This is a genomic window from Comamonas koreensis (assembly GCF_021026195.1).
Lineage (GTDB): Bacteria > Pseudomonadota > Gammaproteobacteria > Burkholderiales > Burkholderiaceae_C > Comamonas > Comamonas koreensis.
In genome coordinates this window covers 54,691-109,554 of sequence record NZ_JAJNCT010000010.1, presented here as the reverse complement: position 1 = coordinate 109,554, position 54,864 = coordinate 54,691, and the positions used below count along the sequence as shown (strand labels likewise).

Here is a 54,864-nt window from a genome sequence, read left to right as displayed (position 1 = left end):
GCGAGGCCCAGACCGAGCAGGCCGTGCAGGCGGCCGTGCCGATGATGCTGGGCGCCTTGGGCAACAACGCGCAAAGCGCGGGTGGTGCCAGTGCGCTGTTTGAGGCGCTGCAGCGCGACCACGGCGCCGCAGGTGGTGCTGGCGCAGGCCCTGACCTGGGTGGCCTGCTGGGCTCGCTGTTGGGTGGCGGCGGTGGTGCACAAGCCGGCGGCTTGGGTGGCCTCGGTGGCATGCTCGGCAGTGTGCTGGGCGGCGCCATGGGTGGCGGCGCGGCTGCGGGTTCCGCTGCTGCATCGCCTGCGGCCTTGGACGGCGCCAGCATTCTGGGCCATATCTTTGGCGGCCAGCAAGACCAGGCCTCGGCCAATCTGGGCCAGGCTACCGGTCTGGGCGCCAATGCCGGCAACCTGCTCAAAATGCTGGCCCCGCTGGTGATGTCCTTCCTGGCGCAGCGCGTCATGTCGGGCGGCCTCAACTCGTCGCAACTGGGCAATGCGCTGGGCCAGGAAAAAGACCAGGTGCAGCAGCAGGGCGGCCTGGGCGGCGGCCTGCTGGGCTCGCTGCTGGACCAGAATGGCGACGGCAAGCTCGATGTCAGCGACCTGATGAAAATCGGTGGCTCGCTGCTGGGCGGCAAGCGCTGAGCCATCCGCCCCCGCGCCAAACCCTGGCGGCCCGCCAGGGTAGACCGGTGCCCGGGGGCACAACCGGCCGGGAGCGCCTACACTTTGGCCCCATGAGTGAGTTGATTTTGGGGATCGAATCCTCCTGTGATGAAACCGGCGTGGCCCTGGTGCGCACCCGTGGCCCGGGTACGGTGCCCGAGCTGCTGAGCCATGCGCTCTACAGCCAGATCGAGATGCACCGCGCCTACGGCGGTGTGGTGCCGGAGCTGGCCAGCCGTGACCATATCCGCCGCGTGCTGCCATTGACGCAAAAGGTGCTGGATGATGCAGGCTGCACACTCGCGCAGCTGGATGCCATTGCCTTTACCCGAGGCCCGGGACTGGCAGGTGCCTTGCTGGTCGGATCGGGTGTGGCCTGCGCTATGGCCGCCGCGCTGGACAAGCCCGTGCTCGGCGTGCACCACCTCGAAGGCCATCTGCTGTCCCCATTCCTGAGCGAAGACCCGCCCGAGTTCCCCTTTGTAGCCTTGCTGGTCTCTGGCGGCCACACGCAGCTGATGCGGGTGGATAGCGTGGGCCAGTACCAGATTCTGGGCGAGACCATTGACGACGCAGCCGGCGAGGCCTTTGACAAATCCGCCAAGCTGCTGGGACTGCCGTACCCGGGCGGGCCGGAGCTGTCCCGACTGGCGCAGGGCGGTGATCCCGAGGCGTTCAAGCTGCCGCGCCCATTGCTGCACAGCGGCGATCTGGATTTCTCCTTTGCCGGCCTCAAGACGGCGGTGCTGACCCAGGCCAAGAAGCTGGGCGATGGCCTGGAGGCGCGCAAGGCCGACCTGGCGGCATCGACGCAGGCGGCCATTGTCGATGTGCTGGTGAAAAAGACCTTGAATGCGCTGAAGGAAACCGGCATGAAGCGCGTGGTGGTCGCCGGCGGCGTGGGTGCCAACCGGTTGCTGCGTGAGCAGCTCAACGATGCCTGCTGCAAGCGCGGCATCCGCGTGCACTACCCCGAGCTGCATCTGTGCACCGACAACGGCGCGATGATTGCGATGGCGGCTGCGATGCGCATCGAAGCGGGGCAGCAGCAGGCCGAAAAGGTGTATGCCTTCGACGTCAAGCCGCGCTGGCCACTGGACGCCATTGTGCAGCAGCCACCTGCTGCCGCTGCTGCGGTATAAATTTGATGCGCTGGTGGATGCCACTGGCACTGCAAGCAAAAGGGGCCTCAGGCCCCTTTTGCTTGCTGCGGTGTTGGCGTTTATGCAATCGCCAAGGTCTGGGTGCTGGGCTGGTTGGTGCTCAGCACCAGGGTCAGCACGCCGTTTTCCAGGCTGGCTTTGGAGGCTGCAGCATCGATAGTTGCAGGCAGCTTCCAAGCGCGCTGGATGCTGCGGGGTGCACCTTCAATGCTGGCCAGACGCACGGTCTTGTCCTGCAGCTCGATGCGCAGCTGTTCACGCGAGAGGCCCGGCACATCCACGCTGATGCTGAACACCTGGCCGTCTTGCTGCACGGTGTCCTGGGCGGTGGTGGTGGTGGCCTGGAGGAAGCGCTGCAAGGCAGCGTCCATGGCGGAAGGGGAGACAGCGTAGGCCGAGCGGTGCATCAGAGGGGTCATGATCATCTTCAATCCTTGTGAAACAGGGCAGCGGGGTTGCTGCTCGATGACTGATAGTTGGATGAAGATGCGGCAATTTCAAGAGAAAATTGCGGCCTTTTATTTTTGCAGTGCAGGCCTTGAAAGCCTGCAGATCACGTCCATATGTGTCGCCCGGCCAGGGATCAGGGCGCGCTGAAATTGGCCGGATCGGGCGTGCGCTGCTGGCGCGCCTTGCTGCGCAGATAGGCCTTTGCGGCCGCTTCGGCAGTGGGGGAGTTGCTGGTCTCGCTGCTCGGATCGGGCGCACTGGGCTCGCTGTCTGCCGCCGCTGGCGCACCGCTGCGTGCACGCGCAATGGTCTGGCCCAGCTCCACCACGGACATCGCATAGAAGCTCGAGAGGTTGTAGCGGGTGATGGTGTAGAAGTTGGGCGTACCCACCACGTACTGGGTGGCGGCGCTGGCATTGGGCAGCTCGATCAGTGCGAGCGGGCCATTGTGCTGGTCGCCCGGTGCCTGGATGCGCAGGCCCAGTGCGGCCATCTCGGCGGCGCTGAAGCTGGGCTTGATATCCGGGGCCAGCAAGGTCTCCAGCTGTGCCGGCGTGCTGTTCACCTGCACGTCGTAGTAGGCCGGCATGCCGCGCTGCCAGCCATGGGCGACGAAGTAGTTGGCTACCGAGCCGATCGCATCGGCGGTGCTGCCAAACAGGTTGATCTTGCCGTCGCCATCGAAATCGACTGCGTAGTTGGACCAGCTGGTCGGCATGAACTGGGGCATGCCCATCGCGCCGGCGTAGCTGCCGACCGTGTCGAAGGGGTTGCTGTCGGTGAGGTAGGCCGTGGCCAGGAACTGCTCCAGTTCGCCCCGGAAATACTTGGCGCGGTCGGCCGCGCGCGGGTGGCTTGCAGGATAGTCGAAAGCCAAGGTGGCCAGCGCATCGACTACCGTGAAGTTGCCCATCTGCTGGCCGTAAATGGTCTCGACCCCGATGATGCCGACGATGTACTCGGCCGGCACGCCATAGGTCTGCTCAGCGCGGGCCAGGGTGGCGGCGTTCTCGTTCCAGAAGCGCAGACCGGCGCGGATGCGGATCGGTTCAACAAAGCGGCTGCGGTAGCCGCGCCAGTTCTTGACGCCCGCTGGCCCGGTGCGCGGCGTCATCAGGCGCTGCACGGTGGCATTGAAGCGGGCTTGCTTGATGCTGGCGCGCAGCCAGGCCTCATCGATATGGCGGCGCTCGGCCACCTCGCGGACAAAAGCCTCGGCCTCGGGCCGGTTGCCATAGCTGGATGCTGCAGGGGCGGAATCAGCGCTGCGGGCTTTGTTGCTAGTGTTTTTTTGCGCGTAGGCGCCCGTCGCGCACAGGCCGGCGCACAGCACGGCCACGGTGGTCTGAAGAATTCGGTGCATGGGGTTTTATACCTTGTTTGCCAGGGCCCGCAGCCGGGACCAGGGCAGAAGTCGTAATTGTTTGCGAAGCGCTGCCAGCTCGGCCCTGGGCGCTGGCTGGCCGCTGGCATGTGCGTAGCGCTGCCGCTCCATCGCCTTGAGCCATTGGCCAAAGGCCGGCGCCAGATCGGGTGCCTGGGCGTGCACCAAGCGTGCCAGCGCGCGCGGCGTGGTGGCGCTGCCTTGTGCGGCCTCTGGTACACCGGCCTGGCGCAGGCGTTTGCGCGCCTCGCTCAACAAGGCCAGCCAGGGGTCCATGCGCCTGCGCTGGTACTGCAGCACCAGCACCACGATGAGGGCTGCTGCCAGCACCAGGCCACCCAGAATGCGCACCAGATCCACCCAGTTGGGGCTGGACAGGCCCAGCTTGCTGAGCATGTCCATCTGCTCGCGCTGGGTGTAGTTCAGCACCCACTGGTTCCAGCTGTTGTTGACGGCCTCCCAGACTGCACGCATGCGCTGCAGGCCGTTGATGGTGACAGCATTGCTGACGCTGAAGCCCATGAAGTTGGGCGTGTTCAGCCGTTGTGCAGCGCCGATGCGGCCGGGGCTGACGGCACCGGTCGGGTCAAAGCGGACCCAGCCTTGTTCGTCGCCCAGCCACACCTCCGCCCAGGCATGGGCGTCGGCCTGGCGCACCGTCCAGTAGCCATCCACGCTGTTGGCCTCGCCGCCCTGGTAGCCGGTCACAATGCGCGCCGGCACGCCGGCGCTGCGCAGCGCAACCACAAAGGCGGCCGAGATATGCTCGCAAAAGCCTTGTTTGCGGTCAAACCAGAACTCGTCAGCGGCCTGGCCGGTGTAAACGCCGGGATCCAAGGTGTAGGTATAGCCGCCACTGCGCAGCTGCTGCTGCAGGCGCTGCACCAGTTGCGCGCTGCGGTCAGGCCGGTCGCCGATCTCGGCCACCAGCTGTGCCACCCAGGCCTGGGTGCGCGGGTTGCTGTTGGCCGGCAGCCGGCGGTTGAAGGCCAGCTCTCGGTTGCCGGCCTGCATGCCAAACCGGTAGCTGGTGTAGCTTTCCACCGCGATGCGGGTCACCTCGGTAATGGGCCGGTTGCTGAGCCACTGCAGGTCGCCAGTGCTGTAGGCGCGGCCACGAGGCAACACGGGTGCTGTCCGGGTCAGGTCCAGGCTCAGCAGCCAGGGCTTCTGGTGGGGCTCCAGGGTCAGCTCGTAGCGCAGCGCCTCGCCTTCGGTGCGGATGTCGGCATACATCCGGTCATCGGGATTGCGAAAGCTGGGTGTGGCACGCCAGGTGGTGCCATCGAAATCGGACAACACCGGCCCGCGCCAGTAGAGCTGGTTGGCAGGGGGCGGCCGGTTTTGTGGTGTATCGAACTTGACGCGAAACGCAATGCCTTCGTCCTGGGCCAGCGATGCCACCGTACCCACCGTCATCTCATCGGACAGACCGGTCTTGGCCGTCGGGTTCTGGGGCACGCCCCAGAGCGGTGACATGCGGGGAAAGAAGACAAACAGTGCCAGGGTCAACGGTGCGCCGATGGCCACCATCTTCAGCGATAGGCCGGCAGCAAACTTGAGCGAAGGCTGGCCCACGGGCATATGCGCATGGACCAGGGCTGTCAGCAAGCCCACCAGGCCGACGGCGATCGCCAAGGCCGTCAGCAGCGACTGCGAATGCAGAAAGTTGGCAATCAGCGCAAAAAAGCCCAGGAAGAAGATGACCATCGCATCGCGTTTGGCGCGCAGCTCCATGGTCTTGAGCGTGAGCAGCATGCTGACCAGGGTGACGCCGGCATCGGCGCCCAGGATGGTGCGGTAGCTGAGCAAGGTCAGCCCGACGACCAGCACCAGCAGGGCCAGTAGCTGCCAGCGGCCCGGCATGGGCTTTTGCAGCAGTGCAATGCGGCCGCGCCAGGCGAGCAGGGCGTAAGCCAGAGCCGAGGCCCACAGTGGCAAGGTGGCAGTGAGCGGCAGCAGGATCCAGCCGACGACGGCCAGCAAAAACAAGGTATCGCGTGCCTCGCGCGGCAGGCTGGACCAGCGGCTGGCGCCTGCGGAAGGGGCAGGGTTGAACACAGAGGGCATCGTGTTGCTCCTAGGCCAGGGCCAGTGCGCGCAGGCAGGCCTGGCGGTGCTCAGGCCCGCTGTCTGCTGCCAGATCCGCATGGGCGGCGCCCAAGCGCAGGCCATAGCGCAGGCCTTGCTGGTCGGCCATGACCACCCAGGCGGTCAGGCGCGAGAGCTGGGCCTCGCGTTCTGCCAGACCGCATTGCTGGGCATCCAGCCACAGGTCTTGCTGCGCCTGGTGCTGGTTGTCGCGCACCACAAAATGGCCCGTGCCAGTGGCCAGTGAGGTGGCCGCTTTCTTCCAGACCACCAGCTTGAGGGGATCACCGCGCCGGTAGCTGCGCACGCCATCAAACTCACCACTGCTGGCCCGCAGGCTGGCGCTGGTGCCTGCACCTGCATCGGCCAGGCCCAGCGGCAGTGGCGGAGGGTTGGTTTCGGGGCTGGGGTAGACCAGGGCCTTTTCGGTGGTGCGGAAGACCGTCCACATGCGGAAAACGCCGAGCGGAAAGCGCGTCTCGACCAGCACCGCAGGCAGGCTTTGGTAGCCGCGCTGCTCGGCTGGCGTGCTCAGCTGCATGGGGGTAGTGGCCTGTGCCGCTGCGTCCACTAGGCTCAGTTCGTGGCCTTGGTACTGGCGTATGCCCAGTGCATAGCGGCTGCGGCGGCTGGGGTTGTCCAGGCGCAAATCCAGGCGCAGCGGCTGGCCGGCAAACTGTGCGTCGGGGGCATGCAGCTCCAGCTGCAGGCCCAGCAGGTTACGGTAGCCAATGCCCACGGACACCAGCGCCGCGCCCGTCAGCATGAAGGTCAGCAAAAAACCCAGGTTGAGCTGAAAGTTGATGCTGGTGACCAGCAGCACCAGCAAGGTGAGCGCCAGCATCCAGCCGGCGCGGGTGGGCAGCAGGTAGAGGTTGCGGCGGCTGATGGCATGGCTGCTGGCGCTGGGCAAATGGGCCAGCCACCACTGGCGCATGCGCTGGCGCAGCCGCAGAAAAGGGTTGTAGGCCGGCTGCCCGGCAGCGGCGAAGCGGGCGTTCACGCTACTGCAGCGCCACGCTGTCCATCATCGCGCGGACCTGCTCAACGGCGCTGCGTCCCGAGGTGCTCACGGGCACCATCCGGTGCGCCGTGGTCTGCGGCAGGATGGCCTGCACATCATCGGGCGCCACATAGTCGCGGCCGTGGATCAAGGCCTGCGCCTTGGCGGCACGGATGAGGCCAATGCCTGCGCGCGGGGACAGGCCCTGCACAAACCATTTGCCCGAGCGCGTGGCGGCGATCAGCGCCTGCACATAGTGGATCAGCGCATCGCTGGCGCGCACGCTGCTCACTTCCTGCTGCAGGAACTTCAGCTCCACCGCAGAGGTGAGCGCCGGCAATTGGTTGGCGATATCGCGGTGGCCCTGGCCGGCCAGCAGCTGGAACTCGGCCGCCTGGTCGGGGTAGCCCAAGGAGATGCGCATCAGGAAGCGGTCCAACTGGCTCTCCGGCAGCGCATAGGTGCCCAACTGGTCGAGCGGGTTCTGGGTGGCAATGACGAAGAAAGGCTGGGGCAGCGGGCGCGTGGCGCCCTCGACCGTTACCTGCTTTTCTTCCATGGCCTCCAAGAGCGCGCTTTGCGTCTTGGGGCTGGCGCGGTTGATCTCATCGGCCAGCAAAACCTGGGTGAACACGGGGCCGGGATGAAACACAAATGCCTGCTGCTCACGCTCATAGACCGACACGCCGGTCAAGTCGCTGGGCATCAGGTCTGCAGTGAATTGCACCCGCGCAAACTGCAGGCCCAAGGTGCGGGCCAGCGCATGCGACAGCGTGGTCTTGCCCACGCCTGGTACGTCTTCAATCAGCAGATGTCCTCCCGCCAGCAAACAAGTCAGACAATCCTGAACCTGCGCCGGTTTCCCCACAATCACCGTGTTAAGCTGAGTCAATAATTTTTGTATGGTGTGCTGTGTCTGCATACCAGCACAATAAACGACAAAGGCAGTTAAGGAGACGAAAACTGTGTCCAAGACAGGTTATTTCAGCCATCGTGATTGCTGGCTGCACGACATGGGACCTGCCCACCCGGAATGCGCTGCCCGCCTGGATGCGATTGAAGACCGCCTGCTGATCACCGGGGTGGGAGATGCGTTGGACCGGCGCGACGCGCCCAAGGCCAGCATGTCCGATCTGGAGCTGGGCCATGAGCGCCTGCATATTGCATCGATACGCGGGCTGTCCGAAATGGCGGCCGACAACCAAGCCATTGGCGGCCCGGAAACGCTGATGCTGGACACCGACACTGCCGTCAACGGCGCCACCTGGAATGCCGCGCTGCGGGCCTGCGGTGCGGCGCTGGCGGCTACCGATGCGGTGATCAGCGGCGAGATGGAAAACGCCTTTTGCGCCGTGCGCCCCCCGGGCCACCATGCAACGCGCAAGCAGGCCATGGGCTTTTGTTTTTTCAACAATGTCGCGGTGGCCGCCAAATACGCGCTGATGCGCCACCAGCTCAAGCGCGTAGCGATTGTTGATTTTGATGTGCACCACGGCAATGGCACCGAAGACATTTGCGCGGGCGACCCGCATATTCTGATGGTGGGCATTTTCCAGCACCCGTTCTACCCGCATTCGGGCGACAAGGACCCGGCGGCCAATATGCTCAATGTGCCGGTACCGGCCTATACCAAGGGCATGGACATCCGCGAGATCGTCGAGACCTACTGGATCCCGCGCCTGGAAGAATTCAAACCCGAGATGATCTTCATCAGCGCGGGCTTTGATGCCCACCGCGAAGACGACATGGGCCAGCTCGGCATGGTTGAGGCCGACTACGCCTGGATCACGCACCGCGTAAAGGACATTGCGCGGCGCTTCAGCAAGGGCCGCATCGTCTCTTGTCTGGAAGGCGGCTATGTGATGGCGCCACTCGCGGCCAGCGTGGAAGCCCATATCCGCGTGCTCGCCGATCTGTAAACACCTTCTGAGGACCTGGCAATGACGGACAGCAACCTGCTTGTGCAGACCCGCGATGCGCGCGGCGTGGTGACCTTGTGCATGAACGATGCGGCGCGCTTCAATGCGCTGGGCGATGAGATGTTGGCGGCCTTGCGCGCAGCACTGGCCGCCATTGCGCAGGATCCATCGGTGCGCGTGGTGGTGCTGGCCGCGCAGGGCCGGGCCTTTTGCGCGGGCCACAACCTCAAGGACATGGCGGCCCATCCTGATCGCGCCTGGTACCAGGACCTGTTCAACCGCTGTAGCCTGGTGATGATGGCGATCCAGAAGTTGCCGGTGCCGGTCATTGCGCGCGTGCAAGGCATGGCGACCGCCGCCGGCTGCCAACTGGTGGCGCAGTGTGACCTGGCTGTTGCCAGCAGCGAGGCCAGCTTTGCCACCAGCGGCATCCAGTACGGCCTGTTCTGCGCCACGCCCAGCGTGCCCCTGGTGCGCAACATGCCCATCAAGCAGGCGATGGAGATGCTGCTGACCGGCGAATTCATCAGCGCCGAGCAGGCGCTGGCCCAGGGTCTGGTCAACCGGGTGGCTACGCCCGAGCAGCTGGATGCGGAGCTGGAAACGCTGGTGGCTGCCATCGTCAGCAAGCCCGCTGCTGCCGTGCGCATGGGCAAGGCCTTGGTCTACCAGCAGCGGGAGCTGGGTATCGAAGCGGCCTACCAGGTAGCCAGCCAGTGCATGGCCTCCAACATGATGGACGGCAACGCGCAAGAAGGCGCGCAGGCCTTTGCGCAAAAGCGCAAACCGGTCTGGTCTTAGCCTCAGGCTGCACTCAGCCGCGCGTCCCAGGAACTCTGCCGCTCCTACAAACGGCAGCGCCCTATCGGTGATACGGTACGGAACCAGCATATGCTTGCGCGTATGCTTTTTTTGGACCCTATGAGACCGGCGCATGGATATCTTTGATCGTTTACTTCAGGACTTTGAGCAGGCCAGCACCTGGCAGGAACTGGCTGTTCTGGTGATTTGCATTGGCCTGGCCTGGTTGCTGACGCGCAGCTTTTACCGCCACCGCGATGATGGCAAGCCATCGGTATGGTTTGGCAAAACGGCTTGGGGCGGGGCGCTTTTCCCGCTGTTGGCCCTGCTGTTCACTGCAGCGGCCCGCATGCTGGTAGAGCATTACCAGCCGGTGTTCTTGCTGCGGCTGGCGGTGCAGATTCTGCTGTCGCTGGCGGTGATCCGCCTGGTGGCCCGGGTGCTGGCCAAGACCTTTCCCAACTCTACCCTGGTGCGCCTGATTGAGCGCATCTTCTCGTGGCTGGCCTGGGGTGTGGCGGTGCTGGGCATTCTGGGTGTGCTGCCGCAGGTCATGGCGCAGCTCGATGCCGTGCAGTTCGCCTTTGGCAAGACGTCGATCTCGGTGCTGGAACTGTTCCAGGGGGCGATATCGGTGGGCATGGTGATGCTGGTGGTGCTGTGGATTTCGACCACCTTCGAGCAGCGCGTGATCGACGACATGGTCAAGGACCTGTCGATGCGCAAGATGGCCGTCAATCTCACGCGCATGCTGCTGATCACCATCGGCCTGCTGGTGGCACTGTCCCTGGTCGGGGTCGATCTGACGGCGCTGTCGGTGCTGGGCGGTGCCTTTGGTGTGGGCCTGGGTTTTGGCATGCAGAAGATCGCCTCCAACTATGTCAGCGGCTTTCTGGTGCTGATCGAGCGGGCCTTGCGCATTGGCGACAACGTGCGCGTCGATGGCTTCGAAGGCCGTATCACCGACATCCGCACGCGCTACACCGTCATCCGCGCCTCCAACGGACGCGAGTCGATTGTCCCCAATGAGACCTTGATCACCCAGCGGGTGGAAAACCTCACCGATGCCGACCAGAAGTTCAACCTGACCACCCAGATCGTCGTCGGCGCCGACAGCGATGTCGCCCAGGTGCGCGAGGTGTTGACGAATGCTGCATTGGCGCAGGCGCGGGTGCTGGCCAAGCCCGAGCCCTCGGTGTTCCTGGTGAATTTCGCCCCTGACGGGCTGGAGTTCAGCCTGAGCTTCTACATCAACGATCCGATGAACGGGCAGGCCAATGTGAAGTCAGCGGTCAATATTGCCGTGCTCGAGGGCCTGCGCGCCGCCAAGATCGAGATTCCGTTCCCGCAACGTGTTTTGCATATCCAGAACAATAGCGGTGGTGCAATACCTGCCAGCCAGGGCTGATGAACCGCCAACTTGTGCGGAAAATGGAGGCTGGTGCGCAGCGATGCGCCGATAATTGGTCGTTATGAGCCGCTTGGCTACAAAAAAGCACGGTCGTGCATTTTTGTGCGATGATGGCCTGATCCATGCCCATGGCTGCGTGGCAGCGCCCAAGCGCTGCCACTGGCGCAAACCTATTGAACAACTCAGGAGTCGAGGTTTATGAAAGTACTGGTACCCGTCAAACGCGTGGTGGACTACAACGTCAAGGTGCGCGTCAAGAGCGATGGCTCGGGTGTGGACATTGCGAACGTGAAGATGTCGATGAACCCCTTTGATGAAATCGCGGTGGAAGAGGCCGTGCGATTGAAGGAAAAGGGCGTCGTGACCGAGATCATCGCCGTCAGCTGCGGTGTCACCCAGTGCCAGGAGACCCTGCGCACGGCGATGGCCATTGGTGCCGACCGCGCCATCCTGGTGGAAACCGCAGAAGAGCTGCAACCGCTGGCTGTCGCCAAGCTCCTGAAGGCCCTGGTCGACAAGGAGCAGCCAGGCCTCGTGATCTGCGGCAAGCAAGCCATTGACGACGACGCCAACCAGACCGGCCAGATGCTGGCAGCGTTGGGCGATCTGCCCCAGGCCACCTTCGCCTCCAAGGTCGAAGTCGCTGGCGACAAGGTCAATGTGACGCGTGAAGTGGACGGGGGCCTGGAGACCCTGTCCCTGTCCCTGCCCGCCGTCATCACCACCGACCTGCGCCTGAACGAGCCGCGCTACGTCACATTGCCCAACATCATGAAGGCCAAGAAAAAGCAGCTCGACACGTTGAAGCCAGAAGACCTGGGTGTGGACGTGAGCCCGCGCCTGAAGACCTTGAAGGTGGAAGAACCCGCCAAGCGCGGCGCAGGCGTGAAGGTGCCCGATGTGGCCACCTTGATCGACAAGCTCAAGAACGAAGCAAAAGTAATCTAAGCCTGCCGCTCAAAGGAATACCAAAATGACCGCACTCGTTATTGCAGAACACGACAACCAAACGATCAAGACCGCCACGCTCAACACCGTCACCGCAGCCCTGGCTTGCGGTGGTGATGTGCATGTGCTGGTCGCAGGCGAAGGCGCAGCAGCTGCAGCCCAAGCCGCAGCGCAGATCGCCGGCGTTGCCAAAGTCATCCTGGCCGAAGGCCCGGCACTCAAAGACGGCCTCGCTGAAAACCTGGCCGCGCAAGTGCTGGCTATTGCCGGCAACTACAGCCACATCCTGGCGCCTGCCACCGCATCGGGCAAGAACGTCGCCCCGCGCGTCGCAGCCAAGCTTGACGTCGCCCAGATCAGCGACATCACCAAGGTGGTGAGCGCTGACACCTTCGAGCGCCCCATCTACGCGGGCAATGCCATTGCCACCGTGCAATCGACCGATGCCACCAAGGTCATCACCGTGCGCGGCACCGGCTTTGATGCCGCCGCTGCCACCGGTGGCTCGGCTGCGGTCGAAAACGCAGCAGCCGTTGCCGACAGCGGCAAGAGCAGCTTTGTGGGCCGCGAAGTGACCAAGAACGACCGCCCCGAGCTGACGGCCGCCAAGATCATCGTCTCCGGTGGTCGCGCGCTGGGCAGCGCCGAGAAGTTCAACGAAGTGATGACCCCGCTGGCCGACAAGCTGGGCGCAGCCATTGGCGCCAGCCGCGCTGCGGTGGACGCGGGCTACGCGCCCAACGACCTGCAAGTGGGCCAGACCGGCAAGATCGTAGCGCCCCAGCTGTATGTGGCAGCGGGCATCTCCGGCGCCATCCAGCACTTGGCGGGCATGAAGGACTCCAAGGTGATCGTGGCGATCAACAAGGACGAAGAAGCGCCGATCTTCAGCGTGGCCGATTACGGCCTGGTGGCTGACCTGTTCGACGCCGTGCCCGAGATGGCCAGCAAGCTGTAAACAACGTGCCTGCCACCAGCCCACACCGCAACAGCATCCTGCTGAGCTTGGATGTGATGGGCAGCGTGGTGGCAGACAGCAGCATCTGAAGAAGGCATCCCCTGGCGGGATGCCTTTTTTGTCTGCGCAGCGCACCCCCAAACCAGAAGCAACGATAAGACGAGGAGACAACGATGAGCTACAAGGCACCAGTCAAGGACATGCTGTTTGCGATGGAGCACCTGGCCCGCATCGACCAGGTGGCACAGATCCCCGGTTTTGAAGAGGCGGGGCTGGAGACGGCACAAGCCGTGCTGGAGGAATGTGCACGCTTCAACGAAGAGGTGGTGGCGCCGCTGAATGTGGTGGGCGACCTGCAGCCCTCGACCTGGAAGGATGGCCAGGTCAGCACCACGGCGGGATTCAAGGAGGCCTTTGCGCAGTATGTACAAGGCGGCTGGCAGGGCCTGCAGCACCCGGTGGACGCCGGTGGCCAGGGCTTGCCCAAGACGATTGGCGCGGCCTGTGTGGAGATGCTCAACAGCGCCAACATGAGCTTTGCGCTCTGCCCCTTGCTGACCGATGGCGCGATCGAGGCCTTGCTGACGGCCGGCAGCGATGCGCTGAAATCGACCTACCTGGACAAGCTGGTCTCCGGCCAATGGACCGGCACGATGAACCTGACCGAGCCCCAGGCCGGCTCGGACCTGGCGCTGGTGCGCACGCGCGCCGAGCGGCAGGGCGATGGCAGCTACAAGGTCTTTGGCACCAAGATCTTTATCACCTACGGTGAGCACGACATGGCCGAGAACATCGTGCACCTGGTGCTGGCCCGGGTGGCCGGTGCGCCCGATGGCGTCAAGGGCATCAGCCTGTTTGTGGTGCCCAAGTTCCTCGTCAATGCCGATGGCACGCTGGGTGCGCGCAATGATGTGCACTGCGTCAGCATCGAGCACAAGCTGGGCATCAAGGCATCGCCCACCTGCGTGCTGCAGTATGGCGACCAGGGCGGTGCCACCGGATTTTTGGTGGGCGAGGAAAACCGGGGCCTGGAGTACATGTTCATCATGATGAACGCGGCCCGCTATGCGGTGGGCCTGCAGGGCGTGGCCATTGCCGAGCGGGCCTACCAGCAGGCCGCCGCCTTTGCCAAGGAGCGCGTGCAAAGCCGCCCGGTCGATGGCAGCGTGGCCGGCAGCGCCACCATCATCCACCACCCCGATGTGCGCCGCATGCTGATGACCATGCGTGCCTACACCGAGGGCTGCCGCGCCATGGCCTTGACGGCAGCAGCAGCCTTTGATGCCGCCCATGCCCATCCCGATGCGCAGGTACGCCAGGACAACCAGGCCTTCTACGAATTCATGGTGCCGCTCATCAAGGGCTACAGCACCGAGATGAGCCAGGAGGTGACCAGCCTGGGCGTGCAGGTGCACGGCGGCATGGGCTTTATCGAGGAGACGGGTGCCGCCCAGCACTACCGCGACGCCAAGATCCTGACCATCTACGAAGGCACCACCGCTATCCAGGCCAATGACCTGGTGGGCCGCAAGACGGCGCGCGACGGCGGCCAGGCCGCACGTGGCATCGCCAGCCAGATCGAGCAGACAGAGCAGGCGCTGAAGGCCAGCAGCTCAGGCGCTGCCCAGGCGTTTGCGCGTGCGCTGGCGCAGGCGCGGCAGGACTTTTTGGCGGTGGTCGATTACGTGGTCGCCGGCAGCAAGACTGCGCCCAATGATGTGTTTGCGGCCAGCGTGCCGTATCTGATGCTGGCGGGCAATCTGGTGGCAGGCTGGCAGATGGGCCGGGCCTTGCTGGCGGCCGAGCAGCAGCTCAGCCAGGGCGCGGCTGACAAGGCTTTCCTCGAAGCCAAGGTGACAACCGCGCATTTCTATGCCACGCATATTTTGGTAAAAACCTCGGCATTGCGCGACGAAGTTCTGCACGGTGCGGCCCCGGTGATGGCGCTGCCGCAGGACAGTTTCTGAGCGCCATGCCCCACATCTGAAGCCCCTCTCGCGCCTTGGCCAAGGCGCCTGGGGTCTGCGCCTCCCACAACGCAGAGGGCTTTTGCCATTTGAAGGAGACCTTGTATGTCCAAGCTTCCCGGCGCGTTGCAGAACGTGCCTTTTCCGGTCATCGGCTCGCCGCTGTTCATCGTCAGCAACCCCCAGTTGCTGATTGCCCAGTGCAAGGCCGGCATCGTCGGCTCCATGCCAGCGCTCAATGCCCGCCCGGCCGAGCAGCTCGATGACTGGCTGGCCGAAATCACCGAGACCCTGGCGGCACACAACCGCGCCCACCCTGACCAGCCCGCTGCGCCGTTTGCGATCAACCAGATCGTGCACCGAACCAATGAGCGCCTGGAGCATGACATGGCGCTGTGCGAAAAGTACAAGGTGCCCATTTTGATCACCTCGCTGGGTGCGCGTGAGGACGTGTTCCAGGCCGCCCATTCCTGGGGCGGTGTGGTGATGCACGACATCATCAACAACAGCTTTGCGCACAAGGCCATCGACAAGGGCGCCGATGGCCTGATCGCCGTGGCCGCGGGTGCCGGTGGCCATGCGGGTATCAAGAGCCCGTTTGCGCTGGTGCAGGAAATCCGCGAATGGTTTGACGGCCCGCTGGCCTTGTCGGGCAGCATTGCGCATGGCCGTGCCGTGCTGGCAGCCCAGGCCATGGGCGCCGACTTTGCCTACATCGGCTCGGCCTTCATCGCCACCGATGAGGCGCGCGCGGTGGAAGAGTACAAGCAGATGATCGTCAACTCCAACTCGGACGACATCATCTACAGCAACCTCTTCACCGGCGTGCACGGCAACTACCTGAGCCCCTCGATCCGCGCCGCCGGCATGGACCCGGACAACCTGCCAGTATCCGACCCCAGCTCGATGAGCTTTGGCAAGGACCGCAAGGCCTGGAAAGACATCTGGGGCAGTGGCCAGGGCATTGGCGCCGTCAAGCAGGTGGTGCCCGCTGCCGAGCTGGTGGCCCGGCTCAAGCGCGAGTATTTTGAGGCCCGCGATGCGCTGCTGGCCAGCAGCCCGAGCCGCGCAACTGCCCCTGCACAGGCGGCGTAACGCGCAGATACCAACACCGGCCGCCGGGGCTGAACTTTGGCCTTGCGGCGCTGTCCAATGGCGCTTGTCGGCTATGGTGTGATGCGATGGAGAATCTGTTTTCTGCCCAAGGGCCTGCCCAGCCGCTGCAGCGCCGCCGCTGCCTGGTGTGGGCGGCAGCGGGCTTGGTGGCTGGTCTAGGCCTTGCGACCCGTGCGGCACACGCTGCCGATACCCCGCTACCCGCCGGTGCGCGCAGCATCAGCATCAGCCAGGCGCAGCTGCAGCAGGCGGTCGCTGCCAAGTTTCCGCTGGCCCGTTCCTGGCAGGGCATGGTCGTCATCCAGCTGCAAAAGCCCAGTGTGCAATTGCTGGCAGCCAGCAACAGCCTGCGTGCCGCCTTCGATATCTGGGTGACCGAAAAGCTGATGGGCAACGAATACCCCGGCCAGATGACCCTGGACTTTGGCCTGGCCTTCCACGATGCCGATGCCAGCATTCGCTTGCATAACGTGCGCGTGCAGCAGTTGCAGATGCAGGGCGTGCCGGCTGCCTACCAGGGCATGTTCCAGACCTATGCCCCCCGCCTGGCCGAGCAGGTGCTGCAAGGCCTGCTGGTCTATGAGCTCCCGGCCAGCCAGCGCATGCTGTTGAAAGGCCTGGGCTATACGGTGGAGCGCATGGAAGTGCAGGAGCAAGGCCTGCGCATTGTGCTGGCGCCCAAGACGGCTGCAGCTGCGCCCGCGCGTTAAACCAGGGAATAGGGGTAGTGGGCGGATAAGCCCGGCGCCAGTTGCTCCATCAGCGCCAAGGCTTGCGGCGCCAGCGCCAGACCCTGGTCTTGCGCCGCTTCCAGCTGGGCCATCAGATCGGCCAGTTGCAGCCATTGCCCGGCATCGATGCCCAGCAGTTGGGGCAGGGCATCAGGCCCGGCAGCATGGTCCAGGAAGGCGACGGTTTGCTGCTGGTCACGGCTCAACAGCCAGGCATCGCCGGTGCCCGAGCAGGCAAACACCCACCAGTCCTGGCCCAGATTGGCCAACGGGGCATCGCGCCCCCAGGTTTCTTCGGCGGCGCCCAGGTGGTCCAGCAACACAAAATCGCCGGCGATCTCGGTTGTGGGCAGGCCGTGGCCGGGCATCAGCGCAGGCCAGGCAATGCCGGGCCAGAGCCGCTCGGCGACGGCGGCCGGGGCTTGCAGGGCCAGCATCTCAGTCGTTGCCTTCCTTGCGGGCGGGCGACTTGCCGGTCAAGCGGTCCTTGATGGTCAGCACCCGGGTGACGGCGCTGCCCATGCCCATCAGCTGCAGGGCGGTGTCGGGGTTGAGGCGCTGCACATCGTCAAACCAGGTCATCAGCTTGTCGATCAGGTCGTACATCTCCTGCATGCGCTGCTGGGCGTATTGCTCGTCGGCGGAATGCGTTTCCTGCAGCAGGGCGGAGCGGAGCATCGACTGGGTGGGTTCGATCTCGCGGCGGCGGCGCTCTTCGGCCAGAGTGCGGAAGATTTCCCAGACATCGGCCGGCGCTTCAAAGTACTCGCGCCGGTCACCCGGCTGGTGGCGCATATGCACCAGGCGCCAGGATTGCAACTCCTTCAAGCCCATGCTGACATTGGAGCGCGAGAAGGACAGGCCCTCGGCAATCTCGTCGGCATTGATGGGCTGGGGCGACAGAAAGATCAGCGCATAGATCTGGCCCACGGTGCGGTTGATGCCCCAGCGGCTACCCATTTCGCCAAAATGTGACACGAATTGGCGGGTGAGCTCGGGCAGCGGCGTTTGGGCTTGTTTCATGGCGCTGATTATCGGTTTTTTCTGGAAAAGCTGAAACGCCAGGCCGCCATGGCCCGGCGCTTCGCATAACCGCTGTGTAAAGACGGCAGATTTCGGCCTATCAGCGGGGCCGCCCCGTCAACGGCAGCGGATACAAAGGCGTTACACATGGAGTGGCACTGCGCGCGCGGTGCCACATCCTTGTCAGAACATTGCCGGCCTGCGTTGCAATGGCTTGCCCATTGTGGAGTAGCTGGCCAGAGACTATCTTGCCTACCACAACAACCCATAACAAACGAAATCTGTGGCTGGACATGACCAAAGGAGCTTGCTGTGCTGCCATCGTCTGGCACCACCTGGCGTTCTATGGCCCGATGTCGGATGTCGCAGCGCAAGTCACCCCCGCAATCATTGACTGGCTGGCCGAATATGCGCGCATTGCCGTGCAGATTTTCCTGGTCATGGGCGGCTTTTTGTCGGCGGCCAGCCTGGCGCCCCAAGGGGTAGCCCGCTTTGGCAGCCCCCTGGCCAAGATTGGCCAGCGTGCGCTGCGCCTGCTCGCCCCTTACTCCGTCGCGCTGTTGCTGGCGGTGCTCATCGCAGCGCTGGTGCGGCCCTGGTTTGCCCATGAATCCGTGCCCGCCGAACCCACTTGGCAGCAGTTGATCGCCAATGCGCTGATGCTGCAAGACATCAGCGGTGAAGACGCGCTGTCGGCAGGCGTCTGGTATGTGGCGATTGACTTCCAGCTGTTTGCCGCTGTCACCCTGTTGTTTGCGCTGAGCCGCCGCTGGGCCCGCCAGTGGCTGGGCCTGCAACTGGGCCAGTGGGTGGTGCTGGCGCTGACGGCCTTGTCGCTGCTGGTGTTCAACCGCCACAGCGAACTGGACATGTGGTTTGTCTACTTTATCGGCGCCTATGGCATGGGCATGCTGGCCTACTGGGGCAGCCAAAGCGCCAAGCCCTGGACCTGGACGGCCTGGCTGCTGGCGCTGGGTTTTGTGTCGTTGGAAGTGGACTTCCGCCTGCGCATTGCGGTGGCGCTGTGCGGCGCCGTGGCCCTGCTGTGGCTGATGCGTGTGCCCTCGGATGGCCGCCTGGTCGATTGGCTGGGCCGCCAGGCCCCCGTGCGCTGGCTGCAGTCGCTGGGCCAAATGGGCTACTCGGTGTTTCTGGTGCACTTTTCCATCGTGGTGCTGTGCAACGCGGTGGTATCGCATGTCTGGCCGAGCCAGCCCTGGCTGAACTGGCTGGGCATGGGCCTGGCCTTTGCGCTGTCGCTGCTGGCTGGGCGCGCACTCTACCTGGGTGTCGAGGCGCGAACGCCCAGCCTGCGTTCGGTGGCCCGTTGGGAGCTGGGTCTGGTCGGTGCCGGCCTGCTTGTCAGCCTGGTCAGCGCACGTCTGTCGATGTAAATCGGCTGCCTCAGCGGTGCAGATCGCCAGCCCGCTCGGGCTGGTAGCTGATGCCGGTCACGCGCACCGTCATGGTTTTTCCGCCCACTGACGGCCAGGCCAGCTCATTGCCAATCGACAGGCCCAGCAGCGCACTGCCCACTGGTGCAAACACCGAAATCTTGCTGCTGGTGTCGTCCAGATCCTTGGGGTAGACGAGGGTCAGCTGGAACTGCTTGCCCGATTCGGCAATGTCAAAGTTCACCGTGGAGTTCATCGTCACCACATCCGGCGGAATATCACTGGGCTCCACGATATCGGCACGGGCAATCTCGGCCTCCAGATCCGCCTTGCCGGGGAAGGCACTCGCCGGCATGGCCTCCAGCAGCGCTTCCAAGCGGTCCACATCCAGGGATGACAGGATGAGTTGGGGTTTGCGAGACATGAAAACTTCCTCCGGAGTATGTAATCCCCGAATGTAGGCCATGCCCCATTTCGCACCAAAACGGTGCGAATAGCCCTGGTTTTGGTGGCGCTTGCAAGCGGGGTGGCGATGGCGCACAATGGATAGAAATACTGTATATAAAAACAGTTTTCATGACTGCCCGCCATCCCTCCATCCACACCGTCAATACCGCCCCGCTTGAAGACCCGCAGGCTCTGCAACGCTGCGCGGACGAACTGGATGGGCCCGTGCCAGTGCGCGTGCCACTGCCAGTGGCACGCAAGGGGCGTGGTGCGGTGGGTGCACCACGCCACCGTTTTGCCAGCGATGTACGGGAATGGGCCGACGATGGCTGGACTCCAGCAGCGGCTGAGGCGCCTGAGGCAGGCGATGCGCATCAGCATCTGGAAGAAGGCGCCTGGTGGCAGAAGGACGCCGAGAACCTGCCGACCCAGGTGCATGAGGAGCGAGCGCGCAGCGCGATTCAGAAAAACGACTCACCCGATATCTTCTTTGATCATTCGGTCAACCCCTACCGGGGCTGCGAGCATGGCTGCATCTACTGCTATGCCCGGCCGTACCACAGCTACCTGAACCTCTCGCCGGGGCTGGATTTTGAAACCCAGCTGTTCGCGAAGACCAATATTGCCCAGGTGCTGAAGGCCGAGATCAGCCGCCCGCGCTACCAGCCGGCCTCGCTCAATATCGGCTCCGCCACCGATTGCTACCAGCCGATCGAGCGGGAGCTGGGCCTGACACGGCAGCTGATCGAGGTGCTCAGCGAGGCCGAGCACCCGTTCTCACTGATCACCAAGAGCAGCGCCGTGGAGCGTGATATCGACCTGATCGCGGCAGCGGCGCGCAAGAATGCGGCGGCGGTCTACATCACCATCACCAGCCTGGATCCGCAGCTGACCCGGCTGCTCGAGCCACGGGCAGCGGCTCCGCACCGCCGGCTGCGCACGATACGCCGGCTGGTGGAGGCGGGTATTCCGGTGGGCGTGAGTGTGGCGCCGCACATTCCGTTTTTGACCGAGGACATGGAGGAGGTGCTGGCAGCCGCACGCGAGGCCGGTGCCAGCACCGCCTTCTACACCGTGCTGCGCCTGCCCTGGGAGCTCAATGGCGTTTTCCAGCAGTGGCTGCAGGCCCATTACCCGCAGCGCGCCGCCCGGGTGATGCAGCGGGTGCGCGACCTGCACCAGATCAGCGAGGCCGACCGGCTGCGCGGCAAGAGCTATGACAGCCAGTCCTTCAGCCGCATGAAGGGCCAGGGCCTGTGGGCCGACCTGGTGCGCCAGCGCTTTGTGCGCGCCTGCGCGCAGCTGGGCTATGGGCGCGAGCGGCTGGAGATGGATTGGCGCGGTTTTGAGGCCTGGCGCGCCCGGCAGTTGCCGTTGGCGGCGCGCCAGGGGAGCAGCAGGCAGGCGCCGCACCCCGGGCAGGGCGATCTGTTTTAGCTGCGCTTGCGCGCTGCAGTGTCGGCGGCAGGCTGCTGCGCTGCACCGCCGGGCAGTGGCGTGGCGGATGCCAGGTGCGCGAGGGTTGCGGGCGGCGCAGAGCCCTTGCAGCTGGCAAAAATGTCCAGATCGGGCTGGTGCAGCGCGGTCTGCACATCGGTCAGGCCCAGCATCGAGTGGAACAGGTTGTCGTGGCTGATGCGGGCCGTGCCCACGGCTTGCTGCAGACAGCTGGTGCGCATGCCCATGCGTTGCTGCATGGCGGGGGAGAGCCAGGTGATCCAGGGCACATGCTTTTGCACATCGGGCGCGACGGAATAGGGCAGGCCGTGCAGGTAGATATTGTTCTCGCCCAGCGACTCGCCATGGTCGGCCACATACATCATGGCCGTGGGCTGGCGCTGGCCCTTGCTGGCCAGCCAGTCGATCAGGCCGCTCAGCATGCGGTCGGTGGCCACCACGCTGTTGTCATAGGCGTTGATCAGCGAGGCGCGGTCGCAGGCCTGCAGATTGACGTTGTTGCACTCGGGGCTGAAGCGCTTGTCCTGGCTCAGCGAGCGCTTGAAATAGGCCGGACCATGGCTGCCCATCTGGTGCAGCACCACCACCACGCCCTTGGCACGTTGCTCGGCGGGCAGCGCGTTGATGCGCTCGTCCAGGCCATCGAGCAAAGCCATGTCCACGCACTCACCGTCCTGGCAGAGCGCCTTGCGGGCCGCGGCGGGCAGGTCGGTCTCGGTGTTGGCGTTGTGCACGCGGGCGCAGACGCCCTTGCAGCCCGATTGGTTCTCGACCCAGAGGACGGCCAGGCCGGCGCGCTGCAAGACATCAAGCAGGTTTTCATAGGATTTGCCACTGTCCTGGCTGCTGCGGCCCAGGTGGGAGAACATGCATGGCACCGACACGGCGGTGCTGGTGCCGCAGGACCAGGCATTGGTGGCGACTGCCAGATCGTCGCGCGCAGACAGCAAAGGCGTGGTGGGCCGGTCATAGCCATTGACGGCAAAATTGCCCGCGCGCCCTGTCTCGCCGACTACCAATGCATAGATCGGAAACGTGGTCTGGCCCGCATAGCTGGCGCCGAGCTTGGCGTCTTCGCCAATCGGGTAGAGGGTCGTGTCGCGGTGGTGGATTTGCTGGGCCACCAGGTTGCCTGCGGCATAGACGGTCGACAGCGGGTTCATCATGTAGCGCAGGTTGGTGTGGTTGCGCATGGCCGACGAGATGGGGCGAAAACCCGCCATCACGACCACCACCATGGCCAGCAAGGCCAGCAGCACCATGCCCAGCTGCTTGAGCACCGGGCGCCAGCCAGAGCGCTGGGCCAGGGTCTGGCGCCAGATCCACCAGGTGGGCGGAATGGCGATGGCGCCCACGGTGACCACCAGGCTCCAGTGCAGCAGGTCGGCCGCTTCCTTGACATCGGTCTGCAGCACATTGGTGAGCATCGATGCATCAATGGCGATACCGTAGTTCAGCATGAAGCAGGCGGCAAAGGCCGCTACCCAGCACAGCGCAATCATCACCGGTTTGGCGGCACGGCCCCAGCTGATCAGGTTCAACAGTGCCCAGCAGGCGCAGGCAATGGCTGTCCCCAGGCTCAGGCCCAAGATCCATTGTTGGGTGCTGCTCAGCCCCTCGGCCTGCGATATCGCCTTCCACAACGCCAGATTGCCTACGCTGGCCAGCCAAAGGCTGACGACCAGGCTCCACAGCCACACGGGCCGTGCCGGCTGGTGGGGTGCGGTGGTGGCCAGGTCAGCGCTGAAGGGCAGATCGGGCGAATGGGGCGGGAACGCCGCCGTGCTGGCGGCCTTGCCTGTGGAAGTGATAAACCGGGCAAAGAAATTCATCCCGCCATCGTCGGCGCGCCAGCTTAACAAGCGATTAATACGCCTGCTGGCATGAAAAAACCCGCCGAAGCGGGTTTTGAAGCGGTTGCGATCGCAGCACCTGGCAGCGCAAGCACTGCCAGGGTCGGTCTATCAGCGCTTGGCGATAGGCTGCACGTCGCGCACCACCGAGCCGGTGTACAGCTGGCGTGGACGGCCAATCTTGTACTCAGGATCGGCCATTTGCTCGTTGAGCTGGGCGATCCAGCCGACGGTGCGGGCCAGTGCGAAGATGCCGGTGAACAGCTTCACAGGGATGCCGATGGCGCGTTGCACGATGCCGGAGTAGAAGTCCACGTTCGGGTACAGCTTGCGCGACACGAAGTAGTCGTCTTCCAGCGCAATCTTTTCAACTTGCTTGGCCAGTGCGAACAGCGGATCGTTTTCCAGGCCCAGTTCGGCCAGGATCTCGTTGCAGGTTTCCTGCATCAGCTTGGCGCGTGGGTCGTAGTTCTTGTAGACGCGGTGGCCAAAGCCCATCAGCTTGACGCCGCTGGACTTGTCCTTGACCTGCTCCATGAACTCACCGACCTTGGCGATGCCGCCATTGGCCTGGATGCTTTCGAGCATGTTCAGACAGGCTTCGTTGGCACCGCCGTGGGCAGGGCCCCACAGGCAGGCGACACCAGCGGAGATGGCTGCAAACGGGTTGGTGCCCGAGGAGCCGCACAGGCGCACGGTCGAGGTCGACGCGTTTTGCTCATGGTCTGCGTGCAGGATGAAGATGCGGTCGAGTGCGCGCTCCACCACCGGGTTCACCACATACTCTTCGCAAGGGTTGCCGAACATCATGCGCATGAAGTTGCCTGCATAGGACAGGTCGTTCTTCGGGTACATGTAAGGCTGGCCCGTGCCGTACTTGTAGGCCATGGCCACCAGCGTGGGCAGCTTGGCGATCAGGCGGATCGCAGCGATGTTGCGGTGCTCGGGGTTGGTGATGTCGGTGCTGTCGTGGTAGAAGGCCGACATGCCGCCCACCAGGCCCGTCAGAACGGCCATCGGGTGCGCATCGCGGCGGAAACCACGCAGGAAGAACTGCATCTGCTCGTTGACCATGGTGTGCTTGGTCACCGTGTCTTCGAACTCGGCCTTCTGCGTTGCATTGGGCAGCTCGCCGTACAGCAGCAGGTAGCAGGTTTCGAGGTAGTTGCAGTTCTTGGCCAGCTGCTCGATGGGGTAGCCGCGGTACAGCAGTTCGCCCTTGTCACCATCGATATAGGTGATGGCCGACTGGCAGGCAGCCGTCGAGAGGAAACCGGGGTCGTACGTGAACATGCCGGTCTGCGCGTACAGCTTGCGGATGTCGATGACATCCGGGCCGATCGAGCCCTGGTAAACCGGAAGGTCTACGCTTGCTGCGCCGTTGCTAAACGATAGCGTGGCTTTGTTGTCTGCTAGTTTCATAAAACTGGTTCCTTCTCGAGTTAGTCCGCAAGAGATGCGCGTGGTTTTCGGCTGCGCAGCATCTCCAGCACTTCATGAACATCTGGCGTGTCGAGGTCGCCTGTTGGTTCCTTGCGCCTGAGCATCAAGTCCAGCAGGTCGTTGTCCGACAGGTTCATCAAAGTGGTCAGCCCTTGCGCCTGGCGGACATTCAGGCTTGCTCCGTATGTGCGGAAGAACTGCTCGACAAAGATGTCGTTCTCCACCAGGCCTCGGCGACTACGCCAGCGCAGCAGATCGCGCGCACGTTCATCCAGCAGTTCGTTTTCCATCATTGCTCAATCTGGTTCTTACACTGCGCGGCGAACCATCAGTTCCTTGATCTTGCCAATCGCCTTCGTGGGGTTGAGGTGCTTGGGGCACACGTCCACGCAGTTCATGATGGTGTGGCAACGGAACAGACGGTAGGGGTCTTCCAGGTTGTCCAGGCGCTCACCGGTATGGTCATCGCGGCTGTCGGCGATGAAGCGGTAGGCCTGCAGCAGACCGGCAGGGCCCACGAACTTGTCGGGGTTCCACCAGAACGATGGGCAGCTGGTCGAGCAGCTGGCGCACAGAATGCACTCGTACAGGCCGTTGAGCTCTTCGCGCTCTTCGGGCGACTGCAGGCGCTCCTTCTCGTTGGCGACAAAGCTGTCAGCCATCAGGTAAGGCTTGATCGAGTGGTACTGCTTGAAGAACTGGGTCATGTCCACGATCAGATCGCGGATGACGGGCAGACCGGGCAGTGGCTTCAAGACGATGTCACCCTTGAGGGTGTTCATGTTCGTCAGGCAGGCCAGGCCGTTCTTGCCGTTGATGTTCATCGCGTCCGAACCGCAGACGCCTTCGCGGCAGGAGCGGCGGAAGGAGATCGATGGATCGAGTTCCTTGAGCTTGACCAGGGCGTCCAGCAGCATGCGCTCATGACCGTCGAGCTCCACCTCCACGGTTTGCATGTACGGCTTGGCATCTTTATCGGGATCGTAGCGATAGATTTTGAAAGTACGCTTCATTTTGGGATGTTCTTTCGTGGGCTGCGTGGATTTAGAAGGTACGAACCTTGGGCGGTACCGACGGCACGGTCAGCGGCTTGAGTTGCACGGGCTTGTACTCGAGGCTGTTGGCGGCGCTGTACCACAGCGTGTGCTTGAGCCAGTCGATGTCATTGCGGCCCAGTGGGTACTTGGGATCGTCAGCAGGGTGCTCGTAGTCGTCCACGGTGTGGGCGCCACGGCATTCCTTGCGGGCGGCGGCCGAGACCATCGTGGCTTGTGCCACTTCGATCAGGTTGGCCACTTCCAGCGCTTCCATGCGGGCGGTGTTCCAGACCTTGGACTTGTCCTTCAAGGTTACGCCACCAACGCGGGCGCGGATGTCGGCAATCTTCTTGACCCCTTCGTCCATGCTCTTTTGCGTACGGAACACGCCAGCGTGCAGCTGCATGCAGGCGCGGATGTCGTTGGCCACGTCTTGTGCGTACTCGCCGCTGGTCGACTCGTCGAGCTTGTTCAGGCGCGACAGCGAGAAGTCCGATGCGTTCTCAGGCATGGGCTTGAATTCGCCGTAGCCGTTGACGTAGTTGACGATGTGCTTGCCGGCCGACTTGCCGAAGACCAGCAGGTCCAGCAGCGAGTTCGTGCCCAGGCGGTTGGCGCCGTGCACCGACACGCAGGAGCATTCGCCCACTGCGTAGAGGCCGTTGACCACCTTGTTCTCTTGACCATCCCAGACAACGACCTGGCCGTTGATGTTGGTGGGGATACCGCCCATCTGGTAGTGGATGGTGGGCACCACAGGAATCGGTTCCTTGGTGATGTCCACGTTGGCGAAGTTGTGGCCGATTTCTTCCACCGAAGGCAGGCGCTTGCGGATGGTATCTGCACCCAGGTGGGTCATGTCCAGCAGGATGTAGTCCTTGTTCGGACCGCAGCCACGGCCTTCCTTGATTTCCTGGTCCATCGAGCGCGACACGAAGTCACGCGGAGCCAGATCCTTCAGGGTAGGCGCATAGCGCTCCATGAAACGCTCGCCATCGCTGTTGCGCAGGATAGCGCCTTCACCACGGCAGCCCTCGGTCAGCAGCACGCCCGCGCCGGCCACGCCGGTGGGGTGGAACTGCCAGAACTCCATGTCCTGCAGCGGGATGCCTGCACGTGCAGCCATGCCCAGGCCGTCGCCGGTGTTGATGAAGGCATTGGTCGATGCCTGGAAGATACGGCCAGCGCCGCCGGTGGCCAGCAGCACGGCCTTGGCATGCAGCTCGTACAGGTCGCCGGTTTCCAGTTCGATGGCGGTCACGCCGATCACGTCACCGGATTCGTCACGGATCAGGTCGAGCGCCATCCACTCCACGAAGAAGTTGGTCTTGGACTTGACGTTTTGCTGGTACAGCGTGTGCAGCATCGCGTGACCGGTACGGTCAGCCGCTGCGCAAGCGCGTTGCACGGGCTTTTCGCCGTGGTTGGCGGTGTGGCCGCCGAAGGGGCGCTGGTAGATCGTGCCGTCGGGGTTGCGGTCGAAAGGCATGCCGAAGTGTTCCAGCTCGTACACCACCTTGGGTGCTTCGCGGCACATGAACTCGATCGCATCCTGGTCACCGAGCCAGTCCGAGCCCTTGATGGTGTCGTAGAAGTGCCATTCCCAGTTGTCGGGCGACATGTTGCCCAGCGAGGCGGACACGCCACCTTGTGCTGCCACGGTGTGCGAGCGGGTGGGGAAAACCTTGGACAAGGCAGCCACGGACAGGCCGGCCTTGGACAGTTCCAGCGCAGCGCGCAGACCGGAGCCGCCTGCGCCGATGATGACGACATCAAACTTGCGCTTGGTGATGTTCTCTTTTGTATAGCTCATTGTTCTCTTTCAATCGCGGGTATCACAGACGCCACAGAACCTGCAGGCCCCAGCCGAGGCAGCCCACCAGCCAGACCAGCACAAAAATCTGCAGCACCAGGCGCAGGCCGACGGGCTGGACGTAGTCCATGAGGATTTCACGCATACCGACCCAGGCGTGGTAGGCCAAGGCCACCAGGGTGCCCACGGTGATGAACTTCATCCACTGGTGGGAGAAGATGCCTGCCCACTGTTCGTAGCCGATAGGGCCCTTGATCATCAGCACCTGGGCCAGCAGGGCCACGGTGAACAAGGCCATCAGCAAGCCGGTGATGCGCTGGGCCAGCCAGTCGCGCAAGCCGTAGTGCGCACCGGTCACGACGCGTTTGGAGCCGTAATTGACGGACATGGGGAATCCTTTCTTATTTATCAGTAAATGCAGTCGCGGGCGATCAGTACAAGCCGAACAGCTTGGCACCCAGGATGGCGGTCAGCGCCAGGCTGATGGCAAAGCAGACGATGGCCGAGCTTTTGCCGAATTCCTTGTTCACCGACTTGTGCGAGACGTCCATCCAGATGTGGCGCAGGCCAGCGCAGAAGTGGTGCAGGTAGGCCCAGATCAGTGCCAGCACGGCCAGCTTGATGAACCAGCCCGCGAAGATGCCGGCACCGGTGTTGAAGGCAGCGGTGAAACGGGCGTAGGAGTATTCGGAGGAGATCGAGGTGTCGAGCAGCCAGACCACGAATGGCAGCAGGAAGAACATGACCAGGCCACTGGCGCGGTGCAGGATCGACAGGATGGCTGCCACCGGGAAACGGTAGCCCGGCAGGTCCGTCAGCATGTTGATATTGCGAAACTCAGGCCGCTTCTTCGTGGTATCTGTCATGGTGTGAAATCTTTCGTGGATGTAACTGCTATGTAATCGCTAGGCGCAAACCTGCAAAATTTTATTGCAATGCAGCGCGCAGGTCTAAGGGTTTCTCTTTAACCCCGTGGTGACTACTCAGACTTGACCGGTGCATTAGCTCAGGGTATTGCTGTAATGGTGGGTGTCCGTCCGATAAAGGCCTCGTCGTAATTCCATGGGAACATCGTTATAGGTGTAAGCGACGCGCTCCACGCTGAGCAGTGGGGTCTGTCCGTCGATATCCAGCAATTGGGCCTGGGCTGCATCGGGCAGCACGGCGCGCAGTTTTTCCTGGGCGCGCACCATGCGTACACCGTATTCCACCTCGAACATGGCGTAGGTGGCGCCAGGGTAGTCGCGCATCTGCTCGGCTGACAGGCCCTTGAAGCTGCTGCTGGGCAGCCAGATGTCTTCCACGATGGTGGGAATACCGGCAAAAACCAGCACCCGGCGCACATGGATCAGCGATTCACCGGTGGGCACCTGCAGCAGCTTACAGATCTCGCTGGGGCCCTTGATGCTGCGGCAGGAGATGATGTTGCGCTGCGCCGGACCTTCTTCATTGAGGTCGCCACTGTCCGGCAGGAGACGCAGGAAGCGGTATTGCACATTGCGCTCGGCATGGGTGGCTACAAAGGTGCCCTTGCCCTGGCGGCGCAGCAGCAGGTTCTCGGCGGCCAGCTCGTCGATCGCCTTGCGCACGGTGCCCTGGCTGACGCGGTAGCGGGCGGCCAGCTCCATCTCGCTGGGGATCATCTCGCCCGGTTTCCAGGCGCCTGCCTCCAGGCTTTGCAGGATCAGGCCTTTGATTTGTTGGTAGAGGGGGCTGAAGGCCGGGGTCGCACCACCCACGCTGTCGCCAGCGGACGGGATGCCGGTGTCGTTTGCATTGGGGGTGGAAGATGTCATGCGCTTGTCTTGGGAGAGATTCAATCTCTCGGGTGTCACGGTGGATGTAGCATCCAACGGTTCAAAATTACAGCGCGCATTGTATAGCGCATCAGGGGCCAATCATATCTTATATAAGACATAAGACAAATTGACTGAGTGATCTGTTCAAGAGTACACTTACGCGCTGTTTACAGACCTGCCATCGGGGCCTCCCGATCGCCGATTCCAGTCGTTTGACACCCTCTCCGATGCTGGCCTGCTTGGACACCTCATTTCTATTTTCTGGAGTTTTCCCATGAGCAAGAAGCCCGTACGTGTCGCCGTTACCGGTGCCGCTGGTCAAATCGGTTATGCCCTGTTGTTCCGCATCGCTTCGGGCGAAATGCTGGGCAAGGACCAGCCTGTCATCCTGCAACTGCTGGAAATTCCTGACGAGAAGGCACAGAACGCGCTCAAGGGCGTGATCATGGAGCTGGAAGACTGCGCTTTCCCTCTGCTGGCCGGTATCGAAGCCCACAGCGACCCGCTGCAAGCCTTCAAGGACACCGACTACGCACTGCTCGTGGGTGCCCGTCCTCGCGGCCCAGGCATGGAGCGTGCTGACCTGCTGGCTGCCAACGCCCAGATCTTCACCGCCCAAGGCAAGGCCCTGAACGCTGTCGCTTCGCGCAACGTCAAGGTGCTGGTGGTTGGCAACCCTGCCAACACCAACGCCTACATCGCGATGAAGTCGGCTCCGGACCTGCCAGCGAAGAACTTCACCGCCATGCTGCGTCTGGACCACAACCGCGCTGCCTCGCAACTGGCTGCCAAGGGCGGCTTCAAGGTGGGCGATATCCGCAAGCTGACCGTCTGGGGCAACCACTCGCCAACGATGTACGCCGACTACCGTTTCGCCACCGTGGACGGCAAGTCGGTCAAGGAAGCGATCAACGACCAGACCTGGAACAAGGACGTGTTCCTGCCAACCGTGGGCAAGCGTGGCGCCGCCATCATTGCCGCTCGTGGCCTGTCGTCGGCTGCATCGGCTGCCAATGCTGCCATCGACCACATGCGTGACTGGGCCCTGGGCTCTGCTGGCGAATGGGTGACCATGGGCGTGCCTTCGAACGGCGAATACGGCATCCCTGCCGGCATCATCTTCGGCTTCCCCGTGACCACCGAAAACGGCGAATACAAGATCGTCGAAGGTCTGGAAATCGACGCGTTCTCGCAAGAATGCATCGACAAGACCCTGGCTGAGCTGCAAGGCGAGCAGGACGGCGTCAAGCACCTGCTGTAATCCAAGGCCGATCCGCATGCTTGCATGGAATGCCCAGCTCTACAGCCGGTTCGAGAGCGAGCGCACGCGCCCGGCCGCCGAACTGCTGGCGCGCGTGGCCCTGCCCAGCGATACCGCCTATGTGGTGGATCTGGGTTGCGGGCCGGGCAATTCCACCGAGCTGCTGGCCCAGCGCTTCGTGCATGCACGGGTGCTGGGTATCGACCAGTCGCAAGACATGCTGGCCGCTGCGCGCCAGCGTCTTGCGCATGTGCATTTTGAGCAGGGTGACATCGCCCATTGGCAGGCTCCACTGCACAACGGGCGTTTGCCCGACCTGATTTTTGCCAATGCGGCCCTGCAATGGGTGCCCGACCACGCGCAGCTGCTGCCCCGCTTGATGGGCATGTTGGCGCCCGGTGGCGTACTGGCCGTGCAGATGCCGGACAACCGCGATGAGCCCACCCACCGCCTGATGCGCGAGGTGGCAGCGCTGCAGCCCTGGGCTGCAGAGATCGGCGATCCGCATGCCTTGCGCACGGATTTGCTGGCCTTGAATGATTACTACGATGTGTTGGCCCGTGATGCACAGGTGGATGCCTGGCGTACGGCATACCAGCACCCAATGGACAGTGCGGAGGCGATTGTCCAATGGGTTCGTGGCACCGGTCTGCGACCGTTTCTCCAGCCTCTGAGTGCCGAGCTGCAAACCAGCTTTGTGGCCGAGTACACCCGCCGCATCGACGCCGCCTACGCGCTGCGCAGCGATGGCCGGCGTCTGCTGGCCTTTCCCCGCTTGTTTTTGGTGGCCCGCCGCCCCATCTGACGATCAGTAGCCATGAGTGTCTCCGCCATCCATCCCGCACAGGTACTGCTCGGCGCCCAGTCTGGGGCCCTGGCACTGCCGGTCTGCGACCACTACAGTGGCGTGGAAGACCGCATGCGCAAGAGCCTGGCCTTGCAGGCGCAGATGATGGAAGAGTTCGGCCGCTGCGTGTTCGATGTGACCCTGGACTGCGAAGACGGCGCAGCCGTTGGCCAGGAAAAGGCCCATGCCCAGCTGGTCGCCTCGCTCGCCAAGAGCGCTGCGCCCGGTGCCCGTGTGGCCGCCCGCGTGCATGCGGCCGACCACGCGGCGCTGGCCGAAGACATCGCCACCATCGCCGGTGAGGCGGGCGAGCAGCTCTGCCACATCATGGTGCCCAAGGTCGAGTCGGTCGATGACATCGACAAGGTTGACCGCTTGCTGCAGTCGGCCACCAGCACCCCGGTGCCGCTGCATGCGCTGATCGAGTCGCCGCAGGCCGTGCACCGCGCCTTCGAGATTGCCGCCCACCCCCGCGTACAAAGCATCAGCTTTGGCCTGATGGATTTTGTCTCCGCCCATGGCGGCGCCATCCCCTCTAGCGCGATGGGCGTGCAAGGCCAGTTCACGCATCCGCTGGTGCTGCGCGCCAAGCTGGAGATCGCCGCCGCCTGCCACGCCTATGGCAAGGTGCCGTCGCACTGCGTGGTGACCGAGTTCAAGAACCCCGATGCGATGGAGCAGGCCGCCCGCCGCGCCTATGGCGAGCTGGGCTACACCCGCATGTGGAGCATCCACCCCGCGCAGATCCGGCCCATCCTGCAGGCCTTCGCGCCGACGCAGAGCCAGGTCGATGAGGCGGCCCGCATCGTGCGGGCAGCGGCCGACGCGCAATGGGCGCCGATCAGCGTCGACGGGGTCTTGCATGACCGTGCAAGTTATCGTTACTTTTGGCAAATTTTGGAGCGTGCCGCGCAGACGGGTTGTCCGTTGCCGGGTACAGTGCGGGAGTGGCTGTAACCATCCGGGTCCAGCCCTTTTCCTGTTTCTTGCGTTGTATCGCGGGAGTTGTTATGAAAAATCGCGTGATTTCTTTGTTGGTCTTGGTTCCTGCACTCACTCTGGCCATGGGCAGTGTGCAGGCGCAAGAGAAAAAGGCAGCCAAGCCGGCTGCGGCCAAGACGACCGCCGCCAAGAAGGCACCGGCCAAAAAGGCCCCTGCCAAGCGTGCGTCCACCGCCAGGAAGGGTGCTGCGGTCGCCGCGGGCGCCGGCGCCGCCACTGCGGCTGCCGCCATTCCTGCCCAGCAGACCCTGACCCCCGCCGAGCTGGCCATTGCCGAACAGGTCTACCAAGGCCGTATCAACTGTGAGCTGGGCGCCTCGATCAATATCGCCAAGGATTCGGTCAACCCCGGCTACTTCTTCGTTGAAGGCAAGGGCTTCAAGTACCACATGGCACCTGTCGCCACCTCCACCGGCACCGTCCGCCTGGAAGACCAGCACGCTGGCGCCATGTGGCTGCAGGTGGCCAACAAGTCCATGCTGATCAACCGCAAGCTCGGTCAGCGCCTGGCCGACGAATGCATGAGCCCTGAGCAAAACCAGGTTGCCGAAGCCATCAAGAAAAACCCACCTGCCGCACTGTTTGAAGGCAACGGCCGCTGATAAGAACAGCGGCGCGGCTGCCCGACGCCTTGCGAGCGCCCCACCATTGAAATAGAGAACCGGAGAACGTATGTTGAAAGCCTACCGCGACCATGTGACTGAGCGTGCCGCTCTGGGCATCCCCCCACTGCCGCTGGATGCCAAGCAGGTCGCTGACTTGATCGAACTGATCAAGAACCCGCCTGCCGGTGAAGAAGCATTTCTGCTCGATCTGCTGACCCACCGCGTGCCGCCAGGCGTGGACGATGCCGCCAAGGTCAAGGCTTCCTTCCTGGCTGCCGTGGCACATGGCGACCTGAAAGTGGCGCTGATCTCGAAGGCCAAGGCCACCGAGCTGCTGGGCACCATGGTAGGTGGTTACAACGTTCATCCGCTGATCGAGCTGCTCGATGACGCAGACGTGGCCGCCGTGGCTGCCGATGCGCTCAAGAAGACGCTGTTGATGTTCGACTTCTTCAATGACGTCGCTGACAAGGCCAAGGCCGGCAATGCCAAGGCCAAGGAAGTGATGCAAAGCTGGGCCGATGCCGAGTGGTTCACGTCGCGTCCCGAAGTCGAGAAGAAGATCACCGTCACCGTGTTCAAGGTGCCCGGTGAGACCAATACCGACGACCTGTCGCCTGCACCAGACGCCTGGAGCCGTCCCGACATTCCTCTGCACTACCTGGCCATGCTGAAGAACACGCGCCCTGACGCGGCCTTCAAGCCCGAGGAAGACGGCAAGCGCGGCCCGATGCAGTTCATCGAGGACCTGAAGAAAAAGGGCCACCTGGTCGCCTACGTCGGCGACGTCGTCGGCACCGGTTCTTCGCGCAAGTCCGCAACCAACTCCATCATCTGGGGCACGGGCGTCGACATTCCTTTCGTGCCCAACAAGCGCTTTGGTGGTGTCACTTTGGGCGGCAAGATCGCTCCCATCTTCTTCAACACGCAAGAAGACTCGGGCGCGCTGCCAATCGAAGTGGACGTCTCCAAGCTGGAGATGGGCGACGTCATCGACGTGCTGCCCTACGACGGCAAGATCGTCAAGAACGGCGAGACCATTGCCGAGTTCTCGCTCAAGAGCGATGTGCTGCTGGACGAAGTGCAAGCCGGTGGCCGTATCAACCTGATCATAGGCCGCTCGCTGACCGCCAAGGCGCGTGAAGCGCTGGGCCTGCCCGCATCCACCGTGTTCCGCCTGCCCCAGGCGCCTGCCGAATCCAAGGCCGGTTTCACCCTGGCGCAAAAGATGGTCGGCCGCGCTGTCGGTCTGCCGGAAGGCCAGGGCGTGCGCCCTGGTACCTACTGCGAGCCGCGCATGACCACCGTGGGCTCGCAAGACACCACCGGCCCAATGACCCGTGACGAGCTGAAGGACCTGGCTTGCCTGGGCTTCTCCGCCGACATGGTGATGCAGTCCTTCTGCCACACGGCCGCCTACCCCAAGTCGGTGGACGTGAAGACCCACCGCGAACTGCCCCAGTTCATCAGCAACCGTGGCGGCGTGGCCCTGCGTCCTGGTGACGGCGTGATCCACAGCTGGCTCAACCGCCTGCTGCTGCCTGACACCGTCGGCACCGGTGGTGACTCGCACACCCGTTTCCCGATCGGTATCTCCTTCCCCGCAGGCTCGGGCCTGGTGGCCTTCGGTGCTGCTACCGGCGTGATGCCGCTGGACATGCCTGAATCGGTGCTGGTGCGCTTCAAGGGCGAAATGCAGCCTGGCGTGACCCTGCGCGATCTGGTGCACGCGATTCCGCTGTACGCGATCAAGGCCGGTCTGCTGACCGTGGCCAAGGCCGGCAAGATCAACGAGTTCTCCGGCCGCATTCTGGAAATCGAAGGCCTGCCAGACCTGAAGGTCGAGCAAGCATTCGAGCTGTCCGACGCCTCGGCCGAGCGCTCTGCCGCTGGTTGCACGATCAAGCTCAACCCCGAGCCGATCAAGGAATACCTGACCTCGAACATCGTTCTGATGAAGAACATGATCGCCGACGGTTATGCCGATGCCAAGACCCTGCAGCGCCGTATCGAGAAGGTCGAAGCCTGGCTGGCCAAGCCCGACCTGCTCGAAGCCGACAAGGACGCCGAGTACGCGCACATCATCGAGATCGATCTGGCCGACATCAAGGAGCCAATCGTCTGCTGCCCGAACGATCCGGATGACGCCAAGTTCCTGTCCGAAGTGGCCGGCACCAAGATCGATGAAGCCTTCATCGGTTCGTGCATGACCAACATCGGCCACTTCCGTGCTGCAGCCAAGCTGCTGGGCGGCCAGCGTGATATCCCTGTCAAGCTGTGGGTGGCACCGCCCACCAAGATGGACCAGAGCGAACTGATCAAGGAAGGCCACTACGCCGCCTTTGGTACCGCTGGTGCCCGTACCGAAATGCCCGGCTGCTCGCTGTGCATGGGCAACCAGGCCCAGGTGCGCGAAGGCGCCACGGTGATCTCGACCTCGACCCGCAACTTCCCCAACCGTCTGGGCAAGAACACCAATGTGTTCCTGGGCTCTGCCGAGCTGGCCGCGATCGCATCGCGCATCGGCAAGCTGCCGACCAAGGAAGAGTACCTGAAGGAAATGGGCGTGATCGATGCCGACAAGGCCTCCGTCTACCGCTACATGAACTTCAACGAAATCTCGGAATACGCCGAGGTGGCCGAGAAGATCTAAGCCTTTTGGCCCAAGTGCAGGGGTTTGCAGCCTCTGCCCTTCCAACCCGCTTCGGCGGGTTTTTTTTATGCCATGTATCTAGGTTTTGCGTGCTGCCCCGTGCAAAAAAAACGGAGGTATGCACAATGTTCGCTGGCCGCAGGCTGACGCCTGTGCGTCTGCAGGCCTGGCATGCCAGGTTTATTCGCCCAAGTTTTGAAATGCCCGACTGGAGAAATGAGTCCGATGAAGATGTGGAAATATGTGGTGGCGCTGCTGGTGCCTGGAGTGATGGCCAGTGCCAGCCTGGCGCAAGTGCAGAGTGGTGCCACGGACAGCGCCGCCGCTGCCGAGGTGACGACTGCGCAGGCGACGCCTTGTGACGGCGCCGTGATGTATGCGTTGAACAACTGGTACCAGGTGCAGCGCTGCGAAAGCTCGGGTTTCTTGGTGCCCGAAGAGATTGCCCAGAGCAGCGCCGATTTTCTGGCCGCACACCAGGGCATCGAGCAGGATGTGCGCAGCCAGAGCCCGCGTGCGCAGCAAGCGCAGGCCTTGGCCGGCACCAGCCCCTGGGACTGGAACGACCCGGGCAACCGCAGCACCCTGGAAAACCTCTGCCGCGACACCTTGCAGTCGCAAAAACGCATGGTGAGCGAGCCCAGCTGGCGAGAATCGCTCAGCTGCGCACGCTGATCAACGCACAGCGGGCAGGGCGCCCAAGCGCGCTCTGGCTTTACTCGACTCCCGGACCCTGATGGCTGGCAGCCATCTTTGAGATGGATCTGCCCAGGCCGCCAGGGCCGCGTCGCCAAGGGATCCTCTGCAAAACCCTCGCCAAGCGGGATGGACGCGGATCGGGATGAGACGCAAGGCGTCTTTTGCAGTCAATAGCGAGCTATTGACAAGGAAGACAACGCAGCGGATCGCCCGAGCCCGCGTTCAGACCACGGCAGGGAGTTTTGTAGAGGGTCCCTAGCCCAGGCGCACGTCGAAGTACGCTTCCTCCACGCCAATCCCCTGAAAACCCGCCTGCCGGGCCTTGTCAAAGGCCTTGAGCCAGGCGCGTGCCAGCACTTCTTGCTGCGCAGAGATCTCACCGCCTTCAGCGGCATCGGTGTAGGCGCTCAGGGCCTCCAGCATGTCTTGTTCATCGGGGAAAAACTTGCCGATCTCTCTGGCAAAGCGCGCTTCCGCGCGGTGCTTGAGGGCGGGATCAATGCCGTGGCAATCCTGCAGGCTGATGGCGATCGGGGTAGAGACTTCCATAGATTAGATGACTGTTTAAATAAACAGTGCTTAGTATCTCTGCTAACTGTTTATTTGTACAGTTTTTTATCATTGGCCTATGCACCGCTGTGGCCAGACAGGCACGCGCGGCTATCTCTCGCGGCTCGGGCATTGCACCTTCGGCCAGGCCGGTTTTGCGCAGCGCGTATACAATACGGGCCCCTTGTGCCTGCATACCTTTTTGTGCGCAGGCCATTTTTTCGTAGCCATGGGTTCCCTCGCCCCCATTGACCAAAAAGGAATGTCATGAACTCCGCTCATGCCGTGCAGACCCCTGTGTCGCGCGTGCCTTTCTATCTCTCCGTGCTGGTGGCCTTCCATATCGCCATCGTCATTGCCAGCAACTACCTGGTGCAGCTGCCCATCTCGCTGTTTGGTTTTCACAGCACCTGGGGGGCCTTCAGCTTTCCCTTTATCTTCCTGGCGACGGACCTGACCGTGCGTCTGATTGGCAAGGCCGAGGCGCGCCGCGTCATCACCCGGGCCATGCTGCCAGCGTTGCTGGTGTCATATATCGTTGGCGTCATCTTCCATGAAGGGCGCTTCAACGGCTGGGAGGCCCTGCAGACCTTCAACAGCTTTGTGTTCCGCATTGCGCTGGCCAGCTTTGCCGCCTATGTGCTGGGCCAGCTGCTCGATATCCAGGTGTTTGACCGCATCCGCCAAAAGAGCCATGCCTGGTGGATGGCGCCCGCTGCCGCCTCGGTGTTTGGCCAGGCGCTCGATACCGCCGCCTTTTTCTCCATCGCCTTCTGGCGCAGTGCCGACCCCTTCATGGCCGCCAACTGGGTCGAGATCGCGCTGGTGGACTATGTCATCAAGCTGGCGGTGAGCCTGCTGCTGTTTGTGCCCGCCTATGGCGTGGTGCTGGCCGCCCTGGTGCGTTCGATGCGCATGCCGACGGCAGCGACGGCTGCGCCCTGACCCGGCACATCCGTTGGGCCGAGGGGCTGACGGGATGCTCGCCAAGCAAAAGGCCGCCAGAATCAAATCTGGCGGCCTTTTGCTTGGGCGCTGCTCAGCTTCAGGTCTGGCTTTGCAGGTAGTTGGGCAGTCCCATCATGTTGATCAGGCTGAGCTGCTTTTCCAGCCAGTAGGCATGGTCTTCTTCAGTGTCGCGCAGCTGGGCCAGCAGAATGTCGCGGCTCACATAGTCGCTGTGCTTCTCGCACAGTTCCATGCCCTGGCGCAGGCCGGCGCGTACTTCGTATTCGGTGTCCAGGTCCTTTTGCAGCATCTCGGGCACGGTGGCGCCGGGCGTGAATTCCTTGGGGCGCATATCGGGGCGGCCACCGAGCATCAGGATGCGGCGCAGCAGCGCATCGGCGTGCTGGGTTTCTTCCTGCATCTCATGGTCCAGGCGGGTGAACAGCTTGGTAAAGCCCTGGTCTTCGTAAATGCGCGAGTGGGCAAAGTACTGGTCGCGTGCGGCCAATTCGCCACGCAGCAGGTCCTTGAGGTAATCGACAACGTCGGGATGGCCTTGCATGTTCTTGTTCTCGGTAAAGTTTGCGAAGCCTGCAGTATCGCGTGTCTGTGTGGCCTTGGTTGCGAAAGCAGCCAAATGCCCATGTGGCACCGCTCTGGATGCGGGCTGTAAGCAGATGCATTCGCATTGCCTATGCGCCCAGCGCAGACGCGGCCAGGGAATGGGCCGCGATAGTTCTGGCAAGATCAGAGGTTTTGAAGGGAGCAACATGAACCCATCCGAAGCCTGGCAAGCGCAAGTGCACCCCATTGACCCGGCGGTGCGCGCCGATATCGAAGCCAAGCTGGCGCAGATCGAGATTGAGCACCAGGTGCGCATCCTGTTTGCCTGCGAGTCCGGCAGCCGGGGCTGGGGTTTTGCATCGCCCGACAGTGACTACGATGTGCGCTTTATCTACGCGCCGCGCCTGCCTTGGTACCTGAGCGTCAGCGAGCAGCGCGATGTGATCGAGCTGCCCATCTCCGATGTCTTCGATGTCAACGGCTGGGAGCTGCGCAAGGCGTTGGGCCTGCTCAAAAAGGGCAATGCCACCTTGATCGAATGGTTTGATTCGCCCGTGGTCTACCAGGCCGATCCGCTGTTTGTTGCCGACATGCGAGCGGCCATCGAGTGCGTGCACCTGCCCGAACGCACGCACTACCACTACCTGCACATGGCGCGCAAAAACTACCGCGAGTACCTGAAGGGCGAGACGGTGCGGTTCAAGAAATACCTCTATGTGCTGCGCCCGCTGCTGGCCTGCCTGTGGGTGTCCGAAGGCCGGGGCGTGGCGCCGATGCGCTTCCAGGACCTGGTCGATGGCACCGTCGTCGACCCGGCCGTGCGCGACGCGATTGCGGCACTGCTGGTGGTCAAGCGCGCGGCCAACGAGTCCGAGCATGGCCCCGCAATGCCAGTGCTCAATGCCTTTATCGAGACCACCTTGGCGCAGCTGGAGGCCGCCCCCGTGCCGCAGACGCCGAGTGTGGACTTTGCGCCGCTTGATGACTTGCTGCTGCGCACCGTGCTGAGCGGCCATACCGCTTGATCAAGCGCCTTGCGCCACCGCCTGCACGGCCGATTGCAAGCTGAGCAGCAGCTTGTGCACCAGCGGGTTGTCCGGCTGGCTGCGCCAGACGGCGAGCAGCTCGGACTGCGGCTGCTCGCCCAGCAGCGGTATGAACACCACACCGGGCATGCCCACGCGCTGCAGTGCGGCCGGCACAATGGCCGAGCCCTGGCCCAGTGACACCAGCGACAGCACCGACAACCAGTGCCGCACCTCGTGCCGCACCTCGGGCGCAAAGCCATGGGCCATGCACATCTGGTAGATGCGCTGGTGGTAGAGCGGAGAGACGGCGCTGGAGAACAGCACCAGGCGCTCGTGCTTGAGCTGCGCCAAATCCAGCACCGCATGGCTGGCCAGCGCATGCTGGCGCGGCAGGCAGGCCACAAAGGGCTCCTGCATCAGCAGCTGGCTGCGCAGGCCTTCGGGCAGCATCACCGAATGCACCAGGCCCATGTCCAGCTCGGCCTGCTGCAGGCCCAGCAGCTGCTCGGCGCTGTTGAGCTCGCGCATGTCGATGCGCACCTGCGGATGCGCGCTCTGAAAATGGTCCAGCGCCTGGGGCACGCCCCGGTACAGCGCTGAGCCGACAAAGCCCAGGCGCAGATGACCGCTGACGCCCTGGCCCACATCCCGCGTCTCCTGCACCGCCTGCCCGGCCAGCGCCAGCAGCTGGCGCGCGCGTGGCAGCAGGTGGGCGCCGGCGGCGGTCAGGCGCACGCCCTTGCTGCTGCGCTCAAACAGCGCGGCACCGATTTCTTCCTCCAGCTGGCGGATGGCGACCGACAGCGGCGGCTGCGAGATGGACAGGCGCTGGGCCGCACGGCTGAAGTGCAGCTCTTCGGCCAGGGTTGCGAAGTAGTTCAGCAGCCGCAGCTCCATGGGGTGCTCCTAACTATATTTAATACGTATCGATAAAGATTTTAATAATATTTGACGCGAATAGCAGCGGCTGCTGAAATGGCGCAAAACCTCGCGACCAGAGCGCGAACCCACGCAGAAAACACGCGTAACCACGCGGGCCGGCAGCGCAGTCCCTCCCCGAGCACCTCGCTGCCAGCCCCGCCATCAGGAGACCCGCATGTCCGCACCGGACCCATCCCAGCGCAGCGCCATGGCGCAGGTGGCACAAGCCCATGACCACCCCGTGCCCGATCGCCACGGCAGCAATTTCTACAGCACCGACCCGGCTTTGCAGCAGCTCTTGCAGCTTTACCTGCCCGCCGATCTGCTGGCCCATCTGCAGCCCTATCTGCAACGCATGGGCGAGCTGGCCGGCGGCCGCATCGACGAACTGGCCAGCATCGCCGACAAGAACCCGCCCACGCTGGAGCACCGCAGCCGCGCCGGTGAAGACCGCCAGCGCATCATCAAGCACCCGGCCTATGAAGAGCTGGAGCGCATCGCCTATGGCGAATTCGGGCTGCAGGCGATCTCGCACCGTGACGACATGCTGGGCTGGCAGGGCAAGATGCCGCCCATCGTCAAATATGCGCTGACCTACCTGTTCGTGCAGTCCGAGTTTGGTCTGTGCTGCCCCTTGTCGATGACCGACTCGCTGACCCGCACGTTGAAGAAATTCGGTGCGCCGGAGCTGGTCGCCAAGTACCTGCCGCAGCTGCTGTCGCTGGACTGGGACAGCCAGGCCCAGGGTGCCATGTTCATGACCGAGCAGGCCGCCGGCTCCGACATCTCCAATACCCAGACACTGGCCCAGCCGCAGGCCGATGGCAGCTGGCGGGTGACGGGCGACAAGTGGTTCTGCTCCAACCCTGATGCCGAGTTTGCGATGGTGCTGGCCCGTGTGGAAGGCGCGCCCGCTGGCATGAAGGGCATCTCGCTGTTCCTGCTGCCCCGCAAGCTGGACGACGGCAGCCAGAACCACTACCGCATCATTCGCCTCAAGGACAAGCTGGGCACCAAGTCGATGGCCAGCGGCGAGATCCGCATGGAAGGCGCTATTGCCTACCTCATCGGCGAGCAGGGCCGGGGCTTTGTGCAGATGGCCGATATGGTCAACAACTCGCGCCTGTCCAACGGCGTGCGCTCGGCCGGCATGATGCGCCGCGCTGTCGCCGAGGCCGAGTTTGTGGCCAGCGAGCGCGTGGCCTTTGGCAAGCGCCTGCAGGATATGCCGCTGATGCAGCGCCAGCTGGACAAGCTGCGCGTGCCCGCCGAGCAGGCGCGCTCGATGGTGTTCCAGACCGCGCAGACCCTGATGCGCTCGGACGCGGGTGACAAGGAGGCCTATGCGCTGCTGCGCATCCTCACGCCGATGATCAAGTTCCGCGCCTGCCGCGATGCGCGCAAGGTGACGGGCGACGCGATGGAAGTGCGCGGCGGCTGCGGCTATATCGAGGAATGGACCGACCCGCGCCTGGTGCGCGATGCCCACCTGGGCTCCATCTGGGAAGGCACCAGCAATATCGTCGCGCTCGATGTCGTGCGCGCCATCCAGCGCGAAGGCTCGCTGCCGGTGCTGCAGGCCTATCTGCAAGGCCTGCTGGCAGACTGCCGTATCAGCGCAGGCTACCGCCAGGCCTTGGATGCCGCATTGGCCCGCGCCAGTGCGCTGGCCGAGCATGCCGCGCAAGACGGCGGCGCGGTGCTGGCCCGCCAGGCCGCCACCGGTCTGTACAACTGCACCACTGCCATTGCGATGGCCTGGGAAGCCGGCCAGATCGCATCGGCCGAGCGCCTGCGCCTGTCGCAACTGGTGCTGCTGCACCGGGTGCTGCCGCGCGATCCGCTGGCCAGCGAGGCCATTCCGCAGGATTGGCTGGCCTGATTCGCAGACCGGCAGAGACACCCCTTAACAAGCAGGCAGCAGACCTGCATCCCTCAATACATGGAGACAAAATGCAAAAATTTTCCTTGAACGCGGCGGCAATCGCCCTCGCTTGCCTGTCCGGGTTAGGTATGGCATCGGCGCAGGCCGCTGAGAAATTTCCCGACCGCCCGATCATGTTCACCGTGCCCTTCCCACCCGGTGGCCCCACCGATGCGATGGCCCGCATTCTGGCGACAGAGCTGACGCGCGAGCTGGGCCAGAGCGTGGTGGTGGAGAACCGCGCAGGCGCTGGCGGCAATATCGGCGCCGAGTATGTGGCGCGCGCCAAGCCCGATGGCTACACCATCATGTTCGGCACCTCGGGCCCGCTGGCGATCAACAAGAGCCTGTATAAGTCCATCAGCTACGACCCGCGCACCAGCTACGCGCCCGTCATCTATGTGGGCTACCTGCCCAATATCCTGGTGGTGAAGGCCAGCCTGCCGGCCGACAACGTGCAAGGCTTGATCGCGCTGGACAAGGCCCATCCCGGCAAGCTCAATTTCGCGTCATCGGGCAATGGCGCTTCATCGCACCTGGCCGGGGTCATGTTCAACAACCTGGCCGGCACCAAGCTGCAGCACATCCCCTACAAGGGCACGGGCCCGGCGCTCAATGATTTGCTGGCGGGACAGGTCGACATGAGCTTTACGGATATCCTCACGGCCATGCCCTATATCAAGGCTGGCAAGGTCAAGCCGCTGGGGGTGGCCACCGCGCGCCGCTCCAGCGCCTTGCCCGACATCCCCACCGTGGCCGAGCAGGGCATGGCCGGGTATGACGTGAGTGTCTTCTTCGGTGTTGTGGCCCCCAAGGGCACGCCGCCCGAGCGCGTGCAGGTGCTCAACCAGGCCTTCTCCAAGGCGCTGGATTCGGACAGTGTGAAAAAGGCCTTTGCCGCGCAGGGCCTGGAGGCATCGCCCGATCGCTCGCCTGCCTACCTGGGGCGCTTCATCGCCACTGAAGTGGACAAATGGCAGGCAGTGGTTCAGCAGTCGGGTGTGACGCTGGACTGACCAATCGGAAAACGGACCATGACAACAACACAGGCGACCAATGTTGGCGCTTTGCAGGGCATCAAGGTGCTCGATCTCTCGCGCATTCTGGGCGGGCCGCTGTGCGGCCAGATCCTGGGCGACCATGGCGCCGATGTGCTCAAGGTCGAGCCGCCGCAAGGCGACGACACGCGCAGCTGGGGCCCGCCGTTCCGCGATGGCGTGGCCTCGTACTACCTGGGGCTCAACCGCAACAAGCGTGTGCAGTTCATGGACCTGGCCAGCGCCGAAGGCCAGGCCCAGGTGCGCGCTTTGATGGCGCAGGCCGATGTGGTGGTCGAGAACTTCAAGACCGGCACGATGGAGAAATGGGGCATTGGCTACGAGCAGATGCAGCAGCAGTTTCCGCACCTGGTCTGGTGCCGTGTCACCGGCTTTGGTGCCGATGGCCCGCTGGGCAGCCTGCCCGGTTATGACGCCGCCATCCAGGCCATGGCCGGGCTGATGAGCATCAACGGCGAAGCCGATCGCGATCCGCTGCGTGTGGGCCTGCCCGTGGTCGACATGGTCACCGGCCTCAATGCCGTCATCGGCGTGCTGCTGGCGCTGCATGAGCGCGGCCGCAGCGGCCTGGGCCAACTGGTCGATGCCTCGCTGTATGACGCGGGTATCTCGCTCTTGCACCCGCATGCCGCCAACTGGTTCATGAACGGCAAGATCCCCGGCCGCTCCGGCAATGCCCACCCCAACATCTACCCCTACGATGTCGTGAACACCGGCAAGGCGCCGATCTTTCTGGCCGTGGGCAATGACCGCCAGTTCCGCCTGATGTGCCAGCACCTGGGGCAGGAAGCCCTGGCTGACGACAGCCGCTTTGCCACCGCCGGCCAGCGCTCGGTCAACCGCGATGTGCTCAAGCCGCTGCTCGAACAAGCCTTTGCCGCGCATGATGGCGTGCAGCTGGCCGAAGACCTGATGGCCATCGGCGTGCCCGCCGCGCCGGTGCTGAATGTGGAGCAGGCCTTGCAAGCCCCGCACACCGCGCACCGCGAGATGGTTGTGAAGATGGGCGACTACACCGGCCTGGGCGCCCCGGTCAAGCTGAGCCGCACCCCTGCGTCTTACCGCTTTGCGCCGCTGACCGAAGGCACCGCGTTCCTGGATGCCGCCAACGACCACTGATCTGCACCGTCAACCCCAAAAATGGCCCATGCCTGCGCACTGCAGCATGGGCCTTTTTGTGGGTGGGAGGGCGGTGCTCAGTCCAGCAGACGAATGCCCGTGCGCTGCACAAACTCCTCGTAGCTCAGGGGCTTGCCGGCCTTGGCCGATGGCTGGTTGTCCTGCAGATGCACCCAGCGCTGGCCGGTGGCCGGGTCGTAGACCATCTTGAACACGGCATCAGGCACCCAGACCTGGCCTTCGCCAATGGTGCGCTGCTGCTTGCCAAACACCGGGCCGGTGATGACAAAGACATCGCCCTTGGCGCGGCGGATATAGCGGCGCGTGTCCTGCTCGATCTGCGACCAGGGCTTGCCGTTCTGGGTCGGGTTCTGCGGCACCATATTGGCCAGCGAATAGCTTTGGGCCTTGCCGAACTTGGTGCTCATGTCACCAGCGGCCGCCATATGGCCACGGCTGAGGCCGGAGCGCTTGTAGTCCGACAGCTGGGCGCGTTCGCGCTCGGGCAGGCGCGCTTCAGGGTAGAACTTGTCGCTGCGCTTCAAGTCCTTGGCCTGCTCCAGCATGCGGGCGTTCAGGCGCTGGGCCACAAAGATCGGCGTCTTGGTCTGGCCCGAGTGCAGCACCGCAAACTCTTCAAAACACAGCGGGCGCAACTGGCCGTAGGCGTTGGTGCTGGGCGGCTTGCCCGAGAAGAACTGGGGGCAGTCATCAAAGCCTGCAGCCAGGGCAGGGGCGGCGGCGCACAGCAGCACTGGCGCCAGGTAAACAGAGAGGCGAGAAAACATAAGCGCGCAAGTGTTGCACAAGATCGGCCCGCCGGGCGCAAAGGCCGGGCAGGCCGTCGGCTATGCGGGGCTTGGCTGCGTTGCTTGCTGGCAGTTAATGCGCTGCTTCTTGCAAAAACGTCCATAGCTGCAGCGCCTGGGGCGGCAGCTGGGCCGGGTCGCGGCAGGCCAGCACCAACTGGCGCGCGGCCCAGTCGACGCTCAGCGGCCGCAGGCGCAGCCGGGCCTGGGGCCAGCGCAGGGTGGCGCATTCGGCTGCAGTGCGCGGCACCAGCGCAGCGCCCAGGCCCATGGCGACCCAGTCGCACAGGGCTTCCAGGTGCGGGGCCAGTGCGCGGTAGCGCAGGGCGACCCCTGCCTGCAGCGCCTGCGCGGCCATCAACTGGTGCAGCGCATGCTGGGGCAGCAGGCCGAGCAGCGCAATGTCCTTGAGGTGGTTCAGCTGCACATCCTGGGGCAGGGCGGCCAAGAGCCGCGTCGGGCCCAGCAGCACCAGCGGGTCATCGCGCCAGACCTGGGTGTGCAGGCTGCCCGCAGGCACGGCGTTGGAGAGCACACCCATATCGGCTTCACCGGCCATCAGCGCGCGGGCAATCGCATCGCTGGTGCATTCGCGCAGCTCCAGGCGCAGCTGCGGGTTGGCCTGCATAAAGGCGCCCAAGGGTGCAATCAAATGCTCGCTGATCGCCGAGGTATTGGCCAGCAGCTCGATGCGCGTGCCCAGGCCCTGGCCAAAGGCCTGCATGTCGCCGGCCAGCTGCTCCATCTGCAGCAGCATGCGGCGCGCATGGGGCAGCAGCACGGCACCCGCTTCGGTCGCTGTGACCCCACGCTTGCTGCGGTGGAGCAAGGGCGCGCCCAGCACCGTCTCCATGCCCCGGATGCGCTCGCTGGCCGATGCCAAGGTGATATGGCAGCGCTCGGCCCCCTGGGTGATGGTGCCGGACTCCAGGGTATGGACAAATAGGCGCAGGTCTTGCAGGTCAAAGCGCATGGCAGAGCGGAAACTGGATCGTGGGGGATGCGACATGGTAGCGGGCTGCCGCGATAGTGGCTATGGATTTTCCGTAGTGATCATTCGGAAGGCATTGCCGTTGAAGGGATCGAGCCGCATTCCTATGGAAAAGAAGAATGCTTTGGTCTCTGTACCCCTCACATGGCAGGATACCGCGCTGTGCATGCGGCTGGCGACCGCTAACCCCCCTGCGCTGGGGTATGCTACGGCGCAGTATGGGATGCAAACATGGCTACTTCGTCTTCTGAAAGCAGTGTTGCCGGCACGGCAGCGTTTTCCAAGTTCATGCGCGTGCTGCAATTGGTGGCAGATGGCAGCGAGCCCCTGGGCATTGCCGAGATGGCCAAGGCGACGGGTTTTCCGCGCCCGACGGTGCACCGCATTGTGGCGGCGCTGCAGGCCGAGCGCATGCTGGTAGAAGTGGGGACCACGCGCTGCTGGACCTTGGGCCCGCGCCTGGTGCAACTGGCCAGCCGCAGTTGGAGCCGCTCGGGACTGCGCATGGCCGCAACGCAGGCGCTGCGTGATCTGCGCGATGCCACGCAGGAGACCATCCATTTCGCCGTGCCCTCGGGCCACAGCATGGTCTATATCGAAAAGCTGGAGAGCGACAGTGCCGTGCAGATGTCATCGCGCATTGGCACCAGCGTCAACCTCTATTCCACCGCCGTCGGCAAGGCCTACCTGGCCGCACTGCCGCCTGCCGATGCCAGTGCGCTGATGGCCGAGCTGGGCTATGCGCCGCTGACGGCGCAGACCGTGGGCGATGCGCAGGCGCTGCAACGCCAGGTGGACGAGGTGCGCCTGCGCGGCTGGTCCACCGATGCGCAAGAGAATGAAGAGGGCATTTACTGCTTTGGCGCCGCAGTGCTGGGGCCGGACGGCAGCCCCGTGGCTGCCATCAGCGTCAGCACCTTGCTGTTCCGCCAGCGTGAAGATGTGCAGGCCGCCTACATCCAGCCGCTGCTGCGCACCTGCCGCGCGATTGCCCAGCAGCTGGCGCAGAACCCGAACCTGGTGCACGCCTGAGCGGCAGCGCTGGGCTCTGGTGAGCCCGCGCTGCCGCAGCACTTTAGAGCATCACGTTGGAGTTGGTGATCTTTTTGACCGGCCGAATGGCGCTGCTGTCCGGCTGGATTGACGCTGCGTTGTCGCCGCTGTCCCAGTGCGGGTCTTCGATGCTGTCAAAGGCCTGGCGCAGCTTGTCGCCCCAGGTGTTGCGCACCATGCGGAAGTACTGGTTGAACTCGTCGATGCAGGCGATGTTGTCGCAGGCCAGTTCGTCGGTGTCATAAACCACCAGGTCCAGCGGCAGGCCCACCGACAGGTTGGATTTGAGCGTGCTGTCCATGGAGACCAGCGCACACTTGGCCGCTTCGTTGAGGGGCGTGGTGGGGGTCAGTACGCGGTCCAGCACGGGCTTGCCGTACTTGGCCTCGCCGATCTGGAAGTAGGGTGTCTCGGCCGTGGCCTCGATAAAGTTGCCGGCTGAGTAGACCTGGAACAGGCGCGGGCTCTCGCCGGCGATCTGGCCGCCAAACACCAGGCTGCAGTTGAAGTCCACACCCGCGCGCTCCAATGCCTTGCCGTCGCGCTCCTGGATATGGCGCACGGCGGCACCCAGCACGCGGGTGGCATCGAACATGCTCTTGGCGTTCCAGATGGTGATGGGTGGTCCGCCGTTCTCGTCTTCGAGCTGCTGGGTCTGCAAAATCTCGCGCACCGATTGCGAGATCGACAGATTGCCGGCAGACAGCAGCACCATGAAGCGCTCGCCGCGCTTCTCATACACCATCATCTTGCGGAAGGTGCTGATATGGTCCAGGCCCGCATTGGTGCGGGAGTCGGAGAGGAACACCAGGCCGGCGTTCAGCTTGATGGCTACACAATAGGTCATGACTTGTCAGCGAGTCGCTTGAGTGAATACAGTAGATCGAGTGCGTCGCGCGGTGTCAACGTGTCCGGCTGCAGCTCGCGCAGTTGCGCCTCGACGGCGCTGGGTGTTGCGGTTTCGGCCGAGGCTGGTTGGGCAAACAGGTCCACCTGGGAGTCGCCTGCCTGCTGGCGCGATTCCAGCGCGGCCAGCGCATGGCGGGCATGGCTGAGCACGGGCGCCGGCATGCCGGCAAGCTTGGCCACCTGCACGCCATAGCTGCGGCTGGCCGGGCCCGGTTGCAGCTCGTGCAAAAACACAATGTCGCTGCCCGCTTCGGTCGCGGCCACATGCATGTTGATCGCATGTTTGGCCTTGGCCGGCAGCGCGGTCAGCTCAAAATAATGGGTGGCGAACAAGGCCAGCGCCTTGGTCTTGTCATGCAGATGCGTGGCAATGCCGCTGGCCAGCGCCAGGCCGTCAAAGGTGCTGGTGCCCCGGCCAATCTCGTCCATCAGCACCAGGCTGTAGGGCGTGGCGGCGTGCAGAATCTGCGCGGCCTCGGTCATCTCCAGCATGAAGGTGGATTGGGCATTCGCCAGGTCATCGGCCGCGCCGATGCGGGTGTGGATCGCATCGATCGGCCCCAGCAGGCAGCGTGTGGCGGGCACATAGCTGCCCATGCTGGCCAGCAGCGCAATCAGCGCCACCTGGCGCATATAGGTCGATTTACCGCCCATGTTGGGGCCGGTGATGATCTGCAGGCGCTGCAGGCTCGACAGCCGCGTGTTGTTGGCGATGAACGAGGCGTTGGAGGTCTCGGCCAGCCGTGCTTCCACCACCGGGTGGCGGCCCGCATCGATGTCGATGCAGGGCTCGGGCACAAACTGCGGGGCGCACCAGTTGAGGGTCAGCGAGCGCTCGGCCAGCGCACACAGCGCATCCAGCGATGCAATCGCCTGGCCCACGCGGGTCAGCGCGCTGACATGCGGCTGCAGCTGGTCCAGCACTTGCTCGTACAGCCATTTCTCGCGCTGCAGGGCGCGTTCCTGGGCCGACAGCGCCTTGTCCTCAAAGGTCTTGAGTTCGGGCGTGATAAAGCGCTCGGCGTTCTTCAAGGTCTGGCGGCGGCGGTAGTCGTCGGGCACCTTGTCCCTGTGGCTGCTGGTGACCTCGATATAAAAGCCATGCACCTTGTTGAACTGCACGCGCAGGTTGCTGATACCGGTGCGCGCTTTCTCGCGCGTCTCCAGGTCCAGCAAGAAGGCATCGCAATTGGTCTGGATGGCGCGCAGCTCGTCCAGCTCGCTGTCAAAACCATTGGCGACCACGCCGCCATCGCGCACCAGTGCAGCGGGCTCGGGGTCGATGGCGCGGATCAGCAGTTCCATCGCATCCAAAGGCGGCTGCAGCGCTTCAAAAATCTCGCCCAGCAAGGGCGCAGGTGCGGCGGCATTGCGCGCCAGCTGCTGCGCCTTTTGCAAGGTCAAACCCAGTGCCACCAGCTCACGCGGGCGCACCTGGCGCAGCGCAATGCGGGCGGTGATGCGCTCCACATCGGAGACGCCCTTGAGCTCGGTGCGCAGAATCTGCCAGGGTGCGGCTGAGAGCGTGTCGCTGTCGCCGCGCAGCACGCTGATGGCGCCCAGGCGCGCACGGGCATCGCTGCGGTCGCGGCTGGGTTCAAGCAACCAGCTCTTGAGCAGGCGGCTGCCCATGCCGGTCTGGCAGGTATCGATCAGCGAGAACAAGGTCGGGCCGTCCTCACCGCGCAAGGTCTTGACCAGTTCCAGGTTGCGGCGCGTGGTCGCCGGCAGGTCGATCAGCGCATCGTCGCGCACCACATGGATGGTCTGCACATGGGGCAGGTTGCGGCCCTGGGTGTGCTCGGCATAGGTCAGCAGCGCGCCAGCGGCCGCATGGGCAGCGTACAGGGTCTGCGCATTCCAGGCCTGCAGGCTGGCGGCGCCCAGCTGCTCCAGCAGCTTGCGCTCGCCCAGCTTTTCGTCGAACTGCCAATCGGGGCGCAGCGCCAGCGGGCAGGTCAGCACGCCGCTGCTGCGCAGCTGGTACAACGATTGCTCAAAGCGCTGCGAGGCACCGGCGCTGTAGGCCACTTCGCTGGGTGCAATGCGCGCAATCCAGGCGGGTAGCTCTTCATGGGTGCACTCGGCCAGAAAAATCTTGCCCTGGGTCACGCTCAGCCAGGCCAGGCCACAGCGGGCGCGCTGCGCCTGGTGCACCACCAGCAGCATGGCCTCGGCCTTGTCGCTCATCAGCTCGCTGTCGGTCACCGTGCCCGGCGTGACCACGCGCACCACCTTGCGCTCCACCGGCCCCTTGCTGGCCCCCACTTCGCCCACCTGCTCGCAGATCGCCACCGATTCGCCGAGCTTGAGCAAGCGGCCCAGGTAGTTCTCCAGCGCATGGAAGGGCACGCCCGCCATCGGAATCGGCTGGCCGGCCGACTGGCCGCGCTGGGTCAAGGTGATATTGAGCAGCTGCGCGGCCTTCTCGGCATCGCCATAAAACAGCTCGTAAAAATCCCCCATGCGGTAGAACAGCAGGGTGTTGGGGTGCTCCACTTTTGCAGCGTGGTACTGCTGCATCATGGGCGTGTGCGATGAAAAATCGGCTTTCGTAAGCGTTGGATTTTCCATTTGGTTTGAACTCATCTATTGGTGTCGGTTGGTATGAATCCAACTTGGCATGGCAGAGGTGATGGGGGCCGGCATGGGCCTGTAAAGGCTGGCCTGACCGCTGTGGTACCAGGGGCAGGGCGCCATGCGCTGGTCTGTCTCTGGCCGCAATGCGCATCATACAAGGCTGGCCGCGGCCCTCAGGGCCTGGGCGGGGTGTGCATATTAACGTAATTGGCGGGGCAAGTTGGCAATCACTCGCGTGCGTAATGAGGCAGCACCAGGTAGATCCGCCCCAGCACGTGCGCTCCGCGATGCCTGCAGTTGAAGTAATACCTGCACCGATTTTGAAGAGATTTAACACCCCGATGCGAATGTAAAGCCTATCGCAGCGTCTCGAAAATCTCGGTAAAGCTAACTGATTCCTACCGCTTTGCACTGCAGCTTGCGCCATCATGAACCGCAAGCAAGGCAGTGGTGCTTTGTGGCAATACAAGGATAGGAGGTCCTCAATGACTACATGGACAAATCGGATCGCAGTCGCTGCCTTGGTGGCAACCATGGGTGCTGGTGCAGCGGGCGTGCATGCCCAACCGCGCCCTCCGCAGGATTCCCACCGCTATGACGACCGGGGCCATGCGCAGCCCGATCGCCGCCATGATTCGCACCGGCCCGATGCGCGCAACCACCGGGGTGCCGGGCCTGACCACCGCTGGGTCAAGGGCACGCGCGTGCCGGCCCAGTACCGGGCGCATGGCTATGTGGTCAATGACTGGCGCGGCCACCGCCTGAGCTCGCCTCCGCGCGGCTACCACTGGATCCAGAATGGCGGTGACTACCTGCTGGTGGCCATTGCCTCTGGCGTGATTGCCCAGATTGTGTTTGGCAACTGATAAACAGTCGGTTTCCTGATCGCCCAAAGACAAAGCCCGCAGGCATGGCCTGCGGGCTTTGTCGTATGAGAGCGCGGAAATTTACTCGGCTTGCTCGGCGTCTGGCTCGGCCGGGGTGTCCTCAGTAGGCTCGGCACCGTCGTCGCTCAGGGCCTGGCGCACGCCGGCCTTGTCACCCGCGCTGGCAAACTTGCTGTACTTGGCCAGGATAGGCACCAGCTGGCCGTAGATGCGGGGCGTGCCGGCCAGCACTTCGCGTTGCTCCAGGAAGTCGGCTTCACCGGTGAAGTTGCCGACCAGGCCCCCGGCCTCGGTCACCAGCAGCGAGCCGGCTGCGACGTCCCAGATGCTCAGGCCCGTTTCAAAGAAACCATCGCTGAAACCAGCGGCCACATAGGCCAGGTCCAGTGCCGCTGCGCCAGGGCGGCGCACGCCGCTGGTGCGCTGCATCACATCGCCCAGCATGGCCATGTACTGCTTGAAGTTGTCGCCTGGACGGAAGGGGAAGCCGGTGGTGATCAGGGTGTCGCGCAGCAGGGTGCGCTTGGACACGCGGATGCGGCGCTCGTTCAGGAACGCGCCACGGCCCCGGGTGGCGGTGAACAGGTCGTTGCGGGTGGGGTCGTAGACAACGGCTTGCTCGATGCGGCCGTTCACGGCCAGCGCGATGCTGACGCAGTAGACGGGGAAGCCGTGGATGAAGTTGGTGGTGCCGTCCAGCGGATCAATGATCCAGATGTGGTTGGAGCGGGGATTGCCGTATTCGTTGCCCGATTCCTCGGCGAGAATGCCGTGGTCAGGGTAGGCGGTCAGCAGGGTCTCGATGATCGCTTGCTCGGAGACCTGGTCCACTTCGGTCACAAAGTCGTTCACCTGTTTGGTCGAAACCCGCACCGATTCCACGTCAAGCGCGGCACGGTTGATGATGGCGCCAGCAGCGCGAGCGGCCTTGATGGCCATGTTGAGCATGGGGTGCAGGGAGGAGGACGACATAAATTGTGTGGGCGTAAGTGGGGCAGCAAAAACGCTGCGAAACGCTGGGGCAAGAGCGGCTGGTAGATCGCGGCCGGCGATGCGGCGGCGACAATAGGGGCTAGATTGTACCTGCGCTCGATTTTTTTCGCTGGTACATGCCCCTTTTTGTCCGACCTGTCTATGAAAACCCGTTTTGTTCTGATCGAAACCAGCCATGCCGGCAATGTGGGCGCCGCCGCCCGTGCCATCAAGACCATGGGGTTCGATGACCTGGTGCTGGTGCGCCCGCGCTGGAGCAATGTGCTGCGCAAGGAAGAAACCATCCAACGTGCCAGCGGCGCACTGGATGTGCTGGCCAACTGCCGCATTGTGCAGTCGGTGGAGGAAGCCCTGGATGGCATGAGCCACCTCTGCGCCACCGCGATGACCCCGCGTGACTTTGGCCCACCGGCCCGCACGCCACGCGAGCATTTTGCGCTGCTGCTGCAGGGCGCGCTGGCAGCTCAGCCTGGGCCGGTTCCGCTGGATGAAGACACCAGCCCTGCAGCCAGCTCCACCACCAGCGACACTGCAGCCGCCAACCCCAGCGGCGAGACCGGCGTCGCCTTTTTGTTTGGCTGCGAACGCTATGGCATGGCCAATGAGGATGTGTACCGCTGCCATGTGGCGCTGTCGATTCCGACCAATCCGGATTTTGGCTCGCTTAATTTGGCATCGGCCGTGCAGGTGGTGGCCTATGACTGGCGCCAGGCACTGGGCGGCTATGGCGTGAGCGATGTCGCGGCCCGGGGGGAGCGGGCCGATGCCCAGCAGGTGGCAGGCATGCTGGCGCACTGGCAGCAGGCGCTGGCCGAGATCGGCTTTCTGGATTTGGATGCCCCCAAGAAGCTGATGCCCCGGCTCAACCAGATGTTCAACCGCGCGCAACTGACCCAGGAGGAAATCCACATACTGAGAGGTGTTGCCAAGGCCATGCTGCGTACGGCCGAGGCCACAAAACGCTAGACTGGCGGGCCCTCGAATACTTATATAACCATTGTTTCCATGCTTGACCGCCTGCGTTCCGATATTCAGTGCATCCTCGACCGCGATCCTGCTGCCCGCAGCCGTTGGGAGGTTGTCACCTGTTATCCCGGTCTGCATGCGATCTGGATGCAGCGCCCTGCGCACTGGTGCTGGAACCATGGATTCAAATGGACGGGCCGTTTCATCTCGCACATGGCCCGCTGGCTGACCGGCATCGAGATCCACCCCGGCGCGCAGATTGGCCGCAATGTCTTTATCGACCACGGCATGGGTGTCGTGATTGGTGAGACTGCGGTGGTCGGCGACGGCTGCACCATCTACCACGGCGTCACCCTGGGCGGCACCACGCTCTACAAGGGCGCCAAGCGCCATCCCACGTTGGGCAAGAACGTGGTGGTGGCTGCGGGTGCTAAGGTGCTGGGCGGTTTTGAAGTGGGTGATGGCGCCAAGATCGGCAGCAATGCCGTGGTCATCAAGCCCGTGCCTGCCGGCGCCACGGCCGTGGGCATTCCCGCCCGCATTATTGCCTCGCGCCAGGGCGCCAGTGCCGATGTCACTGCGGCGCAGACCGACCAGAAGTTTGCCGCCTATGGCGTGACGCAAGAGGACGATCCGCTGTCCAAGGCCATGCGCGGCATCATCGACAGCGCGGCCGGCCATGAGCAGCAGATCACCATGCTCTGGGCGGCCATCGAGAAGCTGTCCGTGCAAAGCAAGGTGGGCGATTGCGTGCCTTGCGATGCGCAGCGCGAAGCCGAGTTTGAAGCCCAGAAGCTGAGCGACCTGGTCGGCAAGTAAGCCGGTGTCGGTTGCCGGTTGTTGGCCCGGCTAGCCCAGCTTGCGCACCATCGCGGCATCGGGCGCCAGCACCTGGCCATCGGCGGTCTGCGGCCGCATGCGGGCCACCGGCTGGCCGCTGGCTTTTTCCACCAGGCTTGAATGCGCCTCGCCGGGCGCGAACAGCTGGTCCTCACCCCATTGGCGCAGCGCCACCACCACCGGGAACAGGCCCAGGCCCTTGGACGTCAGCGCATATTCCTGGTAGGCGCTGCCGTCGGATGCGGGCTGCGTCTGCAGCACACCCGCGTCCACCAGCTTGCGCAAGCGGTCGCTCAGGATATTGCGCGCCATGCCCAGGTTGCGCTGCAAATCCCCAAAGCGCTGCACCCCATTAAAAGCATCCCGCACGATCAGCAGCGACCAGCGGTCGCCAATGGCATCCAAGGCGCGCGCAACAGGGCAGGGCTCAGGCGAGGTCATGTGCTGTTCTCCAAGATTCAATCAACCAAGTTGCATTTTAAAACTGGAATGTCTAGAATCCATCTGGTTTTAAATTAAAACTAGATTGGCAATGACTTCTTCATGTGTTGACACCCCGGGCCCGCAGGCCCAGCGCCCTGCCGTGCCCGCTGGCTTGGTAGGGCTGTTTGCGGTGGCCGCTGGCGCCAGCGTGGCCAATGTCTACTACGCCCAGCCCTTGCTGGATGCTGTGGCGCAGGACCTGGGTATACCGCTGGCTGCCGTCGGCGGCGTCATTACGGCCACGCAACTGGGATCGGCACTGGCCTTGCTGCTGCTGGTGCCGTTGGGAGATCGGGTCAAC

The 54,864-nt window shown here is 63.7% G+C and carries 53 protein-coding genes (2 of these 53 cut by a window edge); 28 read left to right on the top strand and 25 right to left on the bottom strand.

What is annotated here, in order from left to right:
* Both LPW39_RS10985 and tsaD read left to right on the top strand, forming a co-directional pair.
* Positions 1-644, top strand: the 3' portion of a protein-coding gene (locus LPW39_RS10985) for a DUF937 domain-containing protein (protein ID WP_230774557.1). Its footprint begins 88 nt before the window's first position; only the last 644 of its 732 coding nucleotides appear in the window; the start codon falls outside the window, past its left edge; its stop codon occupies positions 642-644.
* A gap of 92 nt (positions 645-736) precedes the next feature.
* Positions 737-1,807, top strand: coding sequence for a tRNA (adenosine(37)-N6)-threonylcarbamoyltransferase complex transferase subunit TsaD (gene tsaD, locus LPW39_RS10980; RefSeq protein ID WP_230774555.1), 1,071 nt, complete (start codon positions 737-739; stop codon positions 1,805-1,807).
* An 80-nt stretch (positions 1,808-1,887) separates the two neighbouring features.
* Here tsaD and LPW39_RS10975 read toward each other — a convergent pair whose 3' ends face one another.
* The 5 genes from LPW39_RS10975 to LPW39_RS10955 form a co-directional block, all read right to left on the bottom strand.
* Positions 1,888-2,253, bottom strand: coding sequence for an Hsp20/alpha crystallin family protein (locus LPW39_RS10975; RefSeq protein ID WP_230774553.1), 366 nt, complete (start codon positions 2,251-2,253; stop codon positions 1,888-1,890).
* A gap of 158 nt (positions 2,254-2,411) precedes the next feature.
* The gene (mltB, locus tag LPW39_RS10970; protein ID WP_230774551.1) at positions 2,412-3,641 is read right to left on the bottom strand and encodes a lytic murein transglycosylase B; all 1,230 of its coding nucleotides are present in this window, start codon (positions 3,639-3,641) and stop codon (positions 2,412-2,414) included.
* Positions 3,642-3,647: 6 nt separating this feature from the next.
* Complete coding sequence (locus LPW39_RS10965) at positions 3,648-5,732, bottom strand: transglutaminase TgpA family protein (RefSeq protein ID WP_230774549.1); 2,085 nt, start codon at positions 5,730-5,732, stop codon at positions 3,648-3,650.
* A gap of 10 nt (positions 5,733-5,742) precedes the next feature.
* The gene (locus LPW39_RS10960; protein WP_230774547.1) at positions 5,743-6,756 is read right to left on the bottom strand and encodes a DUF58 domain-containing protein; all 1,014 of its coding nucleotides are present in this window, start codon (positions 6,754-6,756) and stop codon (positions 5,743-5,745) included.
* Position 6,757: 1 nt separating this feature from the next.
* Complete coding sequence (locus LPW39_RS10955) at positions 6,758-7,678, bottom strand: AAA family ATPase (protein ID WP_230774544.1); 921 nt, start codon at positions 7,676-7,678, stop codon at positions 6,758-6,760.
* A 91-nt stretch (positions 7,679-7,769) separates the two neighbouring features.
* Between LPW39_RS10955 and LPW39_RS10950 the strand changes: the two genes are divergently transcribed.
* From LPW39_RS10950 to LPW39_RS10915, 8 genes are all read left to right on the top strand, one after another.
* Complete coding sequence (locus LPW39_RS10950) at positions 7,770-8,675, top strand: histone deacetylase family protein (RefSeq protein ID WP_230774542.1); 906 nt, start codon at positions 7,770-7,772, stop codon at positions 8,673-8,675.
* A 21-nt stretch (positions 8,676-8,696) separates the two neighbouring features.
* On the top strand, positions 8,697-9,476 hold the full coding sequence (locus tag LPW39_RS10945; protein ID WP_230774540.1) for an enoyl-CoA hydratase: 780 nt from the start codon (positions 8,697-8,699) through the stop codon (positions 9,474-9,476).
* 133 nt (positions 9,477-9,609) lie between these two features.
* The gene (locus tag LPW39_RS10940; protein ID WP_230774538.1) at positions 9,610-10,884 is read left to right on the top strand and encodes a mechanosensitive ion channel family protein; all 1,275 of its coding nucleotides are present in this window, start codon (positions 9,610-9,612) and stop codon (positions 10,882-10,884) included.
* 201 nt (positions 10,885-11,085) lie between these two features.
* Positions 11,086-11,835: an electron transfer flavoprotein subunit beta/FixA family protein gene (locus tag LPW39_RS10935; RefSeq protein WP_133858011.1), complete on the top strand. Its 750-nt coding sequence runs from the start codon at positions 11,086-11,088 to the stop codon at positions 11,833-11,835.
* A gap of 25 nt (positions 11,836-11,860) precedes the next feature.
* A complete protein-coding gene (locus LPW39_RS10930) occupies positions 11,861-12,793 on the top strand; it encodes an electron transfer flavoprotein subunit alpha/FixB family protein (protein WP_230774530.1) in 933 nt (310 codons plus the stop codon).
* Positions 12,794-12,966: 173 nt separating this feature from the next.
* Positions 12,967-14,760: an acyl-CoA dehydrogenase gene (locus LPW39_RS10925; protein ID WP_230774528.1), complete on the top strand. Its 1,794-nt coding sequence runs from the start codon at positions 12,967-12,969 to the stop codon at positions 14,758-14,760.
* A 105-nt stretch (positions 14,761-14,865) separates the two neighbouring features.
* A complete protein-coding gene (locus tag LPW39_RS10920) occupies positions 14,866-15,855 on the top strand; it encodes an NAD(P)H-dependent flavin oxidoreductase (protein WP_133858571.1) in 990 nt (329 codons plus the stop codon).
* Between the two features lie 86 nt (positions 15,856-15,941).
* On the top strand, positions 15,942-16,586 hold the full coding sequence (locus LPW39_RS10915) for a hypothetical protein (RefSeq protein ID WP_230774526.1): 645 nt from the start codon (positions 15,942-15,944) through the stop codon (positions 16,584-16,586).
* On the opposite strand, the gene LPW39_RS10910 is transcribed toward LPW39_RS10915, so the two are convergent.
* Positions 16,583-17,044, bottom strand: coding sequence for a hypothetical protein (locus tag LPW39_RS10910; protein ID WP_230774524.1), 462 nt, complete (start codon positions 17,042-17,044; stop codon positions 16,583-16,585). The genes LPW39_RS10915 and LPW39_RS10910 overlap by 4 nt on opposite strands.
* A gap of 1 nt (position 17,045) precedes the next feature.
* On the bottom strand, positions 17,046-17,630 hold the full coding sequence (locus tag LPW39_RS10905) for a GbsR/MarR family transcriptional regulator (RefSeq protein WP_208301110.1): 585 nt from the start codon (positions 17,628-17,630) through the stop codon (positions 17,046-17,048).
* Between the two features lie 209 nt (positions 17,631-17,839).
* On the opposite strand from LPW39_RS10905, the gene LPW39_RS10900 reads away from it, so the two are divergent.
* Positions 17,840-19,024: an acyltransferase family protein gene (locus LPW39_RS10900; RefSeq protein ID WP_330166609.1), complete on the top strand. Its 1,185-nt coding sequence runs from the start codon at positions 17,840-17,842 to the stop codon at positions 19,022-19,024.
* Positions 19,025-19,034: 10 nt separating this feature from the next.
* Here the strand turns inward: LPW39_RS10900 and rnk are convergent, their stop codons facing one another.
* Positions 19,035-19,448 carry a nucleoside diphosphate kinase regulator gene (gene rnk / locus LPW39_RS10895; RefSeq protein WP_230774521.1) on the bottom strand — a complete coding sequence of 138 codons (414 nt, stop codon included), beginning with the start codon at positions 19,446-19,448 and terminating at the stop codon, positions 19,035-19,037.
* A gap of 266 nt (positions 19,449-19,714) precedes the next feature.
* Between rnk and LPW39_RS10890 the strand changes: the two genes are divergently transcribed.
* Positions 19,715-20,908, top strand: coding sequence for a PA0069 family radical SAM protein (locus tag LPW39_RS10890; protein WP_407928836.1), 1,194 nt, complete (start codon positions 19,715-19,717; stop codon positions 20,906-20,908).
* Here the strand turns inward: LPW39_RS10890 and LPW39_RS10885 are convergent.
* From LPW39_RS10885 to LPW39_RS10850, 8 genes are all read right to left on the bottom strand, one after another.
* Positions 20,905-22,761 (bottom strand): phosphoethanolamine transferase, encoded by a 1,857-nt coding sequence (locus LPW39_RS10885; RefSeq protein WP_230774519.1) that lies wholly within the window; start codon positions 22,759-22,761, stop codon positions 20,905-20,907. The genes LPW39_RS10890 and LPW39_RS10885 overlap by 4 nt on opposite strands.
* Before the next feature lie 132 nt (positions 22,762-22,893).
* The gene (locus LPW39_RS10880) at positions 22,894-24,204 is read right to left on the bottom strand and encodes a citrate synthase (protein ID WP_230774517.1); all 1,311 of its coding nucleotides are present in this window, start codon (positions 24,202-24,204) and stop codon (positions 22,894-22,896) included.
* A gap of 20 nt (positions 24,205-24,224) precedes the next feature.
* Entirely contained in the window at positions 24,225-24,518 is a 294-nt protein-coding gene (locus tag LPW39_RS10875; protein WP_021026928.1) for an FAD assembly factor SdhE, read from the bottom strand.
* A gap of 15 nt (positions 24,519-24,533) precedes the next feature.
* The gene (locus tag LPW39_RS10870) at positions 24,534-25,238 is read right to left on the bottom strand and encodes a succinate dehydrogenase iron-sulfur subunit (RefSeq protein WP_021026927.1); all 705 of its coding nucleotides are present in this window, start codon (positions 25,236-25,238) and stop codon (positions 24,534-24,536) included.
* Positions 25,239-25,269: 31 nt separating this feature from the next.
* Complete coding sequence (gene sdhA / locus LPW39_RS10865) at positions 25,270-27,075, bottom strand: succinate dehydrogenase flavoprotein subunit (protein ID WP_182345269.1); 1,806 nt, start codon at positions 27,073-27,075, stop codon at positions 25,270-25,272.
* A 22-nt stretch (positions 27,076-27,097) separates the two neighbouring features.
* A complete protein-coding gene (gene sdhD, locus LPW39_RS10860; protein WP_133858580.1) occupies positions 27,098-27,463 on the bottom strand; it encodes a succinate dehydrogenase, hydrophobic membrane anchor protein in 366 nt (121 codons plus the stop codon).
* 43 nt (positions 27,464-27,506) lie between these two features.
* Complete coding sequence (gene sdhC, locus LPW39_RS10855; RefSeq protein WP_230774512.1) at positions 27,507-27,941, bottom strand: succinate dehydrogenase, cytochrome b556 subunit; 435 nt, start codon at positions 27,939-27,941, stop codon at positions 27,507-27,509.
* A gap of 135 nt (positions 27,942-28,076) precedes the next feature.
* Positions 28,077-28,871, bottom strand: coding sequence for a GntR family transcriptional regulator (locus tag LPW39_RS10850; protein ID WP_230774511.1), 795 nt, complete (start codon positions 28,869-28,871; stop codon positions 28,077-28,079).
* A gap of 277 nt (positions 28,872-29,148) precedes the next feature.
* Here LPW39_RS10850 and LPW39_RS10845 point away from each other — a divergent pair, with 277 nt between their 5' ends.
* The 6 genes from LPW39_RS10845 (at position 29,149) to LPW39_RS10820 (ending at position 35,917) form a co-directional block, all read left to right on the top strand.
* Complete coding sequence (locus LPW39_RS10845; RefSeq protein WP_230774505.1) at positions 29,149-30,135, top strand: malate dehydrogenase; 987 nt, start codon at positions 29,149-29,151, stop codon at positions 30,133-30,135.
* 16 nt (positions 30,136-30,151) lie between these two features.
* On the top strand, positions 30,152-30,940 hold the full coding sequence (gene tam / locus LPW39_RS10840; RefSeq protein WP_230774503.1) for a trans-aconitate 2-methyltransferase: 789 nt from the start codon (positions 30,152-30,154) through the stop codon (positions 30,938-30,940).
* A 12-nt stretch (positions 30,941-30,952) separates the two neighbouring features.
* Positions 30,953-31,939 carry an HpcH/HpaI aldolase/citrate lyase family protein gene (locus LPW39_RS10835; protein ID WP_230774502.1) on the top strand — a complete coding sequence of 329 codons (987 nt, stop codon included), beginning with the start codon at positions 30,953-30,955 and terminating at the stop codon, positions 31,937-31,939.
* 53 nt (positions 31,940-31,992) lie between these two features.
* Complete coding sequence (locus LPW39_RS10830) at positions 31,993-32,586, top strand: hypothetical protein (protein ID WP_230774496.1); 594 nt, start codon at positions 31,993-31,995, stop codon at positions 32,584-32,586.
* A gap of 70 nt (positions 32,587-32,656) precedes the next feature.
* Complete coding sequence (gene acnB, locus LPW39_RS10825) at positions 32,657-35,242, top strand: bifunctional aconitate hydratase 2/2-methylisocitrate dehydratase (protein WP_230774494.1); 2,586 nt, start codon at positions 32,657-32,659, stop codon at positions 35,240-35,242.
* A gap of 225 nt (positions 35,243-35,467) precedes the next feature.
* Positions 35,468-35,917: a hypothetical protein gene (locus LPW39_RS10820; protein WP_230774493.1), complete on the top strand. Its 450-nt coding sequence runs from the start codon at positions 35,468-35,470 to the stop codon at positions 35,915-35,917.
* Positions 35,918-36,196: 279 nt separating this feature from the next.
* On the opposite strand, the gene LPW39_RS10815 is transcribed toward LPW39_RS10820, so the two are convergent.
* Positions 36,197-36,490 carry a hypothetical protein gene (locus tag LPW39_RS10815; RefSeq protein WP_208301112.1) on the bottom strand — a complete coding sequence of 98 codons (294 nt, stop codon included), beginning with the start codon at positions 36,488-36,490 and terminating at the stop codon, positions 36,197-36,199.
* A gap of 267 nt (positions 36,491-36,757) precedes the next feature.
* Here LPW39_RS10815 and LPW39_RS10810 point away from each other — a divergent pair, with 267 nt between their 5' ends.
* Complete coding sequence (locus LPW39_RS10810) at positions 36,758-37,435, top strand: 7-cyano-7-deazaguanine/7-aminomethyl-7-deazaguanine transporter (RefSeq protein ID WP_230774491.1); 678 nt, start codon at positions 36,758-36,760, stop codon at positions 37,433-37,435.
* Positions 37,436-37,535: 100 nt separating this feature from the next.
* Here LPW39_RS10810 and bfr read toward each other — a convergent pair whose 3' ends face one another.
* Positions 37,536-38,000 (bottom strand): bacterioferritin, encoded by a 465-nt coding sequence (gene bfr, locus LPW39_RS10805; protein ID WP_133858588.1) that lies wholly within the window; start codon positions 37,998-38,000, stop codon positions 37,536-37,538.
* A 208-nt stretch (positions 38,001-38,208) separates the two neighbouring features.
* Here bfr and LPW39_RS10800 point away from each other — a divergent pair, with 208 nt between their 5' ends.
* Positions 38,209-39,027, top strand: a complete 819-nt coding sequence (locus LPW39_RS10800) for a nucleotidyltransferase domain-containing protein (RefSeq protein WP_230774489.1) — start codon at positions 38,209-38,211, stop codon at positions 39,025-39,027.
* On the opposite strand, the gene LPW39_RS10795 is transcribed toward LPW39_RS10800, so the two are convergent.
* Complete coding sequence (locus tag LPW39_RS10795; RefSeq protein ID WP_230774488.1) at positions 39,028-39,927, bottom strand: LysR family transcriptional regulator; 900 nt, start codon at positions 39,925-39,927, stop codon at positions 39,028-39,030. It abuts the gene before it with no gap.
* Between the two features lie 199 nt (positions 39,928-40,126).
* Between LPW39_RS10795 and LPW39_RS10790 the strand changes: the two genes are divergently transcribed.
* From LPW39_RS10790 to LPW39_RS10780, 3 genes are all read left to right on the top strand, one after another.
* On the top strand, positions 40,127-41,833 hold the full coding sequence (locus tag LPW39_RS10790) for an acyl-CoA dehydrogenase family protein (protein WP_230774486.1): 1,707 nt from the start codon (positions 40,127-40,129) through the stop codon (positions 41,831-41,833).
* A gap of 131 nt (positions 41,834-41,964) precedes the next feature.
* Positions 41,965-42,891 (top strand): Bug family tripartite tricarboxylate transporter substrate binding protein, encoded by a 927-nt coding sequence (locus LPW39_RS10785; protein ID WP_230775459.1) that lies wholly within the window; start codon positions 41,965-41,967, stop codon positions 42,889-42,891.
* An 18-nt stretch (positions 42,892-42,909) separates the two neighbouring features.
* Complete coding sequence (locus LPW39_RS10780) at positions 42,910-44,052, top strand: CaiB/BaiF CoA transferase family protein (protein WP_230774484.1); 1,143 nt, start codon at positions 42,910-42,912, stop codon at positions 44,050-44,052.
* 77 nt (positions 44,053-44,129) lie between these two features.
* Here LPW39_RS10780 and LPW39_RS10775 read toward each other — a convergent pair whose 3' ends face one another.
* Positions 44,130-44,840 (bottom strand): DNA/RNA non-specific endonuclease, encoded by a 711-nt coding sequence (locus tag LPW39_RS10775; RefSeq protein WP_230774482.1) that lies wholly within the window; start codon positions 44,838-44,840, stop codon positions 44,130-44,132.
* A 94-nt stretch (positions 44,841-44,934) separates the two neighbouring features.
* Entirely contained in the window at positions 44,935-45,870 is a 936-nt protein-coding gene (locus tag LPW39_RS10770; protein ID WP_230774480.1) for a LysR family transcriptional regulator, read from the bottom strand.
* A gap of 213 nt (positions 45,871-46,083) precedes the next feature.
* On the opposite strand from LPW39_RS10770, the gene LPW39_RS10765 reads away from it, so the two are divergent.
* Positions 46,084-46,884, top strand: a complete 801-nt coding sequence (locus LPW39_RS10765; protein ID WP_230774478.1) for an IclR family transcriptional regulator — start codon at positions 46,084-46,086, stop codon at positions 46,882-46,884.
* 43 nt (positions 46,885-46,927) lie between these two features.
* On the opposite strand, the gene LPW39_RS10760 is transcribed toward LPW39_RS10765, so the two are convergent.
* Together LPW39_RS10760 and mutS are read right to left on the bottom strand one after the other, a co-directional pair.
* On the bottom strand, positions 46,928-47,752 hold the full coding sequence (locus LPW39_RS10760; protein WP_230774476.1) for a proteasome-type protease: 825 nt from the start codon (positions 47,750-47,752) through the stop codon (positions 46,928-46,930).
* Positions 47,749-50,388 carry a DNA mismatch repair protein MutS gene (mutS, locus tag LPW39_RS10755; RefSeq protein ID WP_230774474.1) on the bottom strand — a complete coding sequence of 880 codons (2,640 nt, stop codon included), beginning with the start codon at positions 50,386-50,388 and terminating at the stop codon, positions 47,749-47,751. The genes LPW39_RS10760 and mutS overlap by 4 nt, the downstream gene beginning before the upstream one ends.
* Before the next feature lie 491 nt (positions 50,389-50,879).
* On the opposite strand from mutS, the gene LPW39_RS10750 reads away from it, so the two are divergent.
* Positions 50,880-51,260 (top strand): RcnB family protein, encoded by a 381-nt coding sequence (locus LPW39_RS10750; protein WP_230774473.1) that lies wholly within the window; start codon positions 50,880-50,882, stop codon positions 51,258-51,260.
* Positions 51,261-51,341: 81 nt separating this feature from the next.
* On the opposite strand, the gene LPW39_RS10745 is transcribed toward LPW39_RS10750, so the two are convergent.
* Positions 51,342-52,253: an inositol monophosphatase family protein gene (locus LPW39_RS10745; protein ID WP_230774463.1), complete on the bottom strand. Its 912-nt coding sequence runs from the start codon at positions 52,251-52,253 to the stop codon at positions 51,342-51,344.
* Between the two features lie 162 nt (positions 52,254-52,415).
* Here LPW39_RS10745 and LPW39_RS10740 point away from each other — a divergent pair, with 162 nt between their 5' ends.
* Positions 52,416-53,240, top strand: coding sequence for an RNA methyltransferase (locus LPW39_RS10740; RefSeq protein WP_230774461.1), 825 nt, complete (start codon positions 52,416-52,418; stop codon positions 53,238-53,240).
* A 39-nt stretch (positions 53,241-53,279) separates the two neighbouring features.
* A complete protein-coding gene (gene cysE / locus LPW39_RS10735; protein WP_230774459.1) occupies positions 53,280-54,059 on the top strand; it encodes a serine O-acetyltransferase in 780 nt (259 codons plus the stop codon).
* Positions 54,060-54,089: 30 nt separating this feature from the next.
* Here the strand turns inward: cysE and LPW39_RS10730 are convergent, their stop codons facing one another.
* A complete protein-coding gene (locus LPW39_RS10730) occupies positions 54,090-54,521 on the bottom strand; it encodes a winged helix-turn-helix transcriptional regulator (RefSeq protein WP_230774457.1) in 432 nt (143 codons plus the stop codon).
* A 91-nt stretch (positions 54,522-54,612) separates the two neighbouring features.
* Here LPW39_RS10730 and LPW39_RS10725 point away from each other — a divergent pair, with 91 nt between their 5' ends.
* On the top strand, positions 54,613-54,864 hold the 5' portion of the coding sequence (locus LPW39_RS10725; protein WP_230774455.1) for an MFS transporter. 987 nt of this gene lie beyond the right edge of the window; only the first 252 of its 1,239 coding nucleotides appear in the window; it begins with the start codon at positions 54,613-54,615; its stop codon lies off the right edge, out of view.

What these genes read in the sequence shown, in the direction of transcription:
- tsaD (WP_230774555.1), top strand. Translation starts at nt 737, where the DNA reads ATGAGTGAGTTGATTTTGGGGATCGAATCCTCCTGTGATGAAACCGGC.
- LPW39_RS10975 (WP_230774553.1), bottom strand. Translation starts at nt 2,253, where the DNA reads ATGATCATGACCCCTCTGATGCACCGCTCGGCCTACGCTGTCTCCCCT.
- mltB (WP_230774551.1), bottom strand. Translation starts at nt 3,641, where the DNA reads ATGCACCGAATTCTTCAGACCACCGTGGCCGTGCTGTGCGCCGGCCTG.
- LPW39_RS10965 (WP_230774549.1), bottom strand. Translation starts at nt 5,732, where the DNA reads ATGCCCTCTGTGTTCAACCCTGCCCCTTCCGCAGGCGCCAGCCGCTGG.
- LPW39_RS10955 (WP_230774544.1), bottom strand. Translation starts at nt 7,678, where the DNA reads ATGCAGACACAGCACACCATACAAAAATTATTGACTCAGCTTAACACG.
- LPW39_RS10950 (WP_230774542.1), top strand. Translation starts at nt 7,770, where the DNA reads ATGGGACCTGCCCACCCGGAATGCGCTGCCCGCCTGGATGCGATTGAA.
- LPW39_RS10945 (WP_230774540.1), top strand. Translation starts at nt 8,697, where the DNA reads ATGACGGACAGCAACCTGCTTGTGCAGACCCGCGATGCGCGCGGCGTG.
- LPW39_RS10940 (WP_230774538.1), top strand. Translation starts at nt 9,610, where the DNA reads ATGGATATCTTTGATCGTTTACTTCAGGACTTTGAGCAGGCCAGCACC.
- LPW39_RS10935 (WP_133858011.1), top strand. Translation starts at nt 11,086, where the DNA reads ATGAAAGTACTGGTACCCGTCAAACGCGTGGTGGACTACAACGTCAAG.
- LPW39_RS10930 (WP_230774530.1), top strand. Translation starts at nt 11,861, where the DNA reads ATGACCGCACTCGTTATTGCAGAACACGACAACCAAACGATCAAGACC.
- LPW39_RS10925 (WP_230774528.1), top strand. Translation starts at nt 12,967, where the DNA reads ATGAGCTACAAGGCACCAGTCAAGGACATGCTGTTTGCGATGGAGCAC.
- LPW39_RS10920 (WP_133858571.1), top strand. Translation starts at nt 14,866, where the DNA reads ATGTCCAAGCTTCCCGGCGCGTTGCAGAACGTGCCTTTTCCGGTCATC.
- LPW39_RS10915 (WP_230774526.1), top strand. Translation starts at nt 15,942, where the DNA reads ATGGAGAATCTGTTTTCTGCCCAAGGGCCTGCCCAGCCGCTGCAGCGC.
- LPW39_RS10910 (WP_230774524.1), bottom strand. Translation starts at nt 17,044, where the DNA reads ATGCTGGCCCTGCAAGCCCCGGCCGCCGTCGCCGAGCGGCTCTGGCCC.
- LPW39_RS10905 (WP_208301110.1), bottom strand. Translation starts at nt 17,630, where the DNA reads ATGAAACAAGCCCAAACGCCGCTGCCCGAGCTCACCCGCCAATTCGTG.
- LPW39_RS10900 (WP_330166609.1), top strand. Translation starts at nt 17,840, where the DNA reads ATGGCTTGCCCATTGTGGAGTAGCTGGCCAGAGACTATCTTGCCTACC.
- rnk (WP_230774521.1), bottom strand. Translation starts at nt 19,448, where the DNA reads ATGTCTCGCAAACCCCAACTCATCCTGTCATCCCTGGATGTGGACCGC.
- LPW39_RS10885 (WP_230774519.1), bottom strand. Translation starts at nt 22,761, where the DNA reads ATGAATTTCTTTGCCCGGTTTATCACTTCCACAGGCAAGGCCGCCAGC.
- LPW39_RS10880 (WP_230774517.1), bottom strand. Translation starts at nt 24,204, where the DNA reads ATGAAACTAGCAGACAACAAAGCCACGCTATCGTTTAGCAACGGCGCA.
- LPW39_RS10875 (WP_021026928.1), bottom strand. Translation starts at nt 24,518, where the DNA reads ATGATGGAAAACGAACTGCTGGATGAACGTGCGCGCGATCTGCTGCGC.
- LPW39_RS10870 (WP_021026927.1), bottom strand. Translation starts at nt 25,238, where the DNA reads ATGAAGCGTACTTTCAAAATCTATCGCTACGATCCCGATAAAGATGCC.
- sdhA (WP_182345269.1), bottom strand. Translation starts at nt 27,075, where the DNA reads ATGAGCTATACAAAAGAGAACATCACCAAGCGCAAGTTTGATGTCGTC.
- sdhD (WP_133858580.1), bottom strand. Translation starts at nt 27,463, where the DNA reads ATGTCCGTCAATTACGGCTCCAAACGCGTCGTGACCGGTGCGCACTAC.
- sdhC (WP_230774512.1), bottom strand. Translation starts at nt 27,941, where the DNA reads ATGACAGATACCACGAAGAAGCGGCCTGAGTTTCGCAATATCAACATG.
- LPW39_RS10850 (WP_230774511.1), bottom strand. Translation starts at nt 28,871, where the DNA reads ATGACATCTTCCACCCCCAATGCAAACGACACCGGCATCCCGTCCGCT.
- LPW39_RS10845 (WP_230774505.1), top strand. Translation starts at nt 29,149, where the DNA reads ATGAGCAAGAAGCCCGTACGTGTCGCCGTTACCGGTGCCGCTGGTCAA.
- tam (WP_230774503.1), top strand. Translation starts at nt 30,152, where the DNA reads ATGCTTGCATGGAATGCCCAGCTCTACAGCCGGTTCGAGAGCGAGCGC.
- LPW39_RS10835 (WP_230774502.1), top strand. Translation starts at nt 30,953, where the DNA reads ATGAGTGTCTCCGCCATCCATCCCGCACAGGTACTGCTCGGCGCCCAG.
- LPW39_RS10830 (WP_230774496.1), top strand. Translation starts at nt 31,993, where the DNA reads ATGAAAAATCGCGTGATTTCTTTGTTGGTCTTGGTTCCTGCACTCACT.
- acnB (WP_230774494.1), top strand. Translation starts at nt 32,657, where the DNA reads ATGTTGAAAGCCTACCGCGACCATGTGACTGAGCGTGCCGCTCTGGGC.
- LPW39_RS10820 (WP_230774493.1), top strand. Translation starts at nt 35,468, where the DNA reads ATGAAGATGTGGAAATATGTGGTGGCGCTGCTGGTGCCTGGAGTGATG.
- LPW39_RS10815 (WP_208301112.1), bottom strand. Translation starts at nt 36,490, where the DNA reads ATGGAAGTCTCTACCCCGATCGCCATCAGCCTGCAGGATTGCCACGGC.
- LPW39_RS10810 (WP_230774491.1), top strand. Translation starts at nt 36,758, where the DNA reads ATGAACTCCGCTCATGCCGTGCAGACCCCTGTGTCGCGCGTGCCTTTC.
- bfr (WP_133858588.1), bottom strand. Translation starts at nt 38,000, where the DNA reads ATGCAAGGCCATCCCGACGTTGTCGATTACCTCAAGGACCTGCTGCGT.
- LPW39_RS10800 (WP_230774489.1), top strand. Translation starts at nt 38,209, where the DNA reads ATGAACCCATCCGAAGCCTGGCAAGCGCAAGTGCACCCCATTGACCCG.
- LPW39_RS10795 (WP_230774488.1), bottom strand. Translation starts at nt 39,927, where the DNA reads ATGGAGCTGCGGCTGCTGAACTACTTCGCAACCCTGGCCGAAGAGCTG.
- LPW39_RS10790 (WP_230774486.1), top strand. Translation starts at nt 40,127, where the DNA reads ATGTCCGCACCGGACCCATCCCAGCGCAGCGCCATGGCGCAGGTGGCA.
- LPW39_RS10785 (WP_230775459.1), top strand. Translation starts at nt 41,965, where the DNA reads ATGGCATCGGCGCAGGCCGCTGAGAAATTTCCCGACCGCCCGATCATG.
- LPW39_RS10780 (WP_230774484.1), top strand. Translation starts at nt 42,910, where the DNA reads ATGACAACAACACAGGCGACCAATGTTGGCGCTTTGCAGGGCATCAAG.
- LPW39_RS10775 (WP_230774482.1), bottom strand. Translation starts at nt 44,840, where the DNA reads ATGTTTTCTCGCCTCTCTGTTTACCTGGCGCCAGTGCTGCTGTGCGCC.
- LPW39_RS10770 (WP_230774480.1), bottom strand. Translation starts at nt 45,870, where the DNA reads ATGTCGCATCCCCCACGATCCAGTTTCCGCTCTGCCATGCGCTTTGAC.
- LPW39_RS10765 (WP_230774478.1), top strand. Translation starts at nt 46,084, where the DNA reads ATGGCTACTTCGTCTTCTGAAAGCAGTGTTGCCGGCACGGCAGCGTTT.
- LPW39_RS10760 (WP_230774476.1), bottom strand. Translation starts at nt 47,752, where the DNA reads ATGACCTATTGTGTAGCCATCAAGCTGAACGCCGGCCTGGTGTTCCTC.
- mutS (WP_230774474.1), bottom strand. Translation starts at nt 50,388, where the DNA reads ATGGAAAATCCAACGCTTACGAAAGCCGATTTTTCATCGCACACGCCC.
- LPW39_RS10750 (WP_230774473.1), top strand. Translation starts at nt 50,880, where the DNA reads ATGACTACATGGACAAATCGGATCGCAGTCGCTGCCTTGGTGGCAACC.
- LPW39_RS10745 (WP_230774463.1), bottom strand. Translation starts at nt 52,253, where the DNA reads ATGTCGTCCTCCTCCCTGCACCCCATGCTCAACATGGCCATCAAGGCC.
- LPW39_RS10740 (WP_230774461.1), top strand. Translation starts at nt 52,416, where the DNA reads ATGAAAACCCGTTTTGTTCTGATCGAAACCAGCCATGCCGGCAATGTG.
- cysE (WP_230774459.1), top strand. Translation starts at nt 53,280, where the DNA reads ATGCTTGACCGCCTGCGTTCCGATATTCAGTGCATCCTCGACCGCGAT.
- LPW39_RS10730 (WP_230774457.1), bottom strand. Translation starts at nt 54,521, where the DNA reads ATGACCTCGCCTGAGCCCTGCCCTGTTGCGCGCGCCTTGGATGCCATT.